The sequence below is a fragment of the Nocardioides sp. Z13_37 genome (genome assembly GCF_058355585.1).
The window spans coordinates 57,672-112,908 of the sequence record NZ_JBZGDV010000005.1 but is presented as its reverse complement, the minus strand read 5'-3'; the positions used below and the strand labels follow the sequence as shown (position 1 = coordinate 112,908).

General features: G+C 73.9%; 56 protein-coding genes (2 of these 56 only partly in view). 29 read left to right on the top strand and 27 right to left on the bottom strand.

What is annotated here, in order from left to right:
- Both AC4H2S_RS13380 and AC4H2S_RS13375 read right to left on the bottom strand, forming a co-directional pair.
- Nucleotides 1-24, bottom strand: the start of a protein-coding gene (locus AC4H2S_RS13380; RefSeq protein ID WP_491497483.1) for an SRPBCC domain-containing protein. It extends 495 nt beyond the left edge of the window; only the first 24 of its 519 coding nucleotides appear in the window; the start codon lies at nt 22-24; the stop codon falls past the left edge of the window.
- Nucleotides 21-395: an ArsR/SmtB family transcription factor gene (locus tag AC4H2S_RS13375; protein ID WP_491497482.1), complete on the bottom strand. Its 375-nt coding sequence runs from the start codon at nt 393-395 to the stop codon at nt 21-23. Before AC4H2S_RS13375 ends, AC4H2S_RS13380 begins: the two co-directional genes overlap by 4 nt.
- 123 nt (nt 396-518) lie before the next feature.
- On the opposite strand from AC4H2S_RS13375, the gene truA reads away from it, so the two are divergent.
- Nucleotides 519-1,355: a tRNA pseudouridine(38-40) synthase TruA gene (gene truA / locus AC4H2S_RS13370; protein WP_491497481.1), complete on the top strand. Its 837-nt coding sequence runs from the start codon at nt 519-521 to the stop codon at nt 1,353-1,355.
- Nucleotides 1,348-1,944, top strand: coding sequence for a class I SAM-dependent methyltransferase (locus AC4H2S_RS13365; protein WP_491497480.1), 597 nt, complete (start codon nt 1,348-1,350; stop codon nt 1,942-1,944). Before truA ends, AC4H2S_RS13365 begins: the two co-directional genes overlap by 8 nt.
- On the opposite strand, the gene AC4H2S_RS13360 is transcribed toward AC4H2S_RS13365, so the two are convergent.
- Genes AC4H2S_RS13360 through AC4H2S_RS13350 form a run of 3 tightly spaced genes read right to left on the bottom strand, consistent with a single transcriptional unit; the run spans nt 1,941 to nt 4,953 of the window.
- Nucleotides 1,941-2,864 carry an aminoglycoside phosphotransferase family protein gene (locus AC4H2S_RS13360; protein WP_491497479.1) on the bottom strand — a complete coding sequence of 308 codons (924 nt, stop codon included), beginning with the start codon at nt 2,862-2,864 and terminating at the stop codon, nt 1,941-1,943. The two genes, AC4H2S_RS13365 and AC4H2S_RS13360, sit on opposite strands and share 4 nt — an antisense overlap.
- A 43-nt stretch (nt 2,865-2,907) precedes the next feature.
- The gene (locus tag AC4H2S_RS13355; RefSeq protein ID WP_491497478.1) at nt 2,908-3,645 is read right to left on the bottom strand and encodes a sortase domain-containing protein; all 738 of its coding nucleotides are present in this window, start codon (nt 3,643-3,645) and stop codon (nt 2,908-2,910) included.
- 30 nt (nt 3,646-3,675) lie between these two features.
- The gene (locus tag AC4H2S_RS13350; RefSeq protein WP_491497477.1) at nt 3,676-4,953 is read right to left on the bottom strand and encodes a cytochrome P450; all 1,278 of its coding nucleotides are present in this window, start codon (nt 4,951-4,953) and stop codon (nt 3,676-3,678) included.
- Nucleotides 4,954-5,052: 99 nt separating this feature from the next.
- On the opposite strand from AC4H2S_RS13350, the gene mgrA reads away from it, so the two are divergent.
- The 3 genes from mgrA to AC4H2S_RS13335 are packed head-to-tail and all read left to right on the top strand — an operon-like array spanning nt 5,053 to nt 8,258.
- Nucleotides 5,053-6,105 (top strand): L-glyceraldehyde 3-phosphate reductase, encoded by a 1,053-nt coding sequence (gene mgrA, locus AC4H2S_RS13345; RefSeq protein WP_491497476.1) that lies wholly within the window; start codon nt 5,053-5,055, stop codon nt 6,103-6,105.
- Nucleotides 6,102-7,478, top strand: coding sequence for an FAD-dependent oxidoreductase (locus AC4H2S_RS13340; protein WP_491497475.1), 1,377 nt, complete (start codon nt 6,102-6,104; stop codon nt 7,476-7,478). The genes mgrA and AC4H2S_RS13340 overlap by 4 nt, the downstream gene beginning before the upstream one ends.
- Nucleotides 7,479-7,523: 45 nt before the next feature.
- A complete protein-coding gene (locus AC4H2S_RS13335) occupies nt 7,524-8,258 on the top strand; it encodes an N-acetyltransferase (protein ID WP_491497474.1) in 735 nt (244 codons plus the stop codon).
- A 5-nt stretch (nt 8,259-8,263) separates the two neighbouring features.
- Here AC4H2S_RS13335 and AC4H2S_RS13330 read toward each other — a convergent pair whose 3' ends face one another.
- Complete coding sequence (locus tag AC4H2S_RS13330) at nt 8,264-9,526, bottom strand: Nramp family divalent metal transporter (protein ID WP_491497473.1); 1,263 nt, start codon at nt 9,524-9,526, stop codon at nt 8,264-8,266.
- Between the two features lie 57 nt (nt 9,527-9,583).
- Nucleotides 9,584-10,384, bottom strand: coding sequence for an endonuclease/exonuclease/phosphatase family protein (locus AC4H2S_RS13325; RefSeq protein ID WP_491497472.1), 801 nt, complete (start codon nt 10,382-10,384; stop codon nt 9,584-9,586).
- Between the two features lie 219 nt (nt 10,385-10,603).
- Here AC4H2S_RS13325 and AC4H2S_RS13320 point away from each other — a divergent pair, with 219 nt between their 5' ends.
- The 8 genes from AC4H2S_RS13320 (at nt 10,604) to AC4H2S_RS13285 (ending at nt 18,857) form a co-directional block, all read left to right on the top strand.
- Complete coding sequence (locus AC4H2S_RS13320; protein ID WP_491497471.1) at nt 10,604-11,029, top strand: hemerythrin domain-containing protein; 426 nt, start codon at nt 10,604-10,606, stop codon at nt 11,027-11,029.
- 1,011 nt (nt 11,030-12,040) lie between these two features.
- The gene (locus tag AC4H2S_RS13315) at nt 12,041-13,720 is read left to right on the top strand and encodes an ABC-F family ATP-binding cassette domain-containing protein (RefSeq protein WP_491497470.1); all 1,680 of its coding nucleotides are present in this window, start codon (nt 12,041-12,043) and stop codon (nt 13,718-13,720) included.
- Nucleotides 13,717-14,739, top strand: a complete 1,023-nt coding sequence (locus AC4H2S_RS13310) for a GNAT family N-acetyltransferase (RefSeq protein ID WP_491497469.1) — start codon at nt 13,717-13,719, stop codon at nt 14,737-14,739. The genes AC4H2S_RS13315 and AC4H2S_RS13310 overlap by 4 nt, the downstream gene beginning before the upstream one ends.
- 62 nt (nt 14,740-14,801) lie before the next feature.
- Complete coding sequence (locus AC4H2S_RS13305; RefSeq protein WP_491497468.1) at nt 14,802-14,975, top strand: hypothetical protein; 174 nt, start codon at nt 14,802-14,804, stop codon at nt 14,973-14,975.
- 22 nt (nt 14,976-14,997) lie between these two features.
- On the top strand, nt 14,998-15,786 hold the full coding sequence (locus AC4H2S_RS13300) for an LLM class flavin-dependent oxidoreductase (protein ID WP_491497467.1): 789 nt from the start codon (nt 14,998-15,000) through the stop codon (nt 15,784-15,786).
- 42 nt (nt 15,787-15,828) lie between these two features.
- On the top strand, nt 15,829-16,500 hold the full coding sequence (locus AC4H2S_RS13295) for a hypothetical protein (RefSeq protein WP_491497466.1): 672 nt from the start codon (nt 15,829-15,831) through the stop codon (nt 16,498-16,500).
- 63 nt (nt 16,501-16,563) lie between these two features.
- Entirely contained in the window at nt 16,564-17,574 is a 1,011-nt protein-coding gene (locus AC4H2S_RS13290; RefSeq protein ID WP_491497465.1) for a glycosyltransferase family protein, read from the top strand.
- Nucleotides 17,571-18,857 carry a glycosyltransferase gene (locus AC4H2S_RS13285; protein WP_491497464.1) on the top strand — a complete coding sequence of 429 codons (1,287 nt, stop codon included), beginning with the start codon at nt 17,571-17,573 and terminating at the stop codon, nt 18,855-18,857. Before AC4H2S_RS13290 ends, AC4H2S_RS13285 begins: the two co-directional genes overlap by 4 nt.
- A gap of 23 nt (nt 18,858-18,880) precedes the next feature.
- Here the strand turns inward: AC4H2S_RS13285 and AC4H2S_RS13280 are convergent, their stop codons facing one another.
- From AC4H2S_RS13280 to AC4H2S_RS13260, 5 genes are read right to left on the bottom strand one after another with little or no spacing between them, the layout of a single operon-like run.
- Complete coding sequence (locus AC4H2S_RS13280) at nt 18,881-20,224, bottom strand: ABC transporter substrate-binding protein (protein WP_491497463.1); 1,344 nt, start codon at nt 20,222-20,224, stop codon at nt 18,881-18,883.
- Nucleotides 20,221-21,294, bottom strand: coding sequence for a branched-chain amino acid ABC transporter permease (locus AC4H2S_RS13275; RefSeq protein ID WP_491497462.1), 1,074 nt, complete (start codon nt 21,292-21,294; stop codon nt 20,221-20,223). The genes AC4H2S_RS13280 and AC4H2S_RS13275 overlap by 4 nt, the downstream gene beginning before the upstream one ends.
- The gene (locus AC4H2S_RS13270) at nt 21,294-22,172 is read right to left on the bottom strand and encodes a branched-chain amino acid ABC transporter permease (RefSeq protein WP_491497461.1); all 879 of its coding nucleotides are present in this window, start codon (nt 22,170-22,172) and stop codon (nt 21,294-21,296) included. Before AC4H2S_RS13270 ends, AC4H2S_RS13275 begins: the two co-directional genes overlap by 1 nt.
- A gap of 13 nt (nt 22,173-22,185) precedes the next feature.
- Nucleotides 22,186-22,890 (bottom strand): ABC transporter ATP-binding protein, encoded by a 705-nt coding sequence (locus AC4H2S_RS13265; RefSeq protein WP_491497460.1) that lies wholly within the window; start codon nt 22,888-22,890, stop codon nt 22,186-22,188.
- Nucleotides 22,890-23,651, bottom strand: a complete 762-nt coding sequence (locus tag AC4H2S_RS13260; protein WP_491497459.1) for an ABC transporter ATP-binding protein — start codon at nt 23,649-23,651, stop codon at nt 22,890-22,892. Before AC4H2S_RS13260 ends, AC4H2S_RS13265 begins: the two co-directional genes overlap by 1 nt.
- Nucleotides 23,652-23,800: 149 nt before the next feature.
- On the opposite strand from AC4H2S_RS13260, the gene AC4H2S_RS13255 reads away from it, so the two are divergent.
- The gene (locus AC4H2S_RS13255) at nt 23,801-25,000 is read left to right on the top strand and encodes a PucR family transcriptional regulator (protein ID WP_491497458.1); all 1,200 of its coding nucleotides are present in this window, start codon (nt 23,801-23,803) and stop codon (nt 24,998-25,000) included.
- Nucleotides 25,001-25,017: 17 nt separating this feature from the next.
- On the opposite strand, the gene AC4H2S_RS13250 is transcribed toward AC4H2S_RS13255, so the two are convergent.
- The 11 genes from AC4H2S_RS13250 to AC4H2S_RS13200 all read right to left on the bottom strand — a co-directional run bounded on the left by AC4H2S_RS13250 (nt 25,018) and on the right by AC4H2S_RS13200 (nt 37,601).
- On the bottom strand, nt 25,018-26,166 hold the full coding sequence (locus tag AC4H2S_RS13250) for an acyl-CoA dehydrogenase family protein (RefSeq protein WP_491497457.1): 1,149 nt from the start codon (nt 26,164-26,166) through the stop codon (nt 25,018-25,020).
- Between the two features lie 15 nt (nt 26,167-26,181).
- Nucleotides 26,182-27,324: an acyl-CoA dehydrogenase family protein gene (locus tag AC4H2S_RS13245; protein ID WP_491497456.1), complete on the bottom strand. Its 1,143-nt coding sequence runs from the start codon at nt 27,322-27,324 to the stop codon at nt 26,182-26,184.
- A 9-nt stretch (nt 27,325-27,333) separates the two neighbouring features.
- Nucleotides 27,334-28,485: an acyl-CoA dehydrogenase family protein gene (locus tag AC4H2S_RS13240; RefSeq protein ID WP_491497455.1), complete on the bottom strand. Its 1,152-nt coding sequence runs from the start codon at nt 28,483-28,485 to the stop codon at nt 27,334-27,336.
- A gap of 124 nt (nt 28,486-28,609) precedes the next feature.
- A complete protein-coding gene (locus AC4H2S_RS13235; RefSeq protein WP_491497454.1) occupies nt 28,610-29,881 on the bottom strand; it encodes a S1C family serine protease in 1,272 nt (423 codons plus the stop codon).
- A gap of 74 nt (nt 29,882-29,955) precedes the next feature.
- Complete coding sequence (locus AC4H2S_RS13230) at nt 29,956-30,483, bottom strand: GNAT family N-acetyltransferase (protein ID WP_491497453.1); 528 nt, start codon at nt 30,481-30,483, stop codon at nt 29,956-29,958.
- Between the two features lie 20 nt (nt 30,484-30,503).
- On the bottom strand, nt 30,504-31,034 hold the full coding sequence (locus AC4H2S_RS13225) for a SigE family RNA polymerase sigma factor (protein WP_491497452.1): 531 nt from the start codon (nt 31,032-31,034) through the stop codon (nt 30,504-30,506).
- On the bottom strand, nt 31,034-31,747 hold the full coding sequence (locus tag AC4H2S_RS13220; RefSeq protein WP_491497451.1) for a hypothetical protein: 714 nt from the start codon (nt 31,745-31,747) through the stop codon (nt 31,034-31,036). The genes AC4H2S_RS13225 and AC4H2S_RS13220 overlap by 1 nt, the downstream gene beginning before the upstream one ends.
- Nucleotides 31,748-31,872: 125 nt before the next feature.
- On the bottom strand, nt 31,873-34,185 hold the full coding sequence (locus tag AC4H2S_RS13215) for an ATP-binding protein (RefSeq protein WP_491497450.1): 2,313 nt from the start codon (nt 34,183-34,185) through the stop codon (nt 31,873-31,875).
- A 143-nt stretch (nt 34,186-34,328) separates the two neighbouring features.
- Nucleotides 34,329-34,754, bottom strand: coding sequence for a nuclear transport factor 2 family protein (locus AC4H2S_RS13210; RefSeq protein WP_491497449.1), 426 nt, complete (start codon nt 34,752-34,754; stop codon nt 34,329-34,331).
- A 97-nt stretch (nt 34,755-34,851) separates the two neighbouring features.
- Nucleotides 34,852-36,156, bottom strand: a complete 1,305-nt coding sequence (locus tag AC4H2S_RS13205) for a citrate synthase (RefSeq protein ID WP_491497448.1) — start codon at nt 36,154-36,156, stop codon at nt 34,852-34,854.
- A 119-nt stretch (nt 36,157-36,275) separates the two neighbouring features.
- Nucleotides 36,276-37,601, bottom strand: coding sequence for an NAD(P)/FAD-dependent oxidoreductase (locus AC4H2S_RS13200; RefSeq protein WP_491497447.1), 1,326 nt, complete (start codon nt 37,599-37,601; stop codon nt 36,276-36,278).
- A 226-nt stretch (nt 37,602-37,827) separates the two neighbouring features.
- Here AC4H2S_RS13200 and rplM point away from each other — a divergent pair, with 226 nt between their 5' ends.
- The 3 genes from rplM to glmM all read left to right on the top strand — a co-directional run bounded on the left by rplM (nt 37,828) and on the right by glmM (nt 40,243).
- A complete protein-coding gene (gene rplM / locus AC4H2S_RS13195; RefSeq protein WP_491497446.1) occupies nt 37,828-38,271 on the top strand; it encodes a 50S ribosomal protein L13 in 444 nt (147 codons plus the stop codon).
- Between the two features lie 17 nt (nt 38,272-38,288).
- Nucleotides 38,289-38,789 carry a 30S ribosomal protein S9 gene (rpsI, locus tag AC4H2S_RS13190; RefSeq protein WP_491497445.1) on the top strand — a complete coding sequence of 167 codons (501 nt, stop codon included), beginning with the start codon at nt 38,289-38,291 and terminating at the stop codon, nt 38,787-38,789.
- 107 nt (nt 38,790-38,896) lie between these two features.
- A complete protein-coding gene (glmM, locus tag AC4H2S_RS13185; RefSeq protein WP_491497444.1) occupies nt 38,897-40,243 on the top strand; it encodes a phosphoglucosamine mutase in 1,347 nt (448 codons plus the stop codon).
- A 24-nt stretch (nt 40,244-40,267) separates the two neighbouring features.
- Here glmM and AC4H2S_RS13180 read toward each other — a convergent pair whose 3' ends face one another.
- The gene (locus tag AC4H2S_RS13180) at nt 40,268-40,621 is read right to left on the bottom strand and encodes a hypothetical protein (RefSeq protein ID WP_491497443.1); all 354 of its coding nucleotides are present in this window, start codon (nt 40,619-40,621) and stop codon (nt 40,268-40,270) included.
- 84 nt (nt 40,622-40,705) lie between these two features.
- Between AC4H2S_RS13180 and AC4H2S_RS13175 the strand changes: the two genes are divergently transcribed.
- A complete protein-coding gene (locus AC4H2S_RS13175) occupies nt 40,706-41,701 on the top strand; it encodes a GNAT family N-acetyltransferase (RefSeq protein WP_491497442.1) in 996 nt (331 codons plus the stop codon).
- Nucleotides 41,702-41,708: 7 nt separating this feature from the next.
- Here AC4H2S_RS13175 and coaA read toward each other — a convergent pair whose 3' ends face one another.
- Nucleotides 41,709-42,677, bottom strand: coding sequence for a type I pantothenate kinase (gene coaA, locus AC4H2S_RS13170; protein ID WP_491497441.1), 969 nt, complete (start codon nt 42,675-42,677; stop codon nt 41,709-41,711).
- 65 nt (nt 42,678-42,742) lie between these two features.
- Between coaA and glmS the strand changes: the two genes are divergently transcribed.
- The 9 genes from glmS to tsaD are packed head-to-tail and all read left to right on the top strand — an operon-like array spanning nt 42,743 to nt 51,608.
- Complete coding sequence (glmS, locus tag AC4H2S_RS13165) at nt 42,743-44,587, top strand: glutamine--fructose-6-phosphate transaminase (isomerizing) (RefSeq protein WP_491497440.1); 1,845 nt, start codon at nt 42,743-42,745, stop codon at nt 44,585-44,587.
- A 4-nt stretch (nt 44,588-44,591) separates the two neighbouring features.
- A complete protein-coding gene (locus tag AC4H2S_RS13160; protein ID WP_491497439.1) occupies nt 44,592-44,945 on the top strand; it encodes a holo-ACP synthase in 354 nt (117 codons plus the stop codon).
- A gap of 9 nt (nt 44,946-44,954) precedes the next feature.
- Nucleotides 44,955-46,355 (top strand): NAD(P)H-hydrate dehydratase, encoded by a 1,401-nt coding sequence (locus AC4H2S_RS13155; protein WP_491497438.1) that lies wholly within the window; start codon nt 44,955-44,957, stop codon nt 46,353-46,355.
- A 7-nt stretch (nt 46,356-46,362) separates the two neighbouring features.
- Complete coding sequence (gene alr, locus AC4H2S_RS13150; protein ID WP_491497437.1) at nt 46,363-47,517, top strand: alanine racemase; 1,155 nt, start codon at nt 46,363-46,365, stop codon at nt 47,515-47,517.
- Entirely contained in the window at nt 47,514-48,581 is a 1,068-nt protein-coding gene (locus AC4H2S_RS13145) for an alpha/beta fold hydrolase (protein ID WP_491497436.1), read from the top strand. Before alr ends, AC4H2S_RS13145 begins: the two co-directional genes overlap by 4 nt.
- Nucleotides 48,578-49,468 (top strand): tRNA (adenosine(37)-N6)-threonylcarbamoyltransferase complex ATPase subunit type 1 TsaE, encoded by an 891-nt coding sequence (gene tsaE / locus AC4H2S_RS13140; RefSeq protein ID WP_491497435.1) that lies wholly within the window; start codon nt 48,578-48,580, stop codon nt 49,466-49,468. The genes AC4H2S_RS13145 and tsaE overlap by 4 nt, the downstream gene beginning before the upstream one ends.
- 10 nt (nt 49,469-49,478) lie before the next feature.
- Nucleotides 49,479-50,117, top strand: a complete 639-nt coding sequence (tsaB, locus tag AC4H2S_RS13135) for a tRNA (adenosine(37)-N6)-threonylcarbamoyltransferase complex dimerization subunit type 1 TsaB (RefSeq protein ID WP_491497434.1) — start codon at nt 49,479-49,481, stop codon at nt 50,115-50,117.
- Nucleotides 50,114-50,569 (top strand): GNAT family N-acetyltransferase, encoded by a 456-nt coding sequence (locus AC4H2S_RS13130; RefSeq protein WP_491497433.1) that lies wholly within the window; start codon nt 50,114-50,116, stop codon nt 50,567-50,569. The genes tsaB and AC4H2S_RS13130 overlap by 4 nt, the downstream gene beginning before the upstream one ends.
- Nucleotides 50,562-51,608, top strand: coding sequence for a tRNA (adenosine(37)-N6)-threonylcarbamoyltransferase complex transferase subunit TsaD (gene tsaD, locus AC4H2S_RS13125; RefSeq protein ID WP_491497432.1), 1,047 nt, complete (start codon nt 50,562-50,564; stop codon nt 51,606-51,608). Before AC4H2S_RS13130 ends, tsaD begins: the two co-directional genes overlap by 8 nt.
- 78 nt (nt 51,609-51,686) lie before the next feature.
- Here the strand turns inward: tsaD and AC4H2S_RS13120 are convergent, their stop codons facing one another.
- Together AC4H2S_RS13120 and AC4H2S_RS13115 are read right to left on the bottom strand one after the other, a co-directional pair.
- Complete coding sequence (locus AC4H2S_RS13120; protein WP_491497431.1) at nt 51,687-53,213, bottom strand: hypothetical protein; 1,527 nt, start codon at nt 53,211-53,213, stop codon at nt 51,687-51,689.
- A gap of 4 nt (nt 53,214-53,217) precedes the next feature.
- Nucleotides 53,218-53,625, bottom strand: coding sequence for a hypothetical protein (locus AC4H2S_RS13115; RefSeq protein WP_491497430.1), 408 nt, complete (start codon nt 53,623-53,625; stop codon nt 53,218-53,220).
- A 132-nt stretch (nt 53,626-53,757) separates the two neighbouring features.
- Between AC4H2S_RS13115 and AC4H2S_RS13110 the strand changes: the two genes are divergently transcribed.
- On the top strand, nt 53,758-54,384 hold the full coding sequence (locus tag AC4H2S_RS13110; RefSeq protein ID WP_491497429.1) for a hypothetical protein: 627 nt from the start codon (nt 53,758-53,760) through the stop codon (nt 54,382-54,384).
- 116 nt (nt 54,385-54,500) lie between these two features.
- Nucleotides 54,501-55,237: the 5' portion of an S-(hydroxymethyl)mycothiol dehydrogenase gene (locus AC4H2S_RS13105; protein WP_491497428.1), read on the top strand. Its footprint extends 394 nt past the window's final position; the window shows 737 of its 1,131 coding nt (coding positions 1-737); its start codon is at nt 54,501-54,503; its stop codon lies off the right edge, out of view.

Here is a 55,237-nt window from a genome sequence, read left to right as displayed (position 1 = left end):
GGCGTCGGTCTGCGTGCTGGTCATGATGCGGTTCCTTCCTGCGGGGTGGCGGTGGTGCCGGGTGCGGAGCCGTCGTCGTCCTGCATGCGGGCGAGCACGGCGTCGAGGCGCGAGAAGCGCTCCTCGGCCCGGCGTCGGTAGCGCTCGATCCACTTCGTCATGAGGTCGAACACCTCGGCTTCCAGGTGCACGGGACGTCGCTGCGCCTCCCGGGTCCGCGTCACCAGGCCGGCGTCCTCGAGCACCTTCACGTGCTTGGAGACGGCCTGCAGGCTCACGTCGTAGGGCGCGGCCAGGTCGTTGACGGTGTGGTCGCCCTCGGTGAGGCGGGCCACCATGTCACGGCGGGTCGGGTCGGCCAGCGCGGCGAAGACCCGGGAGAGCTGGTCGGTCACGAGCACCTTCCTCAACTGATTGGTTGAATAGAACGTACGGCGCGCGGCCGGGCTTGTCAACCAGGTGGTTGAACAAAGGTGGCCGCGCCAGCCGGCCGGAGGGCGGCGCCTAGGATCGCTCCCGTGCGCCTGCGGATCGACTGTGCCTACGACGGGGCGGAGTTCTCCGGCTGGGCGGCCCAGCCCGGGCGACGTACGGTCCAGGGCACCCTCGAGGCCGCCCTCGCCACGGCGCTGCGGGTGCCGCAGGTGCGGGTGACGGTGGCCGGGCGCACCGATGCGGGTGTGCACGCGCGCGGGCAGGTGGCGCACGTCGACGTCGACCCCGGCGTGCTGGCCGCCTCGGCAGGACGCTCGAGCGACCCGCCGCCGGCCGCCCTCGCCCGCCGCGTCGACGGCATCCTGCCGCCCGACCTGCGCGTGCGCCGGATCAGCGAGGCGCCCGCCGGCTTCGACGCGCGGTTCTCCGCGATCTGGCGCCGCTACGCCTACCGCATCGCCGACGCACGGGAGCTCGCTGATCCGCTGGTGCGCGGCCACGTCCTGGAGTGGGGCCGGCGCCTCGACCTCGACGCGATGAACGAGGCCTCCCGACCGCTGGTCGGGCTCCACGACTTCGCCTCCTTCTGCAAGCAGCGCGAGGGGGCGACCACGGTGCGCACGCTGCTCGACCTCGACTGGTGCCGCGACCGGGCCGGCCTGGTGGTCGGCACCGTGCGCGCCGACGCGTTCTGCCACAACATGGTGCGCGCCCTGGTCGGCTGCCTGATCGCGGTCGGGGAGGGGCGCACGCCGACCGGCTGGCCGGCCGAGGTGATGGCCGGGCGCCGCCGCGACCAGAGCGTACGCGTGGTGCACGCCCACGGCCTCACGCTGGAGGAGGTCGGCTACCCCGACGACGACGAGCTGGCCGCCCAGGCCGAGCGAGCCCGAGCCCGACGAGAGGCGATCGATGCCTGAGCACTACTTCTCCGCCGACCCCAGCGTCCCCTTCGAGCGGGAGAGCTTCACCGCCGAGCTGTGGGGCCGCACCCTCACCTTCGACACCGGGTCGGGGGTGTTCAGCAAGGGTCACCTCGACCACGCGACGGCCGTGCTCTTCAAGGAACTCGAGCCGCCGGTGCAGGGGCAGTTCCTCGACCTGGGCTGCGGCTACGGCGTCATCGGGCTGGCGATCGCCAGGGCGGTGCCGCTGGCCAACGTGACCGGCGTCGACGTCAACGAGCGGGCCCTGCTGCTGGCCAACGACAACGCGCGGGCCGCCGGCCTCGACTCCCGCTTCGTCGCCTGCCTGCCCGAGCAGGTGCCGGGCAACCAGGTCTTCGACGAGATCTGGTCCAACCCCCCGATCCGCATCGGCAAGGAGGCCCTGCACGAGCTGCTGCTGACCTGGCTGCCGCGCCTGGCCCCGGGCGGTCGGATGGTGATGGTGGTGGGCAAGAACCTCGGCGCCGACTCGCTCCAGCGGTGGCTCACCGAGCGCGGCTGGCCGACCGAGCGGCTGGCCAGCAGCAAGGGGTTCCGGGTGCTGGAGACGCGGCGCGGCTAGGGCGTCGCGTCGAGGAACATCCGCAGCCGCGTCCGGGTGCTGTCGGGGTCCTGCGGCAGCTCGCCGTTGACCGCGCGGCACACCCAGCCCAGGCGCATCGCCAGCGCGGCCGCGTCGCGTAGGTCGTCCGCGGCCATGTCGTACGCCGCCTCGTAGGGACCGAGGTAGGCCGCCAGGTGGGGCTCGAGGTCCTCGGAGTCCGCCTCGTCGTCGACGCCCCACGCGATGACCCCCTCCAGCGTCACCGACAGCGTGAAGAACGGGTGCGAGACGCAGGCGTCACCCCAGTCGAGCACCTGGTGCACGCCGGCGCCGAGGAACACCTGGCCGTCGTGGAGGTCGTCGTGCTGCACGGTCTCGCGGATGCCGAAGGCCGCCAGCCGGTCGCACAGCGCGGCGATCTCCGAGGCGTCCGGGAGCCGCGGGTCGGCACCCTCGAGCCGGGCGAGCAGGTCGGCGTACGCCGCGGGCAGCGTGTGGAGCCGGCGGTCGGGCAGGCCGAGGGCGAGCAGGGTGTCGACCTCGTCCTCGCACGCGAGCTGGACCCGGGCGTAGGCCTCGAGCACGTCGTGCCAGCGGTCGAGGGTGCGCTCGCGCGGCACGACCTCGCGCAGCCGGGGGCCTGCGTCGGCCAGCAGCATCCAGCCCGTGCCGGGATCGGTCGCGAGCGGGGCCGGGACCCGGCCCCGGGATCGCGCGGCGACCACGCCGGTGACCGCGGCCTCGTGCCGCATGGTGTCGTCGTTGGCCTTGAACCACACCTGCCCGAGGCGGGTGGTGACCCGCAGGACCGTCGACCAGTCGGTGACGTGGGTCTGCTCGATGCCCACGACCGGGGCGTCGAGCTGCTCGCGGATCCAGGCGTGGGCGGCGTCGAGGAAGGCGGGGTCGCGCCACCTGTCCTCGAGCTCGGCCACCATGGCGCGATTTCACCGCGTCCGGGCGACGCCGGGCAACCGGATATCAGGCCGGTCGGGTCGCGACCAGGACGCCGATCTTGTCGATGCGGTGCTCGGGGTTGTCGAACTCGTCGGCCCAGTAGTTGCCCGCGGCGTGGTCCTCGGGCGTCGCGCAGGTGGACAGGGTGATCATCGCCTGGGTGGCCGCCTCGCCCGGCCGTCCGGGCACCTCGGCGCGCTGCGCGCGGAGCGAGGCCGGCTGCCGGAACGACGTCCAGCGGGTGCGGCGCACCTCGTAGACGAAGACGGTGTCGCCGGTGCGCACCAGGATCCGGTCGCCCCTGCGGAGCGACGGCGAGTCGCGCAGGGGAGCGGCGCCGGTGAGCCGGTGGCCGGTGACGAGGTAGTTGCCGACCTCGCCGGGCCCGGCGCCGCCGCGCGGCCCGCGCGGCGAGGCCATCTCGCCGGCGTTCTGCAGCTCGGTGCCGGGTCCGTCGTCGGGGGTGCCCCGGTAGCGCACGACCGGGAAGTCGCGCAGGCCGATGGCCGGGATGGTGACGAAGGAGCGCCGCGGCTCGGGCACCGCGTCGTCGGCCTCCGGCTCCGCCGTGGGCTCGCTGGGGGAGGCCGTGGGGGAGCCCGTGGGGGCGGTGGTGGGTGCCGGCTCCGGCGCGCTCGTCGTGGGCCGTTGTGGGGGTGCCTCGGTGGGTCGCTCGCCGCCGCGGCGCTCACCCTCGGCGGCGCACCCCGGGGCCGTCGCGACGACTGCGGCGGCGAGGAGGGCGAGGCGGCGTCCCGGCACGCGTCCACGGTACGCAGCGGGTGGTCGCTCTCACCCGAGGCGGACCGGCAGCTCCTCCACCCCGTGGACGATGGCGAGCTCGCTGAACCGCAGGTCGCGGGGGTCGCAGGCCAGCGCGAGGTCGGGGAAGCGCCTCGCCAGCCCGACGAGCGCGGTGCGCAGCTCGATGCGCGCCAGCTCCGCACCGACGCACCGGTGCACGCCGTGGCCGAAGGCGAGGGTGCCGGCGGCGGCGGTGGTGGGGTCGAAGCGCGCGGGGTCGACGTGCCGGGCCGGGTCGCGACCGGCGCCGGTGAGCGACACGATGACGATGTCGCCCGCGCGCACGACCTGCTCGCCGACCTGCACCTCGTGGCGGGCCACCCGCGGGAACGCGACCTGCACCGGGCACACGAAGCGGAGCAGCTCCTCCACGACGCGGTCGACCTCGGCGCGATCGCCGCGCTGCAGCGCCGCCCACGCGTCAGGGTGCTGGAGCAGCACCCAGGTGCCGAGGGAGAGCATGCTCGCGCTGGTCTCGTAGCCGCCGAGGAACACCCCGTCGGCCAGCCCGCCCAGCTCGACGTCGTCGAAGTCGGCGCCGTGGTCGGCGACCATCCGCGCGAGGATGCCGTCGGGCACGTGGGGCGAGCGGCGCTCGGCGGCCACCAGGTCGATGAGGAACTGCCGGGTGCCGGCGGCGGTGTCGAAGATCCCGCTGCCGCCGTCGCGCAGGTCGAAGCGCGCCGCTCCGCTGCGGCGGAACGACTCGCGGTCCACCTCCGGCATCCCGAGCAGGTCGCAGATGACGCCGAAGGGCACCGCGAAGCCGAAGCGGGAGACCAGGTCCACCTCGGGGCCGTGGGCGGCCATGTCGTCGAGGGCGGCCTCGACGACCCGGTCGACGTCGCCCTGCAGGTCGGCGAGGCGACGACGGGTGAAGTAGGGCGTGAGCACGTGCCGCAGGCGCTCGTGGTCGGGCGAGTCGGTCATGCCGAGCCCGCCGATCCGCTCGGCGGGCTCGCGGTCCTGGCGGCCGATGAGCCCGCGCACGTCGTTGGCGAAGGTCACGGAGTCGGCCAGCACCTCCCGCGCGACGTCGTAGCCGGTGACGAGCCAGACGCGGGTGCCGAGCAGGCTGGCCAGGCGTACGACGTCGCCGCGCGCCCGGCTGGCCTCGAGCCGGGGGACCGGGTGGACGCCGTGGCGCTCCAGCGGGAAGCGCACCCGGGCGGGCACCCGGCGGGCAGACGACAGCGCGAACCGAAGGGCGGTGGTGCGCAACCGGGGGGCCGACCGGGGCGGTGACGAGGGGGCCATGGGGTCCATGGGGTCCAGTCCACACTGTTTGGCGCTCGACTGCCATCCGGCATGACCCCGACGCGTCCCGGGGACCCCCTGGGGGACCGCACCGGGCAGGATGGGGCCATGGCCTACGACGCTGCCCCCGACAGGTACGACGGCACGACCGGGATGCACTACCGGGCGACGGGACGAAGCGGTCTCAAGCTGCCGGCCCTCTCGGTGGGGCTGTGGCAGAACTTCGGCACCGACCGCCCCGAGGAGACGCAGCGGGCGATCCTGCGACGGGCGTTCGACCGCGGCGTCACGCACTTCGACCTCGCCAACAACTACGGCCCGCCCTACGGTCGCGCGGAGGAGAACGTCGGCCGCTACCTCGCCGACGACTTCGCGCCCTACCGTGACGAGCTGATCATCTCCACCAAGGCCGGCTACGACATGTGGCCCGGCCCCTACGGCCAGGGCGGTGGCTCGCGGAAGTACCTCCTCGCCTCCCTCGACCAGTCGCTGGACAGGCTCGGACTCGACTACGTCGACATCTTCTACAGCCACCGCTTCGACCCCGAGACGCCGGTCGAGGAGACGATGATGGCGCTCGACGCCGCGGTGCGCTCGGGGCGGGCGCTCTACGTCGGCATCTCCTCCTACTCCGCGGCCCGCACGCGCGAGGCGGCGACCATCGCCCGTGAGCTCGGCACGCCGCTGCTGATCCACCAGCCGTCCTACTCGATGCTCAACCGCTGGATCGAGCAGCCGCGCGACGGCGACCGGAGCCTGCTCGACGAGCTCGGCGAGCAGGGGATGGGCTGCATCGCGTTCACCGCGCTGGCGCAGGGCCTGCTCACCGACCGCTACCTCGACGGCGTGCCCGACGACTCGCGTGCCGCCCGGGCCGGCTCCACCATCGCCGGCCTCGACGAGGAGACGCTCGGCAGGGTCCGCTCGCTCCATGCCATCGCCGAGGGACGGGGGCAGGAGCTCGCCCAGCTGGCGCTGCAGTGGGTGCTGCGCGACGAGCGCGTGACGAGCGCGGTGATCGGTGCCTCCAGCGTCGAACAGCTCGACACCAACCTCGACGCCCTCGACGGGCCGCCGCTGACCGACGCCGAGCTGGCCGAGATCGACCGCTACGCCGTCGACTCGGGCGTCAACCTGTGGGCCGGGCAGACCGAGCAGTGAGCGGGGAGGAGCGCCGCGTCGTGGTCGTGGGCGCCGACGGGGCCGGGATGTCGGCGGCGCACCAGGCGCTCCGCACCTCAGCTCGGCGGGGCGAGCGGCTCGCCGTCACGGTGCTCGACCGGGGCCACCACACCTCGTACAGCGCCTGCGGCATCCCGTACTGGATGTCGGGCGACGTGGCCAGCCAGCAGGCCCTGGTCGCCCGCTCCGCCGCGGAGCACGGGGAGGCGGGCATCGACCTGCGGCTCGGCGTCGAGGTGGTCGCGGCGGACCTGGCGGCCCGGACCGTGACGACCGCCGACGGCGACGAGCTCGGCTACGACGAGCTGGTCGTGGCCACCGGCGCCCCTGCCGTCGTGCCCGACTGGGCGCTCCGCCCCGACGGCACGACGTACGACGGGGTGGGCGTGGTGAAGACCCTCGACGACGGGGCCGCCTGGGTCGAGCGCTTCGCGTCCGCGGACGCGGGTGCGCACGTGGTCGTCGTCGGCGCGGGCTACGTCGGCGTGGAGGTCGCCGAGGCCGCGCTCGCCCGGGGGTTCGGCGTCACCGTGCTCACCCGCACGCGCGGCATGTCGATGCTGGAGGACGAGATGTCCGACCGGGTCGACACCGCCCTCGTCGCCGCCGGGGTCGAGCTCGTCCTGGGGGCCGAGGTGACCGGCCTCGAGGTGGACGGCGACCGGGTGACCGGGGTGCGCTGGGGGGGCGGCCGCCGCGAGGCCGACCTCGTGGTGGTGGCGATCGGCGTCCGGCCGGCGACCGACTTCCTGGCCGGCACCGGGATCGAGCTGTCGGAGGGCGGGGCGCTGCGTCCCGACCCGCACGGCCGCGTCGCCGACCACGTGTGGGCGGCCGGCGACTGCTGCGAGGTGCGCCGCCGGATCGACGACCAGTGGGTGTTCCGCCCGCTCGGCACCCACGCCGCCAAGATGGGACGCGCGCTCGGCGACAGCCTGGCCGGAGGCGGGCTGACCTTCGACGGCATGGTCGACACCTCGATCACCCGCTTCTCCGCCGGCGACGTGCACGTCGAGATCGCCCGCACCGGGCTGTCGCGGGCCGACGCCGAGGCGGCCGGGCACGACGTGGTGGCCCTGGTCACCGAGGGCACCACGGCCACCGGCTACATGCCGGAGGCCGAGCCGATCGCGATCTGGGTGATGGCCGACCGGTCGACGCGGCGACTGCTGGGCGTGCAGGTCGTCGGCGGCCACGGCGCCGGCAAGCGCATCGACACCGCGGCTGCCGTGCTGTGGGCGGGCGGGTCGGTCGACGACCTCGCGTGGATGGACCTGGCCTACTCGCCGCCGTTCGCCACCACGTGGGAGGTGCTGCAGATCGCGGCCCGGCGGGTGGCCGAACGGCTCTGAGCAACCCGGGCGCGGTCTCGCGCCCGGGTGGGCGAGGATGTCGCCATGCACCTCGAGTTCGTCACCCTCGCCGAGCGCCCCGCGCTCATGGAGACCTTCTGGGACATGGAGACCTCCTGGCCTGAGTTCATGAAGCACGACCCCATCGGCAACGCCTACTACGACTCGCTCGAGGAGTTCGCCGACTACGTCCTCGTGGTCCTCGACGACACCGGGCGGATGGTCGCCAAGGCGCACTCGGTGCCGTTCCGGCTGGACGAGGGCCACCTGCCCGACGCGGGCTGGGACCACGCGATCCGCAGCGGGCTGCTGACCAGGCTGCGCGGCGAGGAGCCCGACGCCGTCTCCGCGGTGGAGATCGCGATCGAGCCGGGCCTGCAGAGCACCGGGCTCTCCGGCAGGATCGTGGCCGCGCTGCGCGACAACGCCGGGCGGCTCGGGTTCCCCGAGCTGCTCGCCCCGGTGCGGCCCAACGGCAAGACCGACGTCCACGAGCCGATGGCCGACTACGCGTTCCGCACCCGCGACGACGGCCTGCCCGTCGACCCGTGGCTGCGCGTCCACGTGCGGGCCGGCGGTCGCATCGACCGGGTCGCCCCCCGCTCGATGGTCATCCCCGGCACGGTCGAGGAGTGGCGCGAGTGGACCGGGCTTGCGTTCGACACCACCGGCCCGGTCGTCGTCCCGGGCGCGCTGGCCCCGGTGATGTGCGACGCCGAGCACGGCACGGCGACCTACGTCGAGCCCAACGTCTGGGTCAGGCACCCGACGGGCGCCTGAGCGGGTCATGCGCCGTCGACGGCCTTGCGGACCTCGTTGACGCACAGGGCGATGAACGCCAGCGCGCAGAGGGCCATCAGCACGTTGGAGTGGAGCTTGTTGCGCCACTCGGCCGGCGTGCGGTCGGTGTTGAGCAGCCACAGCAGGGTGATCGCCAGGAACGGCATGAAGAACGCCCCGAGCACGCCGTAGGCGAGGATCAGCCAGACCGGCTTGCCGAGGAACATCGCCGCCATCGGCGGGAAGGTCAGCCAGAGGATGTAGACGCGGTACCACTTGCCGCCCGCGCGGGCCTCGGACGGATCGCCCTTGGTCACGTTGGTCATGAAGTCGGCGAACATCAGGCTGACGCCGTTCCACACGCCCACCAGCGACGACATCGCGGCGGCCCAGAAGCCGACGAGGAAGAGCTTGCCGGCCCACTGGCCGTAGCGATCCTGCAGCACGACGCCGAGGTCGACGAGGCCCTGATCGCCGCTCTCGATCGCGACGCTGGTGGAGTAGAGCAGCTCGGCGCCGACCACCAGCGTGGCGAGGACGAAGATGCCGGTGACGACGTAGGCGACGGCGTTGTCGATGCGCATCACCCGCATGTAGCGAGGGGTGGACCAGCCCTTCTCGCGCAGCCAGTAGCCGTAGGCGGCCAGCGTGATGGTGCCGCCGACGCCGCCGGCGAGGGCGAGGGTGTTGACGAGGCCGTCGTCGGGGATGCGAGGGGCGAGGCCGGTGAGCAGCTCGCCGAGGTTGGGCAGCGTCAGCAGGGCCGCGCCGACCATCGTCACGAACATGATCCCGACCAGGGCGGCGAGCACCTTCTCGAAGACGCTGTAGCGGCCCGTCCACACCAGCAGCAGGCCGAGGAGGCCCGACAGGATGCCCCACCACGTCGTGGTCAGCCCGCCGAGGAGCCCGGTGAGGGCCAGTCCGGTGCCGGCCATGGCGGCGGCGCCGTAGACGAAGCCCCAGATCACGATGTAGGGCGCGAAGTACCACGTCGTCCAGGCGCCGAGGGTGCGCCAGCCCTCGAAGATCGTGCGACCCGTCGCGAGCGAGTAGCGCCCCGCGCCCTCGACCAGGACAATCTTCATGACGCATCCCACGACGACGCACCACAGCAGGGTGTAGCCGAACTTCTGGCCCGCGATGAGCGTCGCCACCAGGTCGGCGGCACCGACGCCCGTCGCCGCGACGACGAGCCCCGGACCGATGATCTTCCAGCGGGGGACCGTCGACTGCTCCGCCGATCCGGTCGAGGTGGTGTCAGCCATGGACAGCACCATAACCGCGGTCTGGACCAGTGCGGCCGACGATCTGACGGCGTGACGTCACAGGTCGAGGAGGAGGACCCGGTGGTCCGACACCTCGGGCTGCGTGACGATCTCGAACGTGCGCACCGCTCCGGGGTCGGAGACGAGGAGGTAGCCGGCATGACGCACCGGTTTGGCGTAACGAGATGTCCGGGTGTCCGCGGAACCCACCAGATCGGTCAGTCCGAGGCCACCCAGGATGGCGAAGGTCTCGCTGTCCGGCAGGACGTTGAGGTCACCGCAGACGACGACGAGGTCGCCGGGCTCACGCACCGACTCGACGATCTCGGCCAGGCGCTCTGCCTGCGCGCGGCGGGCGGGGGTGTCGGCCTTGCCCGTGGCGTCGCGCAGTCCGTGCAGATGCCCGACGACGACCGCGCGTCCGTCCGGCGCTCGCAGTCGGGTCACCTGCGCCGCGCGCGGTCGGTCCGTGTGCGGCCACGCGTCCCCGTGGTCGGTGTAGCCGCCGTGCACGAAGGCCTCGTGGCTGGCCGTGCGGACCACCGATCGCCGGGTGAACATGGCGAGGCCGAAGTGCTGTCGGTGAGTGCCACCGTCGATGACCACCGGGCCGGTGTCGGACACCGTGAACCACGGCTCATGGTCGGGGAGCACCTCGGCGACGTCCTCGACGAGGTTGGCGCGCTGGGGGAGCGTTCGGTCCTGGTCCTCGAACCGGGTCCATCCCGACGCGCCGGGGGTCAGGGTGGCTTCCTGCAGGGCCACCACGTCGGCGTCCGCCTCCGGGAGGTAGGCCGTCAGGGCATCGCACATCGCGCCACCCCAGGCGTTCACGGACAGGATCCTCACGACGGCCATCCTCGTGCAGCGCAGGTCGCGTCGCACACGACTTTGCGCGGCGGTGGTGGCAGCACGTCGCCGACGTGGGTACGGTCAGCACAGCGTCGCGTGCTGGCGGCAGACCGTGCCGGGCATGGAGGCGTGCGAGTCGAAGGAAGGTGACGATCGTGTCGTTCACCTCTTCGCCCTCCCGTGACTGAGGGTGAGAAGTCCAGGCTGGTGGCCTGGAGTCGAGAGATGCGCCGGGTCCATGACCGACTGCGCGAGGCGCTGGCGGTGACGCGCGAGGCCGTTGCCGAGGGTGATCCCCCCGAGACGGCAACCCGCGACCTCCTGCTGTTCTGCCACGGATTCTGCACGGCCCTGACCCAGCACCACGAGGGCGAGGACCGGGAGCTGTTCCCCGCGATCGCCGCCGCCCACCCGCACCTGCGCGAGACGCTGCGCTACCTCCAGCAGGACCACTCGATGATCGCGCACCTGGTGGTGGGCCTGCAGCAGGCGGTCGACCGGCGTGCCAGCCCATCGGAGCTCGACCGCCACCTCGAGGGCGTCGCCGCCATCATGGAGTCTCACTTCGGCTACGAGGAACGCCGGCTCCTGTCGGTTCTCGACACCCTCGAGCTCCACGCAGAGGTGCGCACCGTCCTCGGCCCCCTGTGAGGATCGGGCACCTGCCTGGGCGCTCGCGGGGCTGACCATGGGGCCGGCTCTCGTGGGGGCGCGATCCGGACCCCGTGCGTGCCGGTGGCCCCGCTACCGGGTGGGTGGCGGGGTGTGGGGCGGGGTCATGGTCGGCGCGGGCGCGGGATGCCGGGTGGGTCCGGCTCGTCGGTCCGGGTGGTGCCGGTGGGGTCGCGGCGGTAGCGGTGGCCGTGGGGCTGGTCCACTCGAACGTGCCGGGCGCGGTGGTCTCGTAGCGCCAGGCGGTGTGGGTCTTGATGCGGTGGTGGGACCGGCACAACGCGGCGAGGTTGTCGCTCTGGGTCGGGCGCGCTGCGGTCGGCCTTCGGCGGCGGCGTCCTGGTCGTAGGCAACGACGTGGTCGATGTAGCAGCGCCGGGCGGGGCGGGTGCACCACGGGAACACACCCGTGCGGTCCCGCAGGACGATCCGCTCACGGATCCGGTCAGGGATCTCGTAGGCCGCGATGTGCAGGCTGGCGTTGAGGTCGATGACCGGGCTGGCGGTGACCTTGGGGGGCGAGCAGGCACACCACTGCTTGATGTGGTCGAGCAACACCAGCCGCTGCCCTTCCACCACCCGAGCAGCCCCACTAGGACAGTCCCGTCCCCGCTGGGACACCCGGATCCGGGTGGTTGAGCGGGGTCGTGACCGCTCGAGGACGCCCGGTCGGGCCGAACCCCGTGGTCAGGTCGTCATGGTCGGCGGGGCAGCGGGACGCTCGGCGGATCGGGTGGTGGAGTCAGCGCGGTTGTGCCGCTGGGGTCGCGGCGGCGGCGGTGGCCGAGCAGGGCCACTAGGACCGTCTCGTCCCCGCTGGGACACCCGGATCCGGGTGGTTGAGCGTAGACGTGCCCGCTCGAGGACCCCCGGTCAGCGCGAACGCGGCGAGGGGCGCAGAGCCGCGGTCCCGATCGCCTGCCAGCGCCGCCGGGGCGCCTCGCCGATATCCATGCGACGCCGCGGCGGGTCGCTTGCGACAATCCTCCCGTGGGTCACGTGGATGTCGCCGGAGTGCGCTACGAGCTGCCGGACGGGCGGGTGCTGCTCGACGACGTCAGCTTCCGCGTCGGCGACGGGCAGAAGGTCGCGCTGGTCGGTGCCAACGGCGCCGGCAAGACGACGCTGCTGCGCATCGTCACCGGTGACCTCAAGCCGCACGCCGGTGTCGTGACGCGGTCGGGCGGCCTGGGGGTGATGCGCCAGTTCGTCGGTCACGGGGGTGCCGACGAGACCGTCGCCGACCTCCTGCTCTCGGTGGCCCCGGCAGACGTACGCCGGTGGTCGCAGGAGGTCGCGGCGCAGGAGCTCCGGCTGATGGACGACGACAGCGAGCCGGTGCAGATGGCGTACGCCGAGGCGCTGGGCCACTACGGCGACGTCGGTGGCTACGACCTCGAGGTGGTGTGGGACAAGGTCACGACAGCGGCGATGGGGATGCCCTACGACCGCGCGAAGTACCGCGCCCTCACCACGCTGTCGGGCGGTGAGCAGAAGCGGCTGGTGCTGGAGTACCTCCTGCAGGGGCCCGACCAGGTGCTGCTGCTCGACGAGCCGGACAACTACCTCGACGTGCCCGGCAAGATCTGGCTCGAGGAGCGGATCCGCGAGTCGCCCAAGACCATCCTGTTCATCAGCCACGACCGCGAGCTGCTCGCCAACACCGCGACGCGCATCGTCACCGTCGAGCTCGGCAGCGCGGGCAACCTGGTGTGGACGCACCCGGGCGGGTTCGCCACCTACCACCAGGCCCGCGAGGAGCGCTTCGAGCGGTTCGAGGAGCTGCGCCGCCGCTGGGACGAGGAGTACGCCAAGCTGCGCGCGCAGATGCTGATGTACAAGCAGAAGGCGGCCTACAACTCCGACATGGCCAGCCGCTACCAGGCGGCCCAGACCCGGCTCAAGAAGTTCGAGGACGCCGGACCGCCCACCGAGCAGCCGCGCGAGCAGCAGGTGAAGATGCGCCTCAAGGGCGGGCGCACGGGCAAGCGCGCGGTGGTGTGCACTGGCCTCGAGCTGACCAACCTGATGAAGCCCTTCGACCTCGAGGTCTGGTACGGCGAGCGGGTGGCCGTGCTGGGCTCCAACGGGTCCGGCAAGTCGCACTTCCTGCGCCTCCTCGCCGCCGGCGGCAGCGACCCCGACATCGAGCACCAGCCGGTCGGCGTGCCTCCGGCGCCGGTCGAGCACACCGGCAGCGCCAAGCTGGGCGCGCGGGTGCGGCCGGGCTGGTTCGTGCAGACCCACGAGCACCCCGAGCTGGTCGGGCGCACGCTGCTGGAGGTCCTGCACCGCGGCGACGACCACCGCGACGGGATGGGGCGCGAGGCCGCGAGCCGGGTGCTCGACCGCTACGAGCTCGCGCACGCCGGCGAGCAGCGGTTCGAGTCGCTCAGCGGCGGGCAGCAGGCGCGCTTCCAGATCCTGCTCCTCGAGCTGTCGGGTGCCACCCTGCTGCTGCTCGACGAGCCCACCGACAACCTCGACGTCCAGTCGGCCGAGGCCCTCGAGGCCGGGCTCGAGGCGTTCGACGGCACGGTGCTGGCGGTGACGCACGACCGCTGGTTCGCGCGCGGCTTCGACCGTTTCCTCGTCTACGGCGCCGACGGCGAGGTCTACGAGTCGGACGGACCCGTCTGGGACGAGGGTCGCGTGGCCCGCTCGCGATGACGCCCGACATCGTTGCCGTCGACCCGTCCGACGGCGCCGCCTTCGCTGCCTGGCACCACGTCTACGACACCTCGGCACGGCACGAGCTGGGCGACGTGGCGACGCCGTGGCGGTTGGAGGAGCTGCGGGCGGCGATGCAGGACGGCGGCCGCCACAGCTGGTCGGGCGCCTGGTCGGCGCTCGTGGACGGGCGGGTGGTGGGTGCGGGGTGGATGCGCACCCCGCTGCTCGACAACCACGAGCTGGCCGAGCTCGACGTCCACGTGCTGCCCACCCACCGGCGCCGGGGGGTCGGGTCGGCCCTCCTCGCCCGGCTCGAGGACGAGGCCCGCGCCCGGCGGCGGCGCGTGCTCACCGCGCTGGCCTCGTGGCGCCACGACGCCGGTCCGGACGGTGACGGCCGGCCCGGCCCGGCCTTCGCGCGGGCGCGCGGCTACGACCTCGCCCTCACCGAGGTGCAGCGCGAGCTGCGGCTCCCGGTCGCCGACGACCTGCTCGCCGGGCTCGCGGACGACGCCGCCCGCGCCCACGCGTCGTACACCCTGCGGTCGTGGACCGGCCCGGTGCCCGACGACCTCCTGCGGGGCTGGGCGGAGATCACGTCGACGCTGGCGACCGAGGCCCCCACCGGCGACCTCGAGCTCGAGCCGGAGGCGGTCAGCACCGAGGCGGTCCGCGAGCGGGAGGCCACGGTCGAGCGGCAGGGGCGCACGAAGCACAACACCGTCGCGCTGTCCGAGGCGGGGGAGGTGGTCGCCTACACCGACCTGGCCACGACGGTCCACGAGCCCGGCCGGGCCTACCAGTGGGGCACCCTCGTGCGCAGGGAGCACCGCGGCCACCGCCTCGGCGTCGCGGTGAAGGTGGCCAACCTGCGCCTCCTCCAGCGCGAGCGCCCCGACATCGTCCGGCTCACCACCTACAACGCCGAGGTCAACCGGCACATGATCGAGGTCAACGAGGCCCTCGGCTTCCGGCCGGTCGCACGACTGGGCGACTTCCAGAAGAAGCTGGCCTGACGCCCACCGCATCGGTCCCGCGCGCGGCGGGTACGGGGATGCAGAGGCAAGGAGGCCTACGCATGAGCGACTCCAGCGACGCAGGAACCGGGCGGCCCGAGGGCGAGGAGCCCGTCGGTGCCGAGATCGGCATGACCGACGAGCCCAACACCTTCGAGCCCGAGGAGGACGCGGAGGAGGATCCCACCCCGGACTCCCCCGAGGACGCCGAGGGCTCCGAGGGGGCCGGCGCCTGACGTCCCGTGCTTCCCTGACCGGATGACCACGCGCCGCGGCCTCTTCGTCGCGCCCTTCGACGCCCTGGCCGACCCGCGGGTGGTCGGCGACCTCGCCGCCGACGCCGAGGCGGCGGGCTGGGACGGGTTCTTCGTCTGGGACCACCTGCAGTACGGCGACCGGGTGGCCGCGATCGCCGATCCGTGGACGTGCTGCGCCGCGATCGCCCTGCGCACCGAGCGGCTGCTGCTCGGGCCCATGGTGACGCCGCTGCCCCGCCGCCGTCCGCAGGTGCTCGCGCGCCAGGCGGCGAGCCTGTCGGTCCTCTCGGGCGAGCGCCTCGTGCTCGGCCTGGGACTGGGGGACGACTGGGTGGGGGAGTTCAGCGACTTCGGCGACGAGCCCGACCCCAGGGTGCGCGGCCGGATGCTCGACGAGGGCCTCGGCGTCCTGACCGGTCTGCTCGCCGGGGAGCCCGTCGACCACGTGGGGGAGCACTACAGCGCGCGCCGGGCCCGGTTCCGGCCGGCGCCGCGGGTGCCGATCTGGCTGGCCGGTCGCTTCGGCAACCGGGCCCCGCTGCGGCGGGCGGCGTCGTACGACGGCTTCTTCGTCATCGGCCTCGACGACCCGGGCGACCTCGACACCGTCGCGGGCGACCTGGCGGGGCACGACCCGGCGCCGGGCTTCGACCTGGTCGTCGACCTCCGCACCGACCAGGACCCCGCTCCGTGGCTGGACCGCGGCGCGTCGTGGGTGCTCACCCGGGTCGGTCCCTACCGCCTCGACCTCGACGAGGTACGCCGCGTGGTGCGGGCCGGACCCCGCTAGCGAGGGGTGCCCCTGATCGCCGAGCGGTGCTAGCGTCCGAGGATGCCGGCTCGCCGCCGCTCGCTCCGCCTGCTGACCGTCCCGGTCCTGGCGCTGGTGCTCGCGGCCACCGCCCTGCCCGCGGCCACCGTCCCTGCGCCCGCCCCGGCGCCCCTGCCCGAGTCGGTCACCGTCACGGACGGCAGCACCTCGCCGCCGGCGGTGGACATCTCGCGGGTGCGGCTCGACGCGAGCTGGTACTGGGACTCCGAGCAGTACGTGCGGATCACCGTGCCGCGCGGGTTCCGCGCCGGCCACCACCTCACGGTGTGGTTCGACGTCGACGGGGACGCCGAGCCCGAGGGGCACTTCGACCTGCGGCTGCGCAAGCGGCCCGGCCCCGGGAAGCGCACCCGGCTCCGCGCCGAGCAGGCCTTCCGGGTCGGCGGCGGCTGGACCGGCGCCGGCCGGCGGGTGCGCTGCAGCGGCTCCGAGGACTCCGCGCCGGTGACCACCCCGGTCCGCTCCGGCGTCCGCACCCTCACCCTGGCTCTCGACCTGTGGTGGTGCCTCAAGGCGCCGAGCCCGCCCGGCGACGGGCCGTCCGGCGCCTGGCGGACCGCGGTGCGGCTGGCCGAGGGCGGCAGGAGCGACACCGCGCCCAGCCGCCGCAGGTGGAGCCCGCCGGTGCTCGGGTGGGGACCCTGCGACCCCGCCGGCGGCTCGTGCGACTGACCCCGACCCGCTCACGCCTAGGGGGGAGGCAACGTCTGTCCCGGGTCGCGCAGGATGAGGCGCGTGCTGAGTCCCACCGCCCGCGTCCGCGTCACGGACGTCGCGGTGCCCGACCACCTGCTGCTCGGCCCCGACACGCACGGCGTCACGGCGTACGCCGGCGAGGTGGCCGCCGCCGCGCGGGCCCGGGTGGTGCGCGACGTCCGTGACCTCGCGCCCGGCTCGCCGGTTCACCTGCACCTGACCGACCGGCTCTTCGGTCGCGAGCCGGCCCGCGCGGCGGCCGTGGTGCAGCAGCTCGCGCGGCAGGTGCGCCTGACGGTGACGCTCCACGACGTCCCGCAGCCCACCGACGGGCCGGTCTTCGCGGCCCGCGCGGCGGCCTACGGGCGGATCGTGCGGGCCAGCCGCGCGTGGGCGACCAACTCCTGGCACGAGCACGCGCTCGTCGACCGCTGGAGCGCCGCCGGCGCCCGCGGCACGGTCATCCCGCTGCCGGTCCGCGCCGCCCCTCGGGGGGCGGGGGAGGGCCCGGCGGTCGTGGCGGAGCCGGTGGTCGGCGTCTTCGGCTTCGTCTACCCCGGCAAGGGCCACCGCCAGGTGGTGCGGGCCGTGGCGGCGCTGCGCCGCGCCGGCACGCCGGCCTCGGTGCGGGTGCTGGGCGACGCCGCGCCGGGCCACGCCGACGAGCTCGACTCGCTGGTGCGCACGAGCCGGGCCCGCGGCGTCCCCGTCGAGGTCGCCGGCCGGGTCCCCGACGACGAGCTGGTGGAGGCACTGCGGGCGGTGGCGGTCGGCGTCACGGCCCATCGCAACGTGTCGGCCTCGGCCAGCCTCAACTCCTGGATCGCCGCGGGCCGGCGGCCCCTGGTCCGCGACGGGGCCTACGCCCGGGAGATGGCCGCACTCCGCCCCGGCACGATCACCCTGTTCGACGACTCCACCCTCGTGCCGTGCCTCGACGCCGCCCTCCGCCACCCGACGTCGACGTGGACCGCACCCGCCCTCGACCTCGGCCCGCACCTCGCGGACACCGTCGCGGCCTACCGCGCGTGGTGGGCCTCGGTGCGATGACCGCGCCGCCCTTCGGCACCAGCGTGCCGGGCAACCGCTGGGACCTCGCGCCCTCCGGGGCGCCGCGACGGACGGTGTCGGTCGTGGTCACCCACTTCGAGCAGGAGCAGGCGCTCGCGCGCACCCTCGCCGCCCTGGCCCGGCAGACCCGGCCGCCCGACGAGGTGGTGGTCGCCGACGACGGGTCGCGGCAGGCCCCGGTCGTCCCGCCGGGCGTGCGTCTGGTCCGCCAGTACGACGACGGCTTCCGGGCTGCCGCCGCGCGCAACCTCGGGGTGGCAGCCATGACCGGCGACGTGCTGGTGCTGCTCGACGCCGACACCACGCCCGAGCCGGGGTTCGTCGAACGGATGGCCGCCCTCCCCGAGGCGCTCCCGGAGGCGCTGGTGGTCGGGCGGCGGCGGCACGCCGACCTGTCCGGCGTCGCGCCCGACGAGCCCGTCGAGGTGGCCGGCCCTGCCCGCGAGCTGGCGGAGCCGGCCTGGCTGCGCAGGGCGTACGCCTCCACCCGCGACCTGCTCGGCGCCGACGCGAGCAGCCACCGCTTCGTGATCAGCGCCGTCCTGGCGTGCACCCGGTGGTGGTGGGACGAGCTGGGCGGCTTCGACGAGACGTTCCGCGCCTACGGCGGCGAGGACTGGGACTTCGCCCACCGCTCGTGGACCGCAGGCGGGCTGCTGGCCCACCGGCCCGACGCCGTGGCGTGGCACGACGGCCCGGACGCCGGCGCACGGCCCCGCGACCCCGATGCCCACCTCGCCGAGACGGCGGCCGTGGCCGACCGGACGTCGGTGCCCGGCACGACGTGGCGCGGCCTGCTGCGCGGTCCGGCGGACCTCGTCGTGACCTGCGACCCCGGCCTCGGCGCCACGGAGCTGTTGGTGAGCGTCGACTCGCTGCTGGCGGCGCTCCCGCGCGCCGTCGTACGCCTCGGCGCCGCGCACCGGGCCCTCGTGGGCGACGACCCGAGGGTCGTGGCTGCCGAGGACGACCTGCCCCCGTCGGCACGGCTCCACCTCGAGGTGCGCCGCGGTCTCCACGGCGACGCCGCGGCGTGGGCGGCCCTGCTCGACGGCCTCGACGGCAGCACCGGCTCGCGCGTGCTCGCGGACGGGTGCGCCGAGGTGCACGACCTCCGGCTGCTGCGCCGGGCCGGCCGGTGGGGGCGGCCGGACCTCGCCCCACCGGGAGCCCCGCTCACCACGTCGCTGCACCCGTGGGCCGGCGACGCGACGCTGGAGGCGTGGCTGGGCGGGTGGGCCGGCGCGCCGGACCCGGCCTAGGGTCCGACGCACCGACGCCCGCCTCAGCTGGTCGGCACGCCGCCCTCCGGCGGGCTGTCGTCGGCCTGGCCCGAGTCGTCGGTGGTGATCTCCGCGTCGCCTATGTCGGTCACCAGCACGTCGGTGAGCGGCTCGCCCACGCCGCCCTTCAGCTCGACCAGCCGCATGCCGGCGATGCCCATGTGGCTGTCGGCGCTGTAGCGGAACGGCGCGAGCTGCGGGCCCTCCCACTCGGCGCCGCCGTCCTCGATCGCCGCCACCAGGCCGTCGCGGGTCAGGTCCTCGCCGGCCGCCTCGAGGGCCTGGACGAAGGCGTAGGCCTGGGACATGCCGTAGATGCGGTAGTTGGTCAGCTCGCCCTTGCCGCCGTGCTCGTCCCACACCTCCTGCCACAGCTGCACCCAGGGGTCGTCGGCGCTGTCGACGCCGGGGATGTACTCGCTCGTCATCACCCCGTCCAGGGCGCCGGAGTCACCGGTGACGGCGCCCTCGGAGAAGCGCTCGAGCAGCGAGCCGACCAGGGCCGGGTCGGAGCCGATGTTGGCGTAGAACCACTGCGGGGTGAAGCCGGTCTTGAGCGCCACCAGCTGGCTCAGCGCCGTGTAGGAGGGCGTGTTGAAGGCGAGCACCAGGTCCACGCCCTCGGCCTGCAGGCCGGTGATCTGCGGGGCGACGTCGGTGTTGCCGGAGGTGTAGCGCTCGACCGCGACGATCTGGTCGTCGATGAACTGGCGCACGCCCTTCTCGGCGTCCTCGCCGAGGTCGTCGTCCTGCAGGAACAGGCCCACCTTGGCGTCGGGCATGTTCTCGGCGACCCACTGGCCGATGATCTTGCCCTCGGACTCGTAGTCGGGCTGCCAGCCGAAGGTCAGCGGCCGCTCCTCGACGTCGTCGCCCCACTGGAGCGAGCCGGAGGAGACCATCAGCTGCGGCACCCCCTCGTCGTTGAGGTAGTCGGCGACCGAGGCCTGCGTCGGGGTGCCCAGCGAGCCGACCGTCGCGAAGACCTCGTCCTGCAGGACCAGCTCGTTGGTCACGGTGCTGGTGTTGGTGGGGTTGTAGGCGTCGTCCTTGACGATGTAGTCGATCGTCCGGCCGTGCACGCCGCCGGCCTCGTTGACGTAGTCGAAGTAGGCCTTCGCGCCGGTGGGGATCTCCGCGTAGCCCGGCGCCGCCACACCGGTCAGGGGGAAGGTCGCGCCGATCGTGACCGAGTCGTCGGTGACGCCGGGGTCGGCGGCGGCCCCGCCTCCGTCCCCGTCCCCGCCGTCGGAGTCGTCGCGCCCGCCGGCGCCACACGCCCCGAGGACGAGCGAGGTCGCCAGCGCGACGGCCAGGGGTCCTGCGACCCGGAAGTGTCTGCTCATGCTGCTGTTCCCTTCGATGAGGTGGTGCGTTGGGTGCTGCGTCGTCGCGCGAGGGCGCCGCGGAGGGAGCCGACGATCCCGGCGGGGGCGAGGAGGATGACCGCCACCGTGACCAGTCCGTAGACCAGCGGGGCCAGCTCGGCCGCGCGGATGTCGCTGAGCCCGGCCCCGCGACCGAGGTCGGTGACCACGCCGGGCAGGAAGGTCAGGAGTCCCGCCCCGAGCAGGGCCCCGGTCAGGCTGCCGAGGCCGCCCAGCACGATCGCCGCGAGCAGGGTGAGGCTCAGGGTCAGGGTGAACGCGCTCGGAGCGGCGAGCTTGACGGTGAAGGCCACGATGGCGCCGGCCGCCCCCGCCGCGGCCGCGCTGACCATGAACGCCGAGACCCGCGCGCGTCCGAGGTCGATGCCGGCGAGCGCGGCGGCGACCTCCGCGTCGCGCACGGCCCGCCACCGGCGCCCGGTGCGCCCGGCGCCGAGGTTGGCCAGCAGCAGGTAGACCACGATCAGCGTCAGCCACCCGACGTACGCCGTGAAGCGGGAGCGGGTGAGCTCCTGGCCGGTGACGAAGAACGCGAGGTCGAGCACCCACACCGGGATCTCGGGCATCACCACGCGCAGCCCCTGCTCGCCACCGAGGGTCTGCTTGAAGTAGAGCGCGATGCCCGGGACGGCGACCGCGAGCGCGAGGGTGGCCCCGGCGAGGTAGGGCCCGTGCAGGCGCGCGGCTGCCAGCCCGACCACGGTGCCGACTCCGAGTGTGGTGAGGACGGCGGCCACGACGACGACGCTCAGCGGCACCCCCGAGTCGCGCTCGGGAAGCAGCAGCGCGGCCGTGTAGGCGCCGACCGCCATCAGCGCGCCGTGCCCGAGCGAGAGCTGTCCGTTGGTGCCGGTGAGCACCGTCAGCCCGCCGGCCGCGATGCCGAGGTAGGCCATGGCCGCGAGCTGGGTGTTGCGGTAGTCCGAGACGCTCTCGAGGACCACCACCAGCACCACGAGCGCGGCCAGGGTGAGCACGAGGTGCCGGCCGAGGGTGGACCGCCAGATCGCCGCCGCCCGGGCGCGCATCAGACCCGACGCTCCGGCGCCTGGGCGAACAGGCCGCCGGGTCGCAGCGTGAGCACCAGCATGAGGATCGCCAGGGCCGCCAGCGGGACGAGCTGCGAGCCGACGTAGCCGCTGACGAAGCTGAGCGACACGCCCAGCACCAGCCCGCCGATCACCGACCCGAGCGGGCTGTCCAGCCCGCCGAGGACGGCCGCGACGAAGCCGAACACCACGACCGAGTCCATGTAGGAGGGGTGGACCAGGCTGCCGCCGGCGATGAGGAGGCCGGCGAGCGAGCCGACCACCGCCGCGAGCGCCCAGCCGAGGGTGAGCATGTGCCCGACCCGGACCCCGAGCAGCCGCGCCACCTCCTGGTCGAGGGCGGCGGCACGCATCCGCAGGCCCACGTCGGTGAACCGGAAGAGCGCGACCAGCGCGACCAGGACGACCGCGACCGAGACGATCGTGAAGACGCCGAAGCCGTTGAGCGCGATGGTCGTCCCGCCCACCTCGAAGCCGCGCAGCCCGAACGGCGCCGGGAACGACCGGTAGCGGTTGCCGAAGACGACGCCCGCCACGGCGTGCAGCACGATGAACAGCCCGAGCGTCAGGATGACTGCGTTGATCTCCGGCCCGCCCTCCGCCGGGCGGATCACCACCCGCTCGAGGACCGCGCCCAGGACCAGGCCCGACACCAGGGCGGCCGCGAACCCCAGCCAGTAGCTGTAGCCCGCGTCGATGACCACGAGGGCCACGAAGGTGGTCACCATCGCCATCGGCGCCTGGGCGAAGTTGACGACGCGGGTCGAGCGCCAGATCAGCACCAGCGCCAGGGCGAAGGCCGCGTAGACCATGCCCAGCGTCAGGCCGGTCAGGGCGGTGTTGACGAGCTGCAGCACAGGGTCTCCCGACTCAGAATCCGAGGTAGGCGTGGCGGAGCTTCTCGTCGCCGGCGAGCTGGTCGGCGGGAGCGTCGGCGACCACGCGGCCGAGGCTGAGCACGACCCCCCGGTCGGCCACCGACAGGGCGCTGCGCGCGTTCTGCTCCACGAGCAGGACGCTGAGGCCCTCGGAGCGGACCAGGTCGCGGACCAGGCCGAAGAGCTGGGCCACGATGCGGGGCGCCAGCCCCAGCGACGGCTCGTCGAGCAGCAGCATCGTGGGCCGCGCCATCAGCGCCCGCCCGACGACGAGCATCTGCCGCTCGCCCCCGGACAGCGTCGTGGACAGCGCGGCGCGTCGGTCGCCGAGGACGGGGAAGAGGTCGTAGACGCGGTCGAGGTCGCCGCGGCGGACCTTGCCCCCGCGGCCGAGCCCGCCGAGGCGCAGGTTCTCCTCGACGGTCAGCTCGGTGATGACGCCGCGGCCCTCGGGCACGTGGGCCATGCCGAGCCCGGGCATCCGCTCGGCCGGCAGCCGGTCGAGGGGGCGCCCGGCGAGCTCGACCGTGCCGGAGCGGGCGCGGTGCAGCCCGGACACGGTGCGCAGGAGCGTGGTCTTGCCGGCGCCGTTGGCGCCGAGCACCGCGGTCACCTCGCCCTCGTGGGCCGTGAACGTGACGTCGTCGAGCGCCGTGATCGGGCCGTAGCCCGCGCAGAGCGAGGTGATGGCGAGCATCAGCCGACCTCCTCCCCGAGGTAGGCCGCGAGGACGGCCGGGTCCTCGCGCACCTGCTCGGGCGTCCCCTGGGCGATGACGCGGCCGAAGTCCAGCACCGTGATGCGCGTGCAGACCTGCATCACCAGGTCCATGTGGTGCTCGACGAGCAGCACGGAGGTCGTCTCCGCGAGCGAGGTCACCAGCTCGCCGAGCTCGTCCATCTCGGCCGCGGACAGCCCGCTCGCCGGCTCGTCGAGGAGCAGCACCTCGGGGGTGGCGACGAGCGCGCGGGCGAGGGCGACGCGCTTGCGCACGGGGTAGGGCAGGCTCGGCGGGTAGCGGTCGGCGTACGCCGCGACGCCGAGGTCGTCGAGCGCCGCACGGGAGCGATCGCGCAACGCCCGCTCGTCGCGGCCCGCCCCGGGCAGCGCGAGCAGCGAGCCGAGGAAGCCGGAGCGGGCGTGGTGGTCGGCGCCGACCATGACGTTGTCCAGCACCGTCATCCGGTCGAAGAGCCCGAGCCCCTGCAGGGTGCGGGCCATGCCGAGCCCGGGGAGGTCGCGGGGGCGCAGCCGGTCGATCCGCTCGCCGCGCCGCACCACCTCGCCGCTGTCGGGCTGCACGAAGCCGCACGCCACGTTGAACAGCGTCGTCTTGCCCGCCCCGTTGGGGCCGATCACGCCGTGCACCTGGCGCGCGCCGACCGCGAGGCTGACGTCGCGGAGCGCGGTGAGCCCGCCGAAGGTGACGGTGACGTCGTTCAGCTGGAGCTCGTCCACGTGCGACTCGACCCCTCCCGGTCCGGGACATGACGTAGACCACTGTCACCAGATCGGGCTGCGAGCACATTGGGCGGGCAGCACAGAACCGGGGGCGAATTCGGCCCCGATGCTGGCGATCTGTGTGCGCCGGGTGCCACGGTGGGGCCGTGGACACTCGGGTGACCGATGGGCCGGCGGCGGCCGCCGAGCGGGTCGAGCGCGCGTGGCGCTCGATCCTGCACCGCTCCGACGAGGTGGCCGACGTGATCTCGGCGCGGCTGCTGGCCCGTGACATCGACACCTACGCCGAGATGAACGCGCACCTGCCCGACGACATCCGCCACTCCTGCCGCGAGCACATCCGTCGCGGTCTCGAGGTGCTGTCGGGGATCGACGCGGCCAAGGGGTCGGCCGTCGAGCTGTGGCGCGAGACGGGACGGCGCCGGGCCCGCCAGGGCGTCCCGCTCGAGCTGGTCCTCAACGCGTACACGATGGGGGCGCGGGTGCTGTGGGAGGCGCTCACCGAGGCCGCCGGGCGCTCGGGCGCGGCCGACGTGCCCGACACCGACCTCCTCGTCGCGGCGCGCGCGGTCTGGTCCAACCTCGACGTGCAGAGCGCCGTCCTGATCGAGGCCTACCACCGCGAGCGCGACCGCGTGCACCGCCGCGACCAGCAGCGGCAGCAGACGGTGATGGACGGGCTCGCGGACGGTCGCGGCGGCGACCCCACCTTCGCCGAGGCCGCCCGCGCGGCGCTCGACCTCGACGCCGACGACGCGGTGGCCTGCGTGGTGGTCATCGCCGACCAGGGCGACGGCGACCCCGTCGGCCGGCTCGACGACCAGCTGCAGCGCCACGGCATCACCGCGCACTGGCACGTGCGCTCGGGCGCGGCCTACGGGCTGCTGTCGGGCCGGCTGCCGGACGAGCCGGGTCTGGTCCGACTCATCGAGCCCGCCGGCGAGGGGCGGATCGCCGTCGCGTCGAGCAACGGCGTGCACGGCTTCGGCACCGCGTTCCAGCTGGCCATGCGCTCGGCGCGCACCGTGCCGGCCGGTGGCGGGGTCGTCGGCGTCAGCGACCGGCTGCCGGAGGTGCTCCTGGCGGGCGACTCGTGCGTGACGCCGCTGCTGATCGTCGAGGCGTTCGGTGCCCTGCTCGACCACCCGCAGGTCGACACGCTGCTCAAGACGCTGCGCTCGCTCCTCGCCCACGACGGCTCACCCACGCACGCCGCCGAGGAGCTCTACTGCCACCGCAACACCGTCATGTACCGGATCAAGCAGATCGAGCGGCTGACCGGGCGCGACCTCACCGACCCGCGCGACAAGATGCTGCTCTGGCTGGCGCTGACCGCGCGGTCCTGAGTGCTCGGGGCGAGGCGCTAGAACGCGCTGATGCCCGTCTCCGCCCGCCCGATCAGGAGCTTCTGGATCTGTGAGGTGCCCTCGTAGAGGGTCATCACCCGTGCGTCGCGCAGGTACTTCGCGACCGGGAAGTCGTCGACGTAGCCCGCGCCGCCGTGCACCTGGATCGCGTCGTTGGCGGCGCGGACCGCGGCCTCGGAGGCGAAGAGCTTGGCCTTGGAGGCCGCGACGCCGTAGGGCTCGCCGCGGTCGATGAGGTCGGCGCACCGCCAGGCCAGCAGTCGTGCGGCGTCGGCATCGACGGAGATGCCGGAGATCAGGTCCTGCACGAGCTGGAACGACGCGATCGGCTTGCCGAACTGGGTGCGCTGCGTCGCGTAGGCCACCGAGGCCTCCAAGCAGCCCTGCACGATGCCGACGCACCCCGACGCGACGGCGAGCCGTCCCTTGTCGAGGGTGCCCATGGCGATCTTGAAGCCCTGGCCCACCTCGCCGAGACGGGCGGAGTCGGGCACGCGTACGCCGTCGAGGAACAGCTCGGCGGTCGCCTGCCCGCGCAGCCCGAGCTTGCCCGTCACCTCGCGGGCGGTGAAGCCGGGGGAGTCGGTCGGGACGAGGAACGCCGTCACGCCGCGCGGGCCGTCGTCGCTGGTGCGGGCGAAGACGAGCGCGACGTCGGCCCAGGTGCCGTTGGTGATGAAGAGCTTCTGGCCGTCGAGCACCCAGTCGGAGCCGTCGCGCGCGGCCCGCGAGGTGAGGTTGCCCGCGTCGGAGCCGGTGCCCGGCTCGGTCAGCCCGAAGCACCCCAGCGCGGTGGCGGAGGCGAGCCGGGGCAGCCACTCCTGCTTCTGGTCCTCGGTGCCGTGGAAGAGGATCGACTTGCCGACCAGGCCGCTGCTCACCGACACGATGCCGCGCAGGGCCGAGTCGGCGCGGCCGAGCTCCTCCATGGCGAGCGAGTAGGTGACGTAGTCGCCGCCGACCCCGCCGTACTCCTCGGGGATGGTGAGGCCGAAGAAGCCGAGCTCGGCCATCCGCGGCACGATCGCGAGGTCGACGGACTCGTCGCGGTCCCACTGCATCCGGTGCGGCACCGCCTCGCGCTCGAGGAAGTCGCGCGCGAGGGCGCGGAAGGCCTGCTGCTCCTCGGTGAGGGAGAGGTCCATGTCAGCCGGCCCGCCTCACGACAGCGCCTCGACGCGGTCGTGGTCGGTGACCCGCTCGGAGAGCCGCGAGAGGTGGTGCCCGGCGTTGCCGAGCCACTGCTCGAGCACCGCCAGGTGCGCGGTGCCCACACCGACGGAGTACTCCGCGGTCATGGCGATGCCGCCGTGGAGCTGGATCGCCTCCTGCCCGATGTGGCGCGCCGCGCGCGAGACCTGGAGGCCGACGCGGTCGGCGGCGTCGGCCACCGCCTCGCGGTCGCCGCCCGCGATGGTCATCGTGGCCCAGTCGACCGTGCTGTGCGCGAGCTCGAGCGAGACGTACATGTCGGCGGCGCGGAAGTTCAGCGCCTGGAAGGTGTTGAGCGTGACGCCGAACTGCTTGCGGCTCTTGAGGTAGTCGGTGGTCGCGCGCACCTGGCTCTGCATCACGCCGAGCGCCTGGTTGGCGCCCATGATCCGGGTGAGGTCGCTGAGGGTCGCGACGCTCGCGGCGACGTCGCGGCCGGGCTCGCCGAGCGGTGTCGCGGCGCTGGCGTCGAGCCGGACGGTGGCCGCCCTGGTCAGGTCGGCGGCGGCGTAGCCGGTGACCGACGCCGCGGACGGCTCCACGAGGAAGACCCCGGTGCCCCCGCCGTCCGGCAGCGCGGCCGTGACGACGAGGAGGTCGGCCGACTCGCCGCCCATCACCGGGTCGGCCACGCCGTCGAGCGTCCAGCCGTCGTCGGTGACCGAGGCGCGCACGCCGTCGGAGCGTGAGGTCCAGCGCCCGCCCGGGGACGTGTCGGCGGCGGCCAGCAGGAGCTCGCCGGCGCTGAGCCGCCCGAGCAGGTCGGCCTTCTGCTCCGCGGTGCCGAGCGCGGCGACCAGGCCACCTGCGTGCACCACGGCGGAGAGGTAGGGCTCGGGCGCGAGGCCCCGGCCCAGCTCCTGGCACACGATGCCGATCTCGACGGGTCCGGCGCCGACGCCGCCGTCGTCCTCGCTGAAGGGCAGCCCGAGGATGCCCATCTCGGCCAGCCGTCCCCACAGGCCGCGGTCGAAGCCGGGCTCCTCGGCCACCGTGCGGCGCCGCCGGTCGTGGTCGGCGTACGCCGTCGCCAGGAGGCCGCGGACGGCCTCGCGCAGCGCCTGCTGCTCGTCGTCGTAGGTGAAGTCCACGTCGTCTCCTCAGAGTCCCAGGATGGTGCGGCTGATGATCTGGCGCTGGATCTCGTTGGAGCCGCCGTAGATCGAGGCCTTGCGGAGGTTGAGGTAGGCCGGCGCGGTGCGCCGGGCCCAGCCCTCCTGCGGCGAGTCGTCGTCCGCGCGGGCGGCGAGCGACGCCGGGCCGGCGAGGTCGAGCGCGAGCTCGCTCACGGCCTGCTGCAGCTCGGTGCCCTTGAGCTTGAGGACCGACGAGGCCGGGTGCGGGGCGCCGTCGGAGGAGTGGGCCACCACGCGCAGGGCGGTGAGCTCGAGGGCGAGCAGCTCGGTCTCGAGCTCGGCGACCCGGGCGCGGACGAGGGGGTCGTCCATCCGGTCCGCGGCCGTGGTCTTCAGCCCGGCGAGCACCCGCTTGACGGTGCCGACAGGGGCGACGCCGACGCGCTCGTTGCCGAGCAGGAACTTGGCGATGGTCCAGCCGCCGTTGAGCTCGCCGACCAGCAGGTCGCCGGGCACGCGCACGTCGGTGAACCACACCTCGTTGACCTCGTGGCTGCCGTCGATCAGCTCGATCGGGCGCACCTCCACGCCCGGGGTGGTCATGTCGATGAGGAGCATCGAGATGCCCGCCTGCTTCTTCACCTCGGGGTCGGTGCGCACGAGGGTGAAGATCCAGTCGCCGTACTGGCCCAGGGTGGTCCAGGTCTTCTGGCCGTTGACGACCCAGTCGTCGCCGTCGCGCACCGCCGTGGTGCGCAGGCTGGCGAGGTCGGAGCCGGCGTCGGGCTCGGAGAAGCCCTGCGACCACCAGATGTCGAGGTTGGCGGTCGCGGGCAGGAAGCGCTCCTTCTGCTCCTGCGTGCCGAAGTGCGCGATGACCGGGCCGATCATCGAGGTGTTGAAGGCGAGCGGCGGCGGCACCCCGGCGCGCTGGAGCTCCTCGTGCCACAGGTGGCGCTGGAGCTCGGTCCAGTCCTGCCCGCCCCACTCGACCGGCCAGTGCGGCACGGCGAGCCCTTCGGCGTTGAGGATGCGCTGGGTCTCCACGAAGTGCTCGCGGGTCAGCTGGCGACCCTCCAGGACCGCGTCGCGGACCTCCTGCGGCACCTTGGTGGTGAACACCTCCCGCATCCTGGTCCGGAACTCCGCGTCGGCGGGGCTGAGCTCGAGCTGCATGTGACTCCTCGGGGGTGACGGGTGGCCCCATCATGTCCGCCCGGTGGTCACGGGGTCGATGGTCGGTGCGCACACACTCCCGCCCCCACTGGGTGGGGACGGGAGTGCGGGGAGGGGAAGGGGGTCAGCCCTGGGTGGCGTCGGAGTCCAGGGTGACGGTGGCCTCCCGGTCCTGGCCGCCGCGGGTCCAGGTGATCTCCACCTCGTCGCCGGGCCGGTACGACCGGATGGTGGCGACCAGCGAGTCGGCGCCGGTGATCCGGTGGTCGTCGATCGAGGTGATCACGTCACCGGCACGGATGCCCGCGTCGGCGGCGGTCGAGCCCTCGGACACCCCGGCGACCTGCGCACCGTCCTCGGCGTCGGTGACGCGGATGCCGAGCCGGGCGTGGGTCGGGGTCTCGCCGGCGGCCATCTGGTCGACGATCGGCATGACCTCGTCGATGGGGATCGCGAAGCCGAGACCGATCGAGCCCGCCTGGCTCTGCCCGTAGGGCGACGGGGAGGCGGCGGAGCGGATGGAGGAGTTGATGCCCACCACGGCTCCGGTCATGTCGACCAGGGGGCCTCCGGAGTTGCCGGGGTTGATGGCGGCGTCCGTCTGGATCGCGGGGTAGGTGGTGGAGTTGCCCTGGTCGTCGGAGCCGACGTTGACGGGGCGGTCGAGGGCGCTGACGATGCCGCTGGTCACGGTCGCGTCGAGGCCGAAGGGCGAGCCGACGGCGACGACGCCCTCACCGACGCCGAGGTTGGCGGACTTGCCGATCGTCGCGGGCGTCAGGCCGGAGACACCCTCGGCCTTGATCACCGCGGTGTCGGTCAGCGGGTCGGTGCCGAGGACCGTCGCGTCCGCGGTGGTGCCGTCGTCGAACGACACCCGGAGGCTGCCCTCCTCGGCGCCCTCGACGACGTGGTTGTTGGTCAGGATGGTGCCGTCGGCGGTGAGGACGATGCCCGAGCCCGAGCCGCCGCCCTGGGCGGTGGCGACGTCGATCTTCACGACGCTGGGCAGCACCTTCTGCGCCACCGACTCCACCGAGCCCTCGGCGGCGGGGGTGTCGGACTCAGAGGCGGGGGACGCGGGCGCGGACTGCGAGGCGCTGGCGGGCTCGTCCTGGGTGGAGCTCCACCACGCGGCACCACCGATGCCGGCCCCTCCGCCGACCAGCAGGGAGGTGGCGACGACAGCGGCGGCGAGCCCGGCGCGACCACGCGGGCGCCGCTCGGGCGGGGGTGCGGTCACGGGGTACTGTCCCGGCGGCGTCGAGGTCGCGCCGGTGGCGGGGCGCACGCTGTCGGTGCTGCCTGATCCCGCCGTGGCCTGCTGGAACGGGTTGTCACCGGCGGGGCGCGGGTTCTGCGGGCCGCCGTACTGGGAAGTGGGTCGCTCGGTCATGGCTCCACTGTGCGCCGGGACCCTGTGGATCGGCTGAGAGCCCGCTGTAAAGCCGCGATGACCTCACGGGCACCTCACGAGGGCACGTCCGGGAGGGCGAGCCACTGCTCCCAGGTCAGGTCGCGGCCGACGTACCGGGGCCGCTCCAGCGGCCAGTCGGCGGCGATCCAGCGCGGCACCAGCTCGTCGAGCGCGGCCTCCAGCTCGGTGCCCACGCACTCGTCGACGACCCACCACGAGATCTCCGCGTCGGCCCCCGCCTTCTCGGGCGGGTCGATGTAGACGCAGCCGAGCAGCGCGGTCTCGTCGGTGTCGAACAGCGCGTAGTTGTAGGACTGCCTGACCTCCATCTCCGCGGCGTGGCGGGCGAGGTCGGCCCGGTCGGCCTCGTGCGTCATGTCCGCCGGTGGCCACCCCCAGGCCGCGCCGTAGATGCTCCACAGCCGCTCGCGCGAGCCCATCACGGCGACCATGTCGAGGTCGGTGTCCTCGGCCCGGATCGGTCGCAGGTGGTGCCCGAACGCGACCTCGACCCGGGTCGGGTGGCGGAAGTCGGCGGGCAGCCAGGTGGCGCCCGGGGTGTGGTCGGTGGGTGACGACATGGTGGTCCTTCCTCGGAGGGTCATCGGGCCGGCGCGCGGTCGCTCGCGAGCCGGCGGAGCGCGGCGAGGCCGCGGCTGGTGTTGGACTTGACGGTGCCACTCGAGCAGCCGAGCACCGCCGCTGTCTCGGCGACGCTCAACTGCTCATAGTAGCGCAGCGCGACGGCGGCGCGCTGCTGGGCGGGCAGCTCCAGGACGAGGTCCCACAGCCGGCCGGCCACGTCGGCGCGGGCCGCGGTCGTGGGCACGTCGCCGGGGTCGGCCGCGTCCGGCACCGCGGACGAGACGACCTCGTCGCGCCGCCACGGCTGGCGCTGCCAGCTGACGTACTGGTGGACCATCGTGCGCCGGAGGTAGGCGTCGGCCGCCGCTCCCTGCCGCAGCCCGTCCCAGCGCGGCAGCACCCGCACGAGCGAGTCCTGGAGGAGGTCCTCGGCGCTGTGCGGGTCGCCGGCGACGGCGTACGCCCAGCGCAGCAGCGCGGGCCGGCGGGCGGCGACGTAGGACGCGAAGTCGGGCGCGGGCTGTGGGTCCTGCACGACGGTGGACATCAGCGGGACCGGCGCACCGAGCGCAGCAGGGCGGCGGAGAACGCGACGAGCCAGATGGGACCGGTCATGCCCGCCATGTACTGCACGGGGCTGACGAGGAACAACGTCGTCAGCCCGCCGAGCACGACGCTGGTCCAGCCGACCCAGCGCGGGAACGCGCCCTGGCGGAACGTCGCGCTCGCCATGGCCAGCGCGGTGAGGCCGATGCCGCCCCACAGCCACGGGATGGTGCCGATCCAGTGACCGAAGACCACCACGGCCTCCGGGACGAACGCGTCGTCGGGTGCGGCGAAGGCGAACGCGAACTCCGTCGTGAGGCCCGCCCCCATCAGCTGGGCCACGCAGACCAGGACGACGCCGATCGCGGCCACGCCGGGGACGATGCTGTCGGGGTGGGTGCGCCGCACGAGGTGGCGGTGCAGGCCGGCGGCGAAGAACACCAGCAGGGCGCACGAGACCATGGTGGCGGTGTGGAAGACCAGGACCCGGGGGACCTGGTCGGTCATCGCCTCCGCGACGGCCACGGCGTCGCCCTGGTTGTCGGGGTCGTAGACGGCGTCCACCGCGCCGCTGGCGACGACGGAGGCGAGCCCGGCGAGCCCGGCGCCGAGCCCGGCGAGCACCCAGCCCCGGCCGGTCGGGCGGGTGGGCGCGCCGCTGTCGGCGTCGCGGTGCGGACCGGACGCGGTGGACGGGTCGAGCGAGGTGCTCATCTGTTCTCCTCGGGTGGTGAGGGCACGGGTGCGTGCCGTGCCACCACCCTCGGCGCGCGGTCGGTCGCGGACCACGCACAGCCGTAGGTGTACGAGCGGTGTGCGGGTGCTGGTCAGTCGCTGGGTCAGCCGGCCTGCAGGGGGTCGCGCAGCATCGCCGCGGCCTCGTCGGGGGCGAGCCCGCGTCCGGTGTCGAGGGCGTCGTCGTAGCGGTCGGGGCCGAGATGGGCGCGCGCGTCGTCGGCGGCGGCCGTGATGGTGGCCGGGTCGGGGCGGTAGTAGCCGTAGCCGTGGGAGCCCTGCGCCTCGCGGATCGCCTGGGCGGCGCCCAGGAGCAGCGGGACCCGGGCGTGCTGGTCGGACGCCGCGGCCAGGACGGCGCCGGCGTCGAGCAGGTAGGCGAGGTTGGCCTGGTCGCCGGTCTCGAGCGACAGCCGGGTGCCCTCCTCGAGATGGCTCCGGGCGGCGCCGTGGTCGCCGCGCGCGAGCTCGACCTGGAAGAGGTTGTAGAGGGCGATGTAGGAGGTGAGCCGGTCGTCGCGCCGGCGCGCCGAGGCGAGGCCCTCGCCGATGAGCCGGACGGCGAGGTCGGAGTCGCCGCGCAGCAGGGCGACGGTCCCCAGCCAGATGTGGCCGAGCGCCCAGGTCCACTCCACCGACGGACCGGCGGCCGCGGCGTGGACGATCGCCTCCTCGAAGCGGGCCTGCGCGGTCGGGAGGTCGCCGGCCACCAGCGCGACCAGGCCGACGCCGGCCACCGCGTTGCACACGATGTCGAGCTCGGTGCCGGCGTGCTCGACGGAGACGTCCCACCAGCGCGCCGCGGCGGGCATGTCGTCCATCGCGAACGACAGCGACGCGGCGCCGACCGCGGCCCGCGCACGGACGGCGGGGTCGAGCGGCTGGGGGTGCTCGAGCGCGCTCTCGGCGAAGCGGCGACCGTGCTCGTGGTGCCCGCGCAGCCACCAGTAGAGCCAGAGCTCCCAGGCCAGGCGGGCGGGGGTGTCGGCGTCGCCGAGGGCGAGCGAGCGCTCCGCCACGGCGTCGAGGTTGGCGTGCTCGACGTCGATGCGGGCCAGGGCGCCCACCTGCCCGCCGTCGCGGTAGCTCGAGCTGTTGGTGCGCGCGACCTCCAGGTAGTGCGCGGCGTGGGCGCGGACCGCGGCCTCCCACTCGCCTGCCTCCCGCAGCAGGTCGCGGGCGTACTGGGCGACCGGCTCGAGCATCCGCAGCCGGCCGGGGCCGTCGCGAAGGACGAGCGAGTGCTCGACGAGCTCCTCGAGGCTGGTGACGCCCCCGGCCTCGTCGATCCCCACGCGGGACGCGATCGCCTCGAGGTCGCGCAGCGTCGTGCCGCCGACGAAGATCCCCATCAGCCGCAGCAGCCGGCGCGCGGGGGCGTCGAGCAGCCCGTGGCTCCAGTCGAGGGTGGCGCGCATCGTGCGCTGGCGCGGGGGGAGGTCGCGGGGCCCGGCCTGCAGCGCCGAGTCCAGCCGCTCCAGCAGGGCCGCCGGGTCGAGCAGGCGCGCCCGGGCGGCCGCGAGCTCGAGGGCCAGGGGCAGGCCCGCGAGCCGCTCGCAGGTCGAGGCGACCGCCGCCGCGTCGGCGGGGTCGGCGCCCCACCCCGGACTGACCCGCTGCGCGCGGTCGAGGAGCAGCCGCGCGGCGGGGGAGGGCGAGCCGTCCGGGAGGTCGTCCACCGCGAGCGGCTCCACGGCGTACTCGGTCTCGCCGCGCAGGCGCAGCGGCGCCCGGCTGGTCGCCAGCACCGACAGGTCGGGTGCGGCCTCGACCAGCGCCGCGACGTCGGGCGCGGCGTCGAGGAGGTGCTCGACGTTGTCGAGCACCAGCAGCAGGTGCTGCCCGCGCAGCGCCTCGACGACGTCGTCGATCACCGCGCGGGAGGGGTCGCGCACGGCGTCGACCGCGTCGGCGACCGCCGTGAGCACCTGCTCGGGCTCGAGGAGGGGCGCGAGCTCCACGAGTCGTACGCCGTCGGCGTAGCGCTCGCGCACCGACGCGGCCGCGGCCAGGGACAGGCGGGTCTTGCCGACGCCGCCGGGCCCGCTGAGCGTGACCAGGCGGCTCGCGCGCAACAGGTCGGCCACCCGGCCGACGTCGGCGTCGCGCCCCACGAGCGGCGTCGCGGGCACCGGCAGCTCCCGCCTGGCTGCCCGGGGCGCGTCGGCAGCGGCGCGGGGGGCCTTCGGCGGGACCGCCGCGAGCAGGGCGGAGCGCTGGTCCTCGGTCAGCTCCAGCGCGGTGGCGAGCGAGCGCAGGGTGTGCGGGTAGGGCCGGGTGCGGGTGCCGCGCTCGAGCGCGCTGATCGCGTGCGGGCTCAGCCCGGCCCGCTCGGCGAGCTCCTCCTGCGAGAGCCCGGCGTCCTCACGCAGCGCGCGCAGCAGGGCGCCGAGCGTGCCGTCCCCACGTGTCCCCACGTCACCTCCGTGACCGCCGTCTGCGCTGCGCCCCGAGTGCTGGGGAGTGTAGTGAGCCCGAGGCCCCGGACGCAGCACTCGACCGGGCGGGCGGATCAGACCAGTGGGGCGACCGCGGGATCAGCGTTCGGGCAAGATCCGGTTCACGGCGATCCGTCGAGCTCGAGCCACTTCTCGGCGATGAGCCAGCCGCCGTCGTTGCGGACCATGACGTCGCGGTAGACGCCCGTCGTGAGGGCGCGGGTGATGCCGCCGTCGGTGACCATCAGCGTGAAGTAGGACAGCGTCACGACGCGGTCGGCCTCGACCTCGACGAACCGCAGGTTGGTCACCACGTGGCGCCGCTGGTCGGTCTGCGCGCCCAGGTCGGCGCTGAAGAAGTCGCTGCGCGTCGGGGTGGTGGAGGGGTCGAAGGGGCCGATCGGGTCCTGGCCGGCGATCCGGAGGCCGAACGACCCGTCGGAGGTGAAGCAGGCGTCGATGGCCTCGATGTCGCGGTCGTCGTTGGCGGAGGCGTAGGTGAAGGCGACGTGCTGGATGGCGAGGGCGTCGCGGGGGTCGATGTCCATGATCATGAATACCATGTCGGGGCACCGGGGGTCGACGCACGAACGCCCCCGGCCTGTCGGGCCGGGGGCGTTCGTCGTACGACGGTGGAGCGGGGGCTCAGGCCCAGCGCTCGGCCGCGGAGGTGAAGGTCAGCTCGCGGTCGCCGGTGTAGATCTGCTTCGGACGGGCGATCTTCTGGTCCTTGTCCTGCACCAGCTCCGACCACTGCGCCAGCCAGCCCGGGGTGCGGCCGATGGCGAACAGCACCGTGAACATCTCCGGCGGGAACTGGAAGGCCTCGTAGATCAGGCCCGAGTAGAAGTCCACGTTGGGGTAGAGCTTGCGCTTGACGAAGTACTCGTCCTCGAGCGCGATCTTCTCCAGCTCGAGCGCGATGTCGAGCAGCGGGTTGGTGCCGGTGACCTCGAAGACGTCCTCGGCGGACTTCTTGATGATCTTGGCGCGCGGGTCGTAGTTCTTGTAGACCCGGTGCCCGAAGCCCATCAGGCGCTCGTTGCCGTCCTTCACGCCGTCGATGAAGGCGGGGATGTTCTCCTTGCTGCCGATGCGCTTGAGCATCCGCAGCACGGCCTCGTTGGCGCCACCGTGCAGCGGGCCGTAGAGGGCGCCGATGCCGGCGGAGACGGCCGAGTAGGGGTCGACCTGCGAGGAGCCGACCGAGCGCACCGCGTTGGTCGAGCAGTTCTGCTCGTGGTCGGCGTGCAGGATGAAGAGCACGTCGAGGGCCTTGACCAGGCGCTCGTCGGCCTCGAACTTCTGCTCACTCATCTTGAACAGCATCGACAAGAAGTTGGCCGTGTAGCCGAGGTCGTTGTCGGGGTAGACGTAGGGCTTGCCCTGCGCGTGGCGGAACGACCAGGCGCCGAGGGTCGGCATCTTCGCGATCATGCGCACGATCTGCATGTGCCGGTTGTCGGCGTCGCTGATGTTGCGGGCGTCGGGGTAGAAGGTCGACAGGGCGCCGACCGAGGCCATCAGCATGCCCATCGGGTGGGCGTCGTAGCGGAAGCCGTGCATGAAGTTCTTCACGTTCTCGTGCACGAACGTGTGGTAGGTGATCTCGTGCACCCAGGCGTCGTACTGCTCCTTGGTGGGCAGCTCGCCGTGGATGAGGAGGTAGGCCACCTCGAGGAAGTTGGACTTCTCCGCGAGCTGCTCGATGGGGTACCCGCGGTACTCCAGGATGCCCTTGTCGCCGTCGATGTAGGTCACCGACGAGCGGCACGAGGCGGTGTTGACGAACCCGGGGTCGTAGGTCGCGAGGCCGGGCTGCTCCTCGTCGAGGCGGATCTGCCCGAGGTCCTTGGCCGCGATCGTGTTGTCGGTGATCGCGATGTCATACGTCTGACCGGTCCGATTGTCGGTGACAGTCAGGGAATCCTTGGCCGCAACGTCGGTCACGTCGGCTCCTGTTCATACGTCTTTGTACGTCTGTGGGGTCCCCTCAACCTAGACCGGCGCCCGCAACGACCGCGAATCAGGTGTCCAGACAGAGGGACGCCCGCCATCCCCGCGTGGCGTCACCGGCCGGCGACCCGGTGGGCCACGCGCGCGATGCGGCTGGTGCGCCCCAGCCCCGCGTCCTCGCGGCGGTCGGCGGTGCGGTAGAGGCCGTACAGCGCGTGCACGCCGGCCCACCGCAGCGGCTCCGGCTCCCACCGCCGCACCCGGTGCCCGGACCACGGCAGGCGGGTCAGGTCGGTGTCGCGGCCGAGCACGAGATCGCGCAGGGTGCGGCCCGCCAGGTTGGTGGCGGTGAGGCCGGAGCCGACGTAGCCGCCGGCGTGGCCGAGGCCGGTCGCGGGGTCGTACGCCACGCTGGCGCTCCAGTCGCGGGGCACGCCCAGGACTCCGCACCAGGCGTGGTCGAGCCGCACGCCGGCCAGCGACGGGAAGAGCGTCGTGAGGGTCGAGCGCAGCGACTCGACGGTCTGCGGCTGGGTGCGGCCGTCGACGTCGGTGCGCGAGCCGAAGCGGTAGGGGACGCCGCGCCCGCCCATCGCGATGCGGCCGTCGGCGGTGCGCTGGGCGTAGCAGTAGGCGTGCGCCTCGTCGCCGAGCAGCTCCGCGCCGCTCCAGCCGATCTCGTCCCACCTCGCCGGGGCGAGCGGCTCGGTGACGACGATGGCGGAGTTCATCGGCAGCCAGTCGCGGCGGTGGCCCGGCAGCCCGGCGGTGAAGCCCTCCAGGCAGCGCAGCACCACCGGCGCGGTCAGGGTGCCGTGGTCGGTGACGACCGTGCCGGAGGTGACCGACGTGGCCCGCGTGCCCTCGTGGATCCGCACGCCGCGGCCGCGGACGGCGCGCGCGACGCCCGCCACCAGCCGGGCGGGCTGCACCCGAGCGCAGTCCGGGTCGAAGTGCCCGGCGACCGCACCGGCCACCCGGACCCGCTCGGCCACCTGCGCCGCGGTGAGCTCGCCGCCGAGCCGCTGGCGCTGGGCCTCCGAGCGCGCGACGGTGAGCACGCCGCTGCGCACGATGTCGGCCTCGATGCCCTCGCGCGCGGCCACGCCGATCACCTCGTCGACCGTCGACCGCAGCGCCTCGCGCAGGCGGCGTACGCCGTCCTCGCCGGCCACCGCGGCGTAGGCCCGGGGGCTGCCGGCGAGCTCGCTGGAGAGCCAGCCGCCGTTGCGCCCCGACGCCCCGAAGCCGGCGAACTCGGCCTCGACGACGCGCACGTCGAGGGTCGGGTCGGCCTCGGCGAGGTAGAAGGCCGTCCAGAGGCCGGTGAGGCCGCCGCCTACGATGGCCACGTCGCACGAGGCGTCGCCGGCCAGCCGGTCGGTGGGGAAGGGCAGCCCGACCTGCTGCCACCAGAAGGACACGCCGCCGTTGCGCACGCGCCCATTGTGGTGTCCCGGCGTTTTGACCGCCCCGCTCGGCGCGCCGTAGTCTTGCTGGTCGCGACTCCTGCCGCGTCCGCTCCCTCCGGGACCGGGTGCAGATCCGGACGTCATCCTCCCTGAGCCGGGGGAGCGATCCGGGCCGTGTTCGTCAGAAGCCGCAGCAGCACCAGCCGGCCCTCGTCCGAGGGCCGGGACCAACGAACCAGAACGGGATACCGCCGTGCGCACGTACAGCCCCAAGCCCGCTGACATCCAGCGCGAGTGGCTCGTCATCGACGCCACCGACGTGGTCCTGGGCCGCCTCGCCGTCCAGACCGCCAACCTCCTCCGCGGCAAGCACAAGCCGACCTTCGCCCCCCACATGGACATGGGCGACTTCGTGATCATCGTCAACGCGTCCAAGGTGTCGCTGTCGGGGTCGAAGAAGACCACGAAGATGGCCTACCGCCACTCGGGCTACCCGGGCGGCCTCTCGGCCACCCCGTTCGGTGAGCTCCTCGAGAAGGACGCCCGCAAGGCCATCGAGAAGGCCGTGTGGGGCATGCTCCCGAAGAACAAGCTCGGTCGCCAGATGCTGAAGAAGCTCAAGGTCTACTCCGGCCCCGATCACCCGCACGCGGCCCAGAAGGCCATCCCGTTCGAGATCTCGCAGATCTCCCAGTGACGACTGAGGACGCAGACATGACTGAGAACACCACCGAGGTCGAGGAGACCTTCGAGACCAGCGCCGACGGTGTCGCCTACACCTCCGAGAGCGACGCCTCGGCCGACGCCCCCGCCCGCCCGGCCACCATCGCGCCCGCCGGCGCGACCGGCCGCCGCAAGGAGGCCGTCGCCCGCGTCCGCATCGTCCCGGGCACCGGCGAGTGGACCATCAACGGCCGCTCGATGGACAGCTACTTCCCCAACAAGCTGCACCAGCAGATCGCCAACGAGCCGTTCGTCGAGCTGCAGCTCGAGGGCCGCTTCGACGTGATCGCCCGCATCCACGGCGGCGGCATCGCCGGCCAGGCCGGCGCCCTGCGACTCGGCGTGGCCCGCGCGCTCAACTCGATCGACGTCGAGGCCAACCGCCCGGCGCTCAAGAAGGCCGGGCTGCTCACCCGCGACGCCCGCGTCGTGGAGCGCAAGAAGGCCGGTCTCAAGAAGGCCCGCAAGGCCTCGCAGTTCAGCAAGCGCTGATCCAGCCTGCACCTCGAGGCCCGCACCGTCCCACGACGGTGCGGGCCTCGTCGCATGTGCGGCCTCGGTTCTGCGACGGGCCCCGGTGGCCCGTAGGCTGCCGGGCCATGACGCGACTCTTCGGCACCGACGGGGTCAGGGGCCTGGCCAACGCCGACCTCACGGCCGAGCTGGCCCTCGACCTCTCCGTCTGCGCTGCACACGTGCTGGCCGACCGCGGCGAGTTCGAGGGCCACCGGCCCCTCGCGGTGGTGGGCCGCGACACCCGCATCTCCGGGCAGTTCCTCGAGTCGGCGGTCGTCGCCGGGCTGGCCTCGGCCGGCGTCGACGTGCTGCTGCTCGGCGTCCTGCCGACCCCCGGCGTCGCCTACATGACCGAGCGGCTCGGCGCCGACCTCGGCGTGGTGCTCTCGGCATCGCACAACCCGATGCCCGACAACGGCATCAAGTTCCTCGCCCGCGGCGGGCACAAGCTCGACGACGCCGTCGAGGTCGCCATCGAGCAGCGGATGGGCGAGCCGTGGGAGCGGCCCACCGGCGGCGACGTCGGCCGGGTGCGGGTCTACGAGAGCGCGGTCGAGGAGTACGCCGCCCACCTCGAGAGCACGATCAGCCACCCGCTGGTGGGGCTGACGGTCGTCCTCGACTGCGCCGAGGGCGCCGCGCACGCCGCGGGCCCGCGCGCCCTGGAGGACGCCGGCGCGACGGTGATCGCCATCCACGCCGACCCCGACGGCCTCAACATCAACGACAACTGCGGTTCCACCCACCTGGAGTCGCTGCGTGCCGCGGTGCGCGAGCACGGCGCCGACGCCGGCTTCGCACTGGACGGCGACGCCGACCGCTGCCTGGCCGTCGACGCCGAGGGCAACATCGTCGACGGCGACCAGATCCTGGCGATCCTCGCGCTCTCCCTGCTCGAGCAGGGCCGGCTGGCCAAGGACACCGTCGTCGCGACAGTGATGAGCAACCTGGGCTTCGTCCAGGCGATGCGCGCCGGGGGCGTCGGCGTGCGCCAGACCAAGGTCGGCGACCGCTACGTCCTCGAGGCGATGAGGGTCTCCGGCTACAACCTCGGCGGCGAGCAGTCCGGCCACGTCATCCTCAGCGACCACGCCACCACCGGCGACGGCATCCTCACCACGCTGCACGTGATGGAGCGGATGGCCACCACCGGCAGGTCGCTGGGCGACCTCGCCTCGGTGGTCACCCGGCTGCCGCAGGTGCTCCTCAACGTCTCCGGCGTCGACAAGTCGCGCGCCGACGAGGACGCGGTGCTCGCTGCGGCCATCGCGGAGGAGGAGGCGCTGCTGGGCGACCGCGGCCGCATCCTGCTCCGTCCCTCCGGCACCGAGCCGGTCGTGCGGGTGATGGTCGAGGCCCCCAGCGAGGACGAGGCGCAGGGCGTCGCCGCGCGGCTCGCCGAGGTCGTACGCAGCGAGCTCGCGCTCTAGCCCCTCCTCGTCCCCGCCGGGGGCTCAGGCGTCCCGCAGGTCCGCCAGGACGGTGGCTGCCCGCTGCGCGGCGGCGGCGCGCTCGGGCACCGCTTCGGCGTACGCCTGCTCCGCCTCGTGCAGCGAGGCGATCTCCGCGTCGAGGAGCGCGCGCTCGTCGGCGTCGGTGAGCACGCGCCGCCGCGCCTCGGTGGTGCCCGCACCGAGCGGTGCCTGCTCCAGCGCGCCGGCGGCGGGTCCGTCGTCGGGCACCGCCTCGGCGTTCTCCAGCGCGGCGAGCGCGGTCCGCAGGGTCGACACGGTCGCGGCGTCCCGGGCGCGGCGGGCCTCGAGCAGGGCCGCGCGGAGCCGGCTGCGCAGCGGTGAGTCGGTCGTCATCCGACGACCCTCTCGCAGCGCGGCGACGTGCGCACGCCGTTATCGGGGTGCACCGCGGTCGACGCGGCCACTAGCGTCGCCGCCGTGGGCGTCGACATCGAGCAGATCAACCCGCGCAACGAGGCAGCCCTGCGCGCGTGGTGGGAGGTCGGCCGCGCGGCGACGGCCGACCGGCCCGGCACGCCGTGGCCGGTGTGGGAGCAGAGCCGGGTCGCCCTGCCGGCGCCCAACCCCGAGCGGGGCGTCACGATCATCGGGGCGATCGACGGCCGCGAGATGGTCGGGGCCGGCCTGCTGACCCGGACCCTGAAGGACAACCTGCACTCCGCGATGGCGTTCGCCTACGTCCGTCCCGACCGCACGAGGCAGGGGATCGGCCGTCGGCTGGTGGCGGAGCTCGAGACCGTGGCCGCGGGCGACGGTCGTACGACGATCCAGGGCGAGGCCTACGTCCCGCCCGGCGGGTCCGGGCCGGCCGAGCACTTCGCCCGGGCGATGGGCTACGACGTGGCCAGCCGCGAGTCGATCAAGGAGCTGGCGCTCGCCGACTACCGCGCCCGTCGCGACGAGCTGGCCGCGACCGCCCCGGTGCCCGACGGCTACCGCGTCGTCACCTTCGACACCGTGTGCCCCGAGGAGCACCTCGCGTCCTTCGGCCGGATCCTCGGCCTGCTGATGTCGGACATCCCGCTCGGCGATCTCGACCTCGCCGCCTCGGACTGGACGCCGGAGCGCATCCGCGAGGCCGAGCAGCGCCAGCTCGCGATCGGCCGGCACGTCCACACGGCGATGGCGATCGCGCCCGACGGGTCGGTGGCGGGTGTCTCCGACGTACGTGTCGACGACAGCGATCCGGCCCACGGCCAGGTCGGCATCACCATCGTCGACCGCGCCCACCGCGGGCGTCGGCTGGGGCTGGTGCTCAAGGTGGCCACGCACGACCTCGCCCTCGCGACCCATCCCGGCCTGGTCTCCCTCGACACCTCCAACGCCGAGGTCAACACCTGGATGAACGCCGTCAACGACGCCCTCGGCTACCGCACGATCGAGACGCTGCTGGAGCTGCAGAAGCGGCTGTGACGTCCGCTCAGAGCTTGCGCAGCCGCACGTAGCGCACGGAGTGGTCGGCGTCCTTGCGGAGCACCAGGGTGGCGCGGGAGCGGGTGGGGGCGACGTTCTGCACGAGGTTGGGCCCGTTGGTGGAGTCCCAGATGCGGGTGGCCTGGTCGACGGCCTCGTCGTGGGAGAGCGCGGCGTACTTGCGGAAGTAGGACGCCGGGTCGCGGAAGGCGGTCTCGCGCAGCCGCAGGAAGCGGTCGACGTACCACCGCTTGATGTCGGCCAGCGCGGCGTCGACGTAGACAGTGAAGTCGAAGAAGTCGCTGACCGCCAGGCCGGTGCGGCCGTCCTCGCGCACCCGGGCGGGCTGGAGGACGTTGAGGCCCTCGACGATCACGATGTCCGGGCGCTTGACCACGACCTTCTCGTCGGGCAGGACGTCGTAGACCAGGTGGGAGTAGATCGGCGCCTCGACCTCGTCGCGGCCGGACTTGATGTCGATGACGAACTTGAGCAGCGCCCGGCGGTCGTAGGACTCCGGGAACCCCTTGCGGTGCAGGATCCCGCGGCGCTCGAGCTCGGCGTTGGGCAGCAGGAAGCCGTCGGTCGTGACCAGCGCGACGTTGGGGTGCTCGGGCCAGTGGGCGAGCATCTGCTGCAGCACGCGGGCGGTGGTCGACTTGCCGACGGCCACCGACCCGGCGAGGCCGATCACGAACGGCGTACGCGGCGGGGTGACGCGGTGCAGGAACTCCTCCTGCTCGCGGTGCAGGCGAGAGTTGGCCGCCACGTAGAGGCTCAGCAGCCGCGAGAGCGGGAGGTAGACCTGCTCGATCTCGCGCAGGTCGAGCTGGTCGCCCAGGCCGCGGAGCCGGGAGACCTCCTCGCGGGTCAGGGTGGTCTCGGCCGTGCCGACCAGCTGCGCCCAGGCCGCCCGCTCGAGCTCGACGTAGGGGGAGGACTCGCCGCCGTTGGAGGGCGGCGTGTCCTCGGGCATGGGTGCGATTGTGGCACCGCCGTGGCGTCCGGCCGCGCAGCACCCTGCCGATAGACTCCCGGCCCATGTGCGGAATCGTCGGGTACGTGGGTCCCAGGCCGGCCCAGGGCGTCATCATCGAGGGGCTGCGACGCCTGGAGTACCGCGGCTACGACTCCGCCGGCATCGCGCTCGTCGACGCCGGATCGATCGTGTCGGAGAAGCGCGCCGGCAAGCTCGCCAACCTCGAGAAGGCGCTCGCCGACTCCCCGCTCCCGCCCAGCACCACCGGCATCGGGCACACCCGCTGGGCCACCCACGGGCCGCCGACCGACCGCAACGCCCACCCGCACCTGGGCCGGGCTCGTCGGGTGGCGCTGGTGCACAACGGCATCATCGAGAACTTCGCCGAGCTGCGCACCCGCCTGGAGACCGAGGGCGTCGAGATGGCCTCCGACACCGACACCGAGGTCGCGGCGCACCTGCTCGAGGAGCAGCTCGAGACCGGCGTCGACCTGACCGTCGCCATGCAGAACGTCTGCAGCGGCCTGGAGGGCGCGTTCACCCTCGTCGCCATCGACGCCCACGACCCCGACCGCGTCGTCGCGGCCCGCCGCAACAGCCCGCTCGTGGTCGGGGTCGGCGAGGGCGAGAACTTCGTCGGCTCCGACGTGGCCGCCTTCATCGAGCACACCCGCGAGGCGCTGGAGCTCGGCCAGGACCAGGTCGTCACGATCACCCGCGAGGGCGTCAGCGTCTCCGGCTTCGACGGCACCCCGGCCGAGGGCCGCCGCTACCACGTCGACTGGGACCTCTCGGCCGCCGAGAAGGACGGCCACGACTGGTTCATGCGCAAGGAGATCTTCGAGCAGCCGCGCGCCGTCGCCGACTCGCTCCTGGGTCGCCGCGGCGTCGACGGCAAGCTCCACCTCGACGAGATGCGGCTCACCGACCAGGAGCTGCGCGACGTCGACAAGATCATCATCATCGCCGCCGGCACGTCGTTCTACGCCGGGATGGTCGCCAAGTACGCCATCGAGCACTGGTGCCGGATCCCGGTGGAGGTCGAGCTCGCCAGCGAGTTCCGCTACCGCGACCCGATCCTGACCAACTCCACCCTGGTGGTCGCGATCAGCCAGTCCGGGGAGACCGCCGACACCCTCCAGGCCATCCGGCACGCCCGGGTGCAGCGCTCGAAGGTGCTGGCCATCTGCAACACCAACGGCTCCACCATCCCGCGCGAGTCCGACGGCGTCATCTACACCCACGCCGGTCCCGAGATCGGCGTGGCCTCGACCAAGGGCTTCCTGACCCAGCTGGTCGCCTGCTACCTCCTCGCGCTCTACCTCGCGCAGGTCAAGGGCACCCGCTACGGCGACGAGGTCTCGCAGGTGATGGACCAGCTCGACGAGATGCCCGGCCACGTCGAGACCGTGCTGGAGAAGGCCGAGCAGGTCTACGCGCTCGCCCGCGACCACGTCGACAGCCGCGCCGTGCTGTTCCTGGGCCGGCACGCCGGCTACCCGGTCGCGCTGGAAGGGGCCCTCAAGCTCAAGGAGATCGCCTACCTCCACGCCGAGGGCTTCGCGGCCGGCGAGCTCAAGCACGGGCCGATCGCGCTCGTGGAGGAGGGGCTCCCGGTCCTGTGCATCGTGCCACCCCGCGGCCGCGACCACCTGCACGACAAGATGGTCAGCGGCATCCAGGAGGTCCGCGCGCGCGGCGCCCGGACGATCTGCCTGGCCGAGGAGGGCGACACGACGATCGTCCCCTACGCCGACGAGCTCATCACGCTGCCCCAGGTGCCGGTGCTGCTCCAGCCGCTCGTGGCGGTGGTGCCGCTGCAGCTGTTCGCGTGCGAGCTCGCCACCCAGCTCGGCCACGACGTCGACCAGCCCCGCAACCTCGCCAAGTCCGTCACGGTCGAGTAGCGCCATGCCGGTCATCGGCGTCGGCATCGACGTGGTCGACATCGACCGCTTCGTGCAGTCCCTCGAGCGCACCCCCGGGCTGCGCGGTCGACTGTTCACCGAGGCCGAGTCGGCGCGTCCGCCGGCATCGCTGGCCGCGCGCTTCGCGGCCAAGGAGGCGATCGCCAAGGCGCTCGGGGCTCCCGTCGGGATGGCCTGGCACGACGCCGAGATCGTCTCGGAGGAGACCGGCCGGCCCCGCCTCGAGATCCGCGGGACGGTCGCCGCGCGCGCCGAGGCGATGGGGGTCGTGCACGTGCACGTCTCGCTGTCGCACGACGCCGGCATCGCCTCCGCCGTCGTCGTGCTGGAGTCCTGAGGAGTCGCCATGATGCGTGCCCACACCGTCGAGGACGTACGCCGTGCGGAGGCCGCCGCGATGGCGCTCCTGCCCGACGGCGCCCTCATGCAGCGCGCCGCCGCGGGCCTGGCCGCCGCGGTGCTCGACCTGCTCGGCGGTGGCTACGGACGACGCGTGCTGCTGCTGGTCGGGCCCGGCGACAACGGCGGCGACGCGCTGTGGGCGGGCGCCCGGCTCGCCGCCCGCGGCGCCGCGGTCGAGGCGCTGCTGCTCGCCGACCACGCCCACGAGGCGGGCCACACCGCCCTGCTGGCCGCGGGCGGTCGGACGACCCGCGACGCCGCCGACCTCGACCCCCGCCCCGACGTCGTGGTCGACGGCATCGTCGGCATCGGCGGCCGGCCGGGCCTGCGTCCCGACGCGGTGGCGGCGCTCGAGCGGTTCGCCGGCGTGCCGGTGGTCGCGGTCGACGTGCCGTCCGGGGTCGACGTCGACGGCGGCACGCTCGACGGCCCGCACGTGCGCGCCGACCTGACCGTCACCTTCGGCACCCACAAGGTCGCCCACCTCGTCGACCCCGCCTGCCTCGCCAGCGGGGCGGTCCACCTCGTCGACCTCGGCCTCGACGACGCCGAGCTCGGTGCGCCCGCCGTCGAGGCGCTCCAGCCCGGCGACGTCCGCAGGCTGCTGCCCAGACCCGGGCCCACCGCGCACAAGTACACCCGCGGCGTGGTCGGCGTCCGCGCCGGGTCGAGCACCTACCCCGGAGCCGCCCTGCTGGCCGTCGCCGGCGCCGCCTGCGGCCTCACGGGGATGGTGCGCTACGTCGGTCCCGACGAGGTGGCCGCCGCGGTCCGGGGCGCGCACCCCGAGGTCGTCGGCGACGGGCGGGTCCAGGCCTGGGTCGTGGGCCCCGGAGGCGGCGACGACGCCGGGGCGATGGTCGCCGCGGCCCGCTCCGACGACGTGCCCGTGGTCGCCGATGCCGACGCGCTGCGCCACGTCGACGCCCCCGCGCCCGGCTGGGTCCTCACCCCACATGCCGGGGAGCTGGCCGTGATGCTCGACCTCGAGCGCGCCGAGGTGGAGGCAGCCCCGCTGGAGCACGCCCGCCGTGCCGCCGAGCGCTTCGGCTGCGTGGTGCTCCTCAAGGGCCACCACACCCTCGTCGCCGACCCGCGCGGACAGGTGCGGGCGACCACCACGGGCGCGCCGTGGCTCGCCACCGCCGGGGCCGGCGACGTGCTCGCCGGGCTGATCGGTGCGCTGCTCGCGGCGGGGCTCGAGCCGTACGACGCCGCGTCCGTGGGCTCCTGGGTGCACGGCGCCGCCGCGACCCAGGCGTCCGGCGACGGACCGCTCACCGCGGGCCGCGTCGCCGCCCAGATCCCGCGCCTGGTGCGCGACACGATCGCGGGTTTGGGATGATCGTCCCATGAGCGATCCTGTGCCGCCGCGCGCCGAGATCGTCGTCGACCTCGCCGCGGTGCGCCACAACGTGCGCATCCTCAAGGACCTGGTGAACGTCGACGGTCCCGTCGCGCTCATGGTCGTCGTCAAGGCCGACGGCTACGGACACGGCATGGCGGAGGTGGCCGCGGCCGCGCGCGACGCGGGGGCCGACTGGCTGGGCGTGGCCACCGTCGAGGAGGCGCTCGCCCTGCGGGCCGCCGGCGACGAGGGGCGGCTGCTGTGCTGGCTGAGCGCCCCGGGCGACGACTTCGCGGCCGCCGTGGCGGCCGGGGTCGAGGTCACCGCCTACTCGCTGGCCGAGCTCGAGGAGATCGCCGCCGTGGACGGTGCCCGCGTGCAGCTGAAGGTCGACACCGGACTCTCCCGCGGTGGAGCGCCCCGCGCGGAGTGGCCCGACCTGTTCGCGGCGGCGAGCCTCCTCGAGCGCCAGGGCCGGATCACCGTCACCGGCATCTGGTCGCACCTCGCCGCCAGCGACGAGCCCGAGCACCCGGCCAACGACGCGCAGGAGGCCGCCTTCCGCGACGCCCTCGCGCTGGCCGCGGAGGCGGGTCTCGACCCCGAGGTGGCCCACCTGGCCAACTCGGCGGCCGCGGTCCTGCGCCCGTCCTCCCACTTCGACATGGTGCGCTGCGGCATCGCGGCCTACGGCCTCGACCCGGCACCCGGCGTCACCCCGCACCTGGGCCTGCGGCCCGCGATGACGGTGCGGGCCCGGCTGCTGCTCAGCAAGCAGGTGCAGGCCGGCGACGGCGTCTCCTACGGCCACAGCTGGCACGCCGAGCGCGACACGAGCGTGGGCGTCGTGCCGGTCGGCTACGCCGAGGGCGTCCCGCGGGCCGCCGGCAACGCCGCCACCGTCTGGGTGGGCGACTCGCGGCGCCCGATCCGGGGACGGGTGTGCATGGACCAGCTGGTCGTCGAGCTGCACGGCGAGCTGCCGCCGCCCGGCACCGAGGTCGTCCTCTTCGGCCCCGGCGACTCGGGCGAGCCGACCGCGCAGGAGTGGGCCGAGGCGATGGGCACGATCAGCTACGAGGTCGTCACCCGCATCGGCGGCCGGTTCGTCCGCCGGCACGTCGACAGCGACGACGAGGCCGGAGGGACCACCGCGTGAGCGTCAAGGGCCGCATCTTCGGCTCCGTCGTGGGCGCGGCGGGCCTGGCCGCCGCTGCCGGTGCCGTGGGCATCGCGCGCCAGAACCGGGTCATCGGCAACCGCGCCGCCGGGGAGACGGTCGCCTTCGGCGAGCTGCACAGCCCGCCGCGGGTGGTGGTCGCCGACGACGGCCTCGCCCTCCACGTGGAGATCGACGAGCCCGCCGACTTCGGCGGCCGCCCCTCGATCGACGACGACCTCACCGTCGTGTTCGTGCACGGCTACTCCCTCAACCTCGACTGCTGGCACTTCCAGCGCGCGGCCTACCGCGGCCAGGTGCGCACGGTCTTCTACGACCAGCGCAGCCACGGCCGCTCGGCACGCTCCGACGAGGAGCACTGCACGGTGGAGCAGCTCGGCCACGACCTGCGCCGCGTCATCGAGAGCACCGTCCCCGGCCCGTGCGTGGTGGTCGGCCACTCCATGGGCGGGATGAGCGTGATCTCGCTGGCCGAGCAGCACCCTGACCTCTTCGGCGACAAGGTCCGCGGCGCCGCGCTGATCTCCACCACGGCCGGCGGGCTCGACCCGGGCCGGATCCTGTTCCCGATGCTGCCGCTGGGCCTCGGCGGGCGGTTCGTGGGGCGTGCGGTCCGTACGCTCGACCGCGGCCACAAGGTCGTCGACCGCGCGCGGGCGTGGGGCCACGCGGTCGCCGACGTCATCACCGACCGCTACGCCTTCGGCGACGACGAGGTCCCCGCCTCGTACGTGGAGTTCGTCTACTCGATGCTCGACGCGACGCCGTTCGCGGTGGTCGCAGACTTCTACCCCGCCTTCGCCACCCTCGACCACTTCGACCACCTCGAGCCGTTGGGGCGGGTGCCCACCTCGATCATCTGCGGCACCGCCGACAAGATCACCTCCATCGGCCACAGCCGCAAGCTGCACAGCCGGATCCCGGGCTCGAGCCTGCTCGAGTGCGAGGGCGCGGGCCACATGGTGGTGCTCGAGCGCCACAAGCAGGTCACCGCCGAGCTCGACGACCTGATCTCGCTGGCCCAGGGGCAGGACCTGTCGTGAGCCTCGACGTGCGCAGGGTCGGCCCCGAGTCGGCCGCCGACGTGCTGGCCGTGGTGCGGGAGGCCTTCGGTGCCCGTCCCGCCCTCGACCCGCCGGCCGACGCCCTGGGCGAGGACGTCGACTCCCTGCGGCGCCTGCTCGCCCGCCGCGGCGGCCTGCTCGCGTGCCTCGACGGGCAGCCGGTGGGCTGCGTCGTCCTCGACCCGACGCCCGACGGCCTGGTGCTGCGCCGCTTCGGGGTGACGCCGGCCGCGCAGGGCAGAGGAGTGGCCACCGCGCTCGTCGAGGCGGCCGTGGAGACGGCGGTCGGGCGGTCGGCGGTGCGGGTCGTCGCCCGCGAGGAGCTGCCCGGCACCGTGGCGTTCTGGGAGGCCCACGAGTTCGTCGTCACGGGTGCCACCAGTCCCTACGTCGAGCTCGCGAGGTGGCTCGGCACGTCGTTCGACGCCCCCGACGCGGAGGCGATGCGCCGCCTGGGCGCCCGGGTCGGCGCCAGCCTCGTGGCCGGCGACCTGGTGGTGCTCACCGGTGAGCTGGGCGCGGGCAAGACGACCTTCACCCAGGGCCTGGGCGAAGGGCTGGGCGTGCGCGGCGGCGTGACGTCGCCGACGTTCGTGATCGCCCGGGTGCACCCCGCGCTGGGGGAGGGCCCCGACCTCGTGCACGTCGACGCCTACCGCCTCGGCGGGCTCGAGGAGCTCGACGACCTCGACCTCGACACCTCCCTCGACACGGCCGTCACCGTGGTCGAGTGGGGCGCAGGCCTGGCCGAGGGGCTGGCGGAGTCTCGCCTCGAGGTCGTGATCGAGCGGGCCGTGGGGGACGCGCCGGCCGACGACGAGGTCGACCCGCGCCGGGTTTCGCTGCGCTGGATCGTCGGACAGTAGCCTCGACGCCGTGCTGCTCGCCTTCGACACCGCGACCCCGCTGGTCTCCGTCGCCCTGCACGACGGCGAGCGGGTCGTGGTCGAGCACTCCTCCGAGCAGCCGATGAAGCACGGCGAGCACCTCGCGCCGCTCATCGCCCGCGCGATGGAGGACGCCGGCATCGTTCGCCAGGACCTCACCGCGGTCGCGGTGGGCGTCGGCCCCGGACCGTTCACCGGGCTGCGGGTCGGCGTCGTCACCGCGCGCACCCTCGGCTTCGTCCTCGACGTGCCGGTCTACGGCGTGTGCTCGCTCGACGCCGTCGCACTCCAGGTCGCCGCCGGTGGCGCCACCGACGGCGGTTTCCTCGTCGCCACCGACGCGCGCCGCAAGGAGGTCTACCTCGCCTCCTACGACGCCGGCGGCCGCCGTCTCGAGGGCCCCGTCGTCACCCGGCCGGCCGAGGTCGCCACCGACGCCCCCGTCGCCGGCGCCGGGCCCGAGCTCTACCCCGACGCGTTCCCCCACGCGATCGCGCCCGCCCGGCCGAGCGCCGGCTGGCTGGCCGCCGGCGTGGCCGACGAGCTCGTCGAGCTGCTCGACCCCGAGCCCCTCTACCTGCGCCGCCCCGACGCGGTCGCCGGCGCACCCAGGAAGCCCGTCTCGTGATCCGTCCCGCCACGCTCGCCGACCTGCCGGTACTCGTCGCCCTCGAGCAGGAGCTCTTCGGGCCCGACGCGTGGAGCGAGGCGCTCGTGCGCGAGGAGATCGAGGGACCCGGGCGACGCTTCGTGGTCGCCGACGACCTCTCCGGCTACGCCGTGACGATGACCGCCGGCGACATCGTCGACCTGCTGCGCATCGGCGTACGCCCCGACGCGCGCCGCAGCGGCCTCGCCTCGCGGCTCCTCGACGAGCTCCTCGTCGACACCGACGGGGCATCCCGCATGCTGCTGGAGGTGAGCGTGGCCAACGCCCCTGCCGTCGGGTTCTACGTCGCCCGCCAGTTCAGCGTCATCGACGTACGACCGCACTACTACCGCGACGGGTCGGAGGCGCTGGTGATGTGCCGCTGGCTGCCCGGCGCGGCCAGGGAGCAGACGGAGACCGCCCATGACTGACGCACCGCTCGTCCTCGGCATCGAGACCTCCTGCGACGAGACCGGCGTCGGCATCGTCCGGGGCCACACCCTGCTCGCCGACAACGTCGCCAGCAGCGTCGAGGAGCACGCCCGCTTCGGCGGCGTCGTGCCCGAGGTCGCCAGCCGCGCCCACCTCGAGGCGATGGTGCCCACGATCGAGCGGGCCGCCGAGACCGCCGGCATCTCCCTGTCCGACATCGACGCCGTCGCCGTGACCAGCGGGCCCGGGCTCGCCGGCGCGCTGCTGGTGGGCGTGGCGAGCGCCAAGGCGCTCGCGCTCGGCCTGGGCAAGCCGATCTACGGCGTCAACCACCTCGCCGCCCACGTCGCGGTCGACCAGCTCGAGCACGGCCCGCTGCCCGAGCCCTGCCTCGCGATGCTGGTCTCCGGCGGCCACTCCAGCCTGCTGGAGGTCACCGACGTCACCGTCGGCGTCGAGCCGATGGGCTCGACCATCGACGACGCCGCGGGGGAGGCCTTCGACAAGGTCGCCCGGCTCCTCGGCCTGCCCTTCCCCGGCGGACCCCACATCGACAAGCAGGCCCGCTCCGGCAACAGCGTCGCGATCGACTTCCCGCGCGGGCTCACCAGCCGCCGCGACCTCGAGCGGCACCGCTTCGACTTCTCGTTCTCCGGGCTGAAGACCGCCGTCGCCCGCTGGGTGGAGGCCCAGCAGCGCGCGGGCGCCACGATCGACGTCGCCGACGTGGCCGCGTCGTTCCAGGAGGCGGTGTGCGACGTGCTGACCCGCAAGGCGATCGACGCGGCGACGAGCCGCGGGATCGAGGACATCCTCATCGGCGGCGGCGTGGCCGCCAACAGCCGTCTGCGGGCGATGGCCGAGGAGCGCGCGAGCGTCCGTGGCATCCGGGTGCGGGTGCCACGCCCGGGCCTGTGCACCGACAACGGCGCGATGGTCGCCGCGCTCGGCGCCGAGCTCGTCGCGCGGGGGCGTACGCCCTCCTCGCTCGACCTCCCCGCCGACTCCTCCCAGCCGATCACGACCGTGGTGGCCTGACCGCTCCCCGGCAGGCATGACGAAGACCCCCGCCCGAGAGCGGGGGCCTGCGTCACGAGAGCTTGCGCGCCGGGATCCTCAGTCGAGGACGCCCGGGGCCACGTCGTCGTCGCCGAGCCAGTCCTGGTCGTAGACCAGGCTGTCGCGCTCGGCGGTCTGGTCGCGGTCGCCCTTGCGGCCACCGCGTCCGGAGGCGCCACCGGCGCCTGCGCCCGCACCGCGGGCCCCGCTCGACCCCCGCCCGCCGGAGCGGGAGCCGGTGGTCGAGCCTGCCGCCGCGCCGCGGCTGCCTGCCGATCCTGCGCCGCGCGCACCTGCCGAGCCTGCCGAGCCAGCGCCCCGTGCGCCCGCCGAGCCGGCACCACGAGCGGTCGAGCCGGTCGACCCCGCGCCGCGAGCCGCCGAGCTGGAGGTGCCGCGCGAGGTGGGGCTTCCCGCGGTCGCACCGGCGCGTCCTGCCGCGCCGGCGGCGGAGCCGCCGGGACGGGACAGCGCACCGGCGCTGCCGCTGCGACCGGTGGCCCCGATCGGACGGGTGGTCGCGGCACCGGAGGAGGACACCGAGCCGGCACGGACGCCGCCCATCGCGCCGCTGGCGCCGCCCGCGGCCCCGGCTGCGCCCATCGCCGCGGCGCTGACGCCGCCCGTGCCCGCTCCGGCCGCGCCCGCCGCGCCGGACGCCGCCACCTGTGCGCCGCCGGGGGTGTAGGTCACCCCGCCCTGCGACGAGCCCGCCACCGTGGTGGTCTCGCCCGGCACGTGTCCCGGGTAGGTCGGGGTCGTGCCCGGCGGGGTCGTGCCCGGCGGGGTGTGGGTCGGCGGAGTCGGCTCGGTGGTGGGCGGGGTCGGGGTGGGCGTGGGCGTCGGGGTGGGCGTCGGGGTGGGGGTCGGGGTGGGGGTCGGGGTGGGGGTAGGCGTCGGGTTCCAGGTGCCCGGCGGGTTGCCGTTGGCGGGACCCTCGGGCGTCGCCGGGACTCCCGGCGCCTTGGTGCCCGGCAGGTAGGGACCCGACGGACCGGTCGGGACGTTGGGCGGCGGCTCGGTCGGGTCGGTCTGTCCGTGGATGTCCTTCATCGGTGGGATCGCACCGATGAAGGCCGCGTCGAGCTCCTTGGTGAGCGCGAGTGCCTTGGCCTCCTGCTTGTCGTACTCCGCCTGCCAGGTCGAGCGGGCGTTGGCCCGTGCGTTGGACGCGGCCGCCTGCGCCTGCAGCTCCTCCTTGGTCGGCTCGACGCCGGGCGTGCCCGGGGGAGCCTGGTAGGCAGGGGGCTTCTCGCCGAGGTCGGCCATGTTGTCGCGCGTGGTCCGGGTGTCCTCGAGCTGGAGTCCCACCTGGCGCAGGGCCTCGCCGGCCGCGGCGAGCTGCTCGGACTTCGCGATCATCGAGGTCGCCGACTGCTCCATCCCGGCGCGCAGGGCCGGACCGGTGAGGGTCGACTCGCCGATGCGGAGCTCTGCCTGCTTCGCGGCGTTCTTGAGGGCGTCGCCCAGGACCTTCAGGTCGGCGGCCTTCTCCTTCCAGGCGGCGCCGGCGCTCTTGATCCGGCCCTCGGCCGCGGAGTCGAGGTAGGTGTCGAGAACCTGACGGTGGGGTCCCTTGGTCATGGTCTCAGTCCTCCTCGGTGGGCAGGGTGCACTGGTCGGAGCCGAAGTCGGGTGCGGCCACGCAGCTCGTCGACGTCTGGATCAGCTGCATCGTGGCGGCGGTCTGCTCCGTCGTGGTCTCCATGTCCTTGCGGAAGGCATCCACCGACTCGCCCATCCCGCGCAGCCCGGCCGCGACCTTCTTGAGCTCGTCGGCGACGGCCTGGTGGGCCATCTCGGTGTTGGTGCCGAGGCGGTACCCACCTGTGTAGGACTGGCCGAACGACGTGCTCGGGACGGGCAGGATCGGCTTGCTCTCGACGCCCTCGGCGGCCTTGTCGAAGGAGGCCATCAACGAGGAGATCGTGTCGGGGTCGATGTTGAGCCCCACCATGGTCTGGTTGAGCAGTTCACGGTCTTCCAACGGCAGCATGATCTGTCCCTTCCCCCTTGTCGCAGAACCAAAACCACCCTATGCGGGAGAACTGCGCCGCGAGGCATCCTGCCTCGAAAGGCCGTGCCTCCAGCCTCAGGACGGGTCCGCCTGCCCGATAGGCTCCCGCGCATGACGTCTCGGGGAGAGCGGGTCCGCGTGGTGGCGGCGTGCGCCGGTCTGGTCGCGCTCCTCGTCAGCGGGTGCCAGTCCACGGAGGACGGCCCGGGCGCCGACCCGGCCAGCGGCTCGTCCCCCTCGTCGTCCACGTCGTCGTCCCCGTCGTCGACCCCGACCCCGACCACGACGAGCACGGTCGTGGAGCCGGCGGACGGTCCCCGGATCAAGGTCCCCGGCGCCAGCATGCACGGCTTGGCGACCTACACCCGCAACAGCGACTTCGGCATCGTGCAGGGCTTCCGCGACGGCCAGAGCGGCGTGACGCTGGCGCCCGCGCTGACCGACGCGGCCTCGCTCGACGCGTTCGCGAAGGAGTGGATCCGCCAGCACGACGGCCCGAAGGTCCAGGTCCGCCAGGACGACGCCGTGGCAGGCGGCAAGTACACCGCGTGGCACGTCGTCGACGAGACGACGGACCCGCAGTACCGCGTGCACACCTTCGGGGTGATGTTCCTCGACTCCGCGTGGACCATCACCATCCGGCACAACCTCGACGGCGTGCCGCAGCCGCTGACCGACGACGAGATGCAGGGTGTCCTCGACGGCCTGCTCGCCAGCTTCAAGACCGACCTGGACTGAGCGGGAGCCGGTGCTGTCCGGGTCCCGGTGAGGACCCGACGACACCCGAGGTGGTTGCATCTGTGGGGTCGGCGTCGCAGCGTTCGCGCCGCCCCACACGCAGAGGAGGAACATCGATGCAGCAGGTCCAGGCCGTCGTCGCGCTCGCCAAGGGTGAGCCGGTGCAGCTCACCACCATCAACGTCCCCGACCCCGGCCCGGGCGAGGCGGTGGTGAAGATCCAGGCCTGCGGGGTGTGCCACACCGACCTGCACTACCGCGAAGGCGGGATCAACGACGACTTCCCCTTCCTGCTCGGCCACGAGGCCGCCGGCATCGTGGAGTCGGTCGGTCCGGACGTCACGAGCGTCGAGCCGGGCGACTTCGTCGTCCTCAACTGGCGCGCGGTGTGCGGCGAGTGCCGCGCCTGCAACCGCGGCGAGCCGTGGTACTGCTTCGCCACCCACAACGCCACCCAGAAGATGACGCTCGCCGAGGGCGACCTCGCCGGCACCGAGCTGTCGCCGGCGCTGGGCATCGGCGCGTTCGCCGAGAAGACGCTGGTCGCCGCCGGGCAGTGCACGAAGGTCGACCCCTCGGCGCGTCCTGCCGCCGTCGGCCTGCTCGGGTGCGGCGTGATGGCCGGCCTGGGCGCTGCCATCAACACCGGCAACGTGACCCGCGGCTCCACCGTCGCCGTCATCGGCTGCGGCGGCGTCGGTGCCGCGGCGATCGCGGGCGCTGCGCTCGCCGGCGCGTCCCGGATCATCGCCGTCGACATCGACGACCGCAAGCTCGAGATCGCGCGCTCGATGGGCGCCACGCACACGGTGAACTCCGCGGAGGTCGACGCCGTGACGGCCATCCGCGAGCT

Excerpts from the sequence above, each read along its gene's own strand:
- mgrA (WP_491497476.1), top strand. The coding sequence starts at position 5,053 with ATGGCCTACGACGCTGCCCCCGACAGGTACGACGGCACGACCGGGATG.
- alr (WP_491497437.1), top strand. The coding sequence starts at position 46,363 with ATGAGCGATCCTGTGCCGCCGCGCGCCGAGATCGTCGTCGACCTCGCC.
- AC4H2S_RS13280 (WP_491497463.1), bottom strand. The coding sequence starts at position 20,224 with ATGAGCAGACACTTCCGGGTCGCAGGACCCCTGGCCGTCGCGCTGGCG.
- AC4H2S_RS13350 (WP_491497477.1), bottom strand. The coding sequence starts at position 4,953 with ATGGACCCCATGGCCCCCTCGTCACCGCCCCGGTCGGCCCCCCGGTTG.
- glmM (WP_491497444.1), top strand. The coding sequence starts at position 38,897 with ATGACGCGACTCTTCGGCACCGACGGGGTCAGGGGCCTGGCCAACGCC.
- AC4H2S_RS13330 (WP_491497473.1), bottom strand. The coding sequence starts at position 9,526 with ATGGCTGACACCACCTCGACCGGATCGGCGGAGCAGTCGACGGTCCCC.
- AC4H2S_RS13110 (WP_491497429.1), top strand. The coding sequence starts at position 53,758 with ATGACGTCTCGGGGAGAGCGGGTCCGCGTGGTGGCGGCGTGCGCCGGT.
- AC4H2S_RS13310 (WP_491497469.1), top strand. The coding sequence starts at position 13,717 with ATGACGCCCGACATCGTTGCCGTCGACCCGTCCGACGGCGCCGCCTTC.
- AC4H2S_RS13335 (WP_491497474.1), top strand. The coding sequence starts at position 7,524 with ATGCACCTCGAGTTCGTCACCCTCGCCGAGCGCCCCGCGCTCATGGAG.
- glmS (WP_491497440.1), top strand. The coding sequence starts at position 42,743 with ATGTGCGGAATCGTCGGGTACGTGGGTCCCAGGCCGGCCCAGGGCGTC.
- coaA (WP_491497441.1), bottom strand. The coding sequence starts at position 42,677 with ATGCCCGAGGACACGCCGCCCTCCAACGGCGGCGAGTCCTCCCCCTAC.
- AC4H2S_RS13365 (WP_491497480.1), top strand. The coding sequence starts at position 1,348 with ATGCCTGAGCACTACTTCTCCGCCGACCCCAGCGTCCCCTTCGAGCGG.
- AC4H2S_RS13325 (WP_491497472.1), bottom strand. The coding sequence starts at position 10,384 with ATGGCCGTCGTGAGGATCCTGTCCGTGAACGCCTGGGGTGGCGCGATG.
- AC4H2S_RS13235 (WP_491497454.1), bottom strand. The coding sequence starts at position 29,881 with ATGACCGAGCGACCCACTTCCCAGTACGGCGGCCCGCAGAACCCGCGC.
- AC4H2S_RS13225 (WP_491497452.1), bottom strand. The coding sequence starts at position 31,034 with ATGTCCACCGTCGTGCAGGACCCACAGCCCGCGCCCGACTTCGCGTCC.
- AC4H2S_RS13155 (WP_491497438.1), top strand. The coding sequence starts at position 44,955 with ATGATGCGTGCCCACACCGTCGAGGACGTACGCCGTGCGGAGGCCGCC.
- AC4H2S_RS13240 (WP_491497455.1), bottom strand. The coding sequence starts at position 28,485 with ATGCAGCTCGAGCTCAGCCCCGCCGACGCGGAGTTCCGGACCAGGATG.
- AC4H2S_RS13115 (WP_491497430.1), bottom strand. The coding sequence starts at position 53,625 with ATGCTGCCGTTGGAAGACCGTGAACTGCTCAACCAGACCATGGTGGGG.
- AC4H2S_RS13210 (WP_491497449.1), bottom strand. The coding sequence starts at position 34,754 with ATGGACATCGACCCCCGCGACGCCCTCGCCATCCAGCACGTCGCCTTC.
- AC4H2S_RS13265 (WP_491497460.1), bottom strand. The coding sequence starts at position 22,890 with ATGCTCGCCATCACCTCGCTCTGCGCGGGCTACGGCCCGATCACGGCG.
- AC4H2S_RS13285 (WP_491497464.1), top strand. The coding sequence starts at position 17,571 with ATGACCGCGCCGCCCTTCGGCACCAGCGTGCCGGGCAACCGCTGGGAC.
- AC4H2S_RS13160 (WP_491497439.1), top strand. The coding sequence starts at position 44,592 with ATGCCGGTCATCGGCGTCGGCATCGACGTGGTCGACATCGACCGCTTC.
- AC4H2S_RS13230 (WP_491497453.1), bottom strand. The coding sequence starts at position 30,483 with ATGTCGTCACCCACCGACCACACCCCGGGCGCCACCTGGCTGCCCGCC.
- AC4H2S_RS13250 (WP_491497457.1), bottom strand. The coding sequence starts at position 26,166 with ATGGACCTCTCCCTCACCGAGGAGCAGCAGGCCTTCCGCGCCCTCGCG.
- AC4H2S_RS13275 (WP_491497462.1), bottom strand. The coding sequence starts at position 21,294 with ATGCGCGCCCGGGCGGCGGCGATCTGGCGGTCCACCCTCGGCCGGCAC.
- AC4H2S_RS13180 (WP_491497443.1), bottom strand. The coding sequence starts at position 40,621 with ATGACGACCGACTCACCGCTGCGCAGCCGGCTCCGCGCGGCCCTGCTC.
- AC4H2S_RS13295 (WP_491497466.1), top strand. The coding sequence starts at position 15,829 with ATGCCGGCTCGCCGCCGCTCGCTCCGCCTGCTGACCGTCCCGGTCCTG.
- tsaD (WP_491497432.1), top strand. The coding sequence starts at position 50,562 with ATGACTGACGCACCGCTCGTCCTCGGCATCGAGACCTCCTGCGACGAG.
- AC4H2S_RS13220 (WP_491497451.1), bottom strand. The coding sequence starts at position 31,747 with ATGAGCACCTCGCTCGACCCGTCCACCGCGTCCGGTCCGCACCGCGAC.
- AC4H2S_RS13120 (WP_491497431.1), bottom strand. The coding sequence starts at position 53,213 with ATGACCAAGGGACCCCACCGTCAGGTTCTCGACACCTACCTCGACTCC.
- AC4H2S_RS13360 (WP_491497479.1), bottom strand. The coding sequence starts at position 2,864 with ATGGTGGCCGAGCTCGAGGACAGGTGGCGCGACCCCGCCTTCCTCGAC.
- AC4H2S_RS13320 (WP_491497471.1), top strand. The coding sequence starts at position 10,604 with ATGCGCCGGGTCCATGACCGACTGCGCGAGGCGCTGGCGGTGACGCGC.
- AC4H2S_RS13305 (WP_491497468.1), top strand. The coding sequence starts at position 14,802 with ATGAGCGACTCCAGCGACGCAGGAACCGGGCGGCCCGAGGGCGAGGAG.
- rpsI (WP_491497445.1), top strand. The coding sequence starts at position 38,289 with ATGACTGAGAACACCACCGAGGTCGAGGAGACCTTCGAGACCAGCGCC.
- AC4H2S_RS13300 (WP_491497467.1), top strand. The coding sequence starts at position 14,998 with ATGACCACGCGCCGCGGCCTCTTCGTCGCGCCCTTCGACGCCCTGGCC.